64 protein-coding genes and 1 tRNA gene (2 of these 65 cut by a window edge) are annotated in these 52,415 nt (G+C 67.9%); 22 read left to right on the top strand and 43 right to left on the bottom strand.

The genetic code is table 11. The features are described 5' to 3' along the window. The 3 genes in view from JKL49_RS09850 to JKL49_RS09840 are tightly spaced (at most 59 nt apart) and all read right to left on the bottom strand, a layout consistent with a single transcriptional unit that may run on beyond the window. Positions 1-276 carry the beginning of a hypothetical protein gene (locus JKL49_RS09850; RefSeq protein WP_215340032.1) on the bottom strand. Its footprint begins 435 nt before the window's first position, so the window shows 276 of its 711 coding nt (coding positions 1-276); its start codon is at positions 274-276; its stop codon lies beyond the left edge, outside the window. Positions 277-335: 59 nt separating this feature from the next. Continuing rightward, the gene (locus JKL49_RS09845; protein WP_215340031.1) at positions 336-1,700 is read right to left on the bottom strand and encodes a PleD family two-component system response regulator; all 1,365 of its coding nucleotides are present in this window, start codon (positions 1,698-1,700) and stop codon (positions 336-338) included. A gap of 5 nt (positions 1,701-1,705) precedes the next feature. Then, the gene (locus JKL49_RS09840) at positions 1,706-2,071 is read right to left on the bottom strand and encodes a response regulator (RefSeq protein ID WP_215340030.1); all 366 of its coding nucleotides are present in this window, start codon (positions 2,069-2,071) and stop codon (positions 1,706-1,708) included. A 105-nt stretch (positions 2,072-2,176) separates the two neighbouring features. Here JKL49_RS09840 and JKL49_RS09835 point away from each other — a divergent pair, with 105 nt between their 5' ends. The 4 genes from JKL49_RS09835 to clpA all read left to right on the top strand — a co-directional run bounded on the left by JKL49_RS09835 (position 2,177) and on the right by clpA (position 6,992). After that, positions 2,177-2,827, top strand: coding sequence for a hypothetical protein (locus JKL49_RS09835; protein ID WP_347340368.1), 651 nt, complete (start codon positions 2,177-2,179; stop codon positions 2,825-2,827). 49 nt (positions 2,828-2,876) lie between these two features. Continuing rightward, positions 2,877-4,154: a DNA polymerase IV gene (locus tag JKL49_RS09830; protein ID WP_215340029.1), complete on the top strand. Its 1,278-nt coding sequence runs from the start codon at positions 2,877-2,879 to the stop codon at positions 4,152-4,154. A 166-nt stretch (positions 4,155-4,320) separates the two neighbouring features. Continuing rightward, the gene (clpS, locus tag JKL49_RS09825) at positions 4,321-4,650 is read left to right on the top strand and encodes an ATP-dependent Clp protease adapter ClpS (RefSeq protein ID WP_215340028.1); all 330 of its coding nucleotides are present in this window, start codon (positions 4,321-4,323) and stop codon (positions 4,648-4,650) included. An 8-nt stretch (positions 4,651-4,658) separates the two neighbouring features. Continuing rightward, entirely contained in the window at positions 4,659-6,992 is a 2,334-nt protein-coding gene (clpA, locus tag JKL49_RS09820; RefSeq protein WP_215340027.1) for an ATP-dependent Clp protease ATP-binding subunit ClpA, read from the top strand. Positions 6,993-7,050: 58 nt separating this feature from the next. On the opposite strand, the gene JKL49_RS09815 is transcribed toward clpA, so the two are convergent. Continuing rightward, the gene (locus JKL49_RS09815) at positions 7,051-7,488 is read right to left on the bottom strand and encodes an HIT family protein (RefSeq protein ID WP_215340026.1); all 438 of its coding nucleotides are present in this window, start codon (positions 7,486-7,488) and stop codon (positions 7,051-7,053) included. A gap of 53 nt (positions 7,489-7,541) precedes the next feature. Here JKL49_RS09815 and JKL49_RS09810 point away from each other — a divergent pair, with 53 nt between their 5' ends. Then, positions 7,542-8,132: a DUF5655 domain-containing protein gene (locus JKL49_RS09810; RefSeq protein ID WP_215340025.1), complete on the top strand. Its 591-nt coding sequence runs from the start codon at positions 7,542-7,544 to the stop codon at positions 8,130-8,132. On the opposite strand, the gene JKL49_RS09805 is transcribed toward JKL49_RS09810, so the two are convergent. From JKL49_RS09805 to JKL49_RS09790, 4 genes are all read right to left on the bottom strand, one after another. After that, entirely contained in the window at positions 8,129-9,292 is a 1,164-nt protein-coding gene (locus JKL49_RS09805; protein WP_215340024.1) for a GNAT family N-acetyltransferase, read from the bottom strand. The two genes, JKL49_RS09810 and JKL49_RS09805, sit on opposite strands and share 4 nt — an antisense overlap. Beyond that, complete coding sequence (locus tag JKL49_RS09800) at positions 9,289-10,047, bottom strand: glycerophosphodiester phosphodiesterase (protein ID WP_215340023.1); 759 nt, start codon at positions 10,045-10,047, stop codon at positions 9,289-9,291. Before JKL49_RS09800 ends, JKL49_RS09805 begins: the two co-directional genes overlap by 4 nt. Further along, positions 10,044-10,505, bottom strand: coding sequence for a RidA family protein (locus tag JKL49_RS09795; protein WP_215340022.1), 462 nt, complete (start codon positions 10,503-10,505; stop codon positions 10,044-10,046). The genes JKL49_RS09800 and JKL49_RS09795 overlap by 4 nt, the downstream gene beginning before the upstream one ends. A gap of 142 nt (positions 10,506-10,647) precedes the next feature. Further along, on the bottom strand, positions 10,648-11,082 hold the full coding sequence (locus JKL49_RS09790; RefSeq protein ID WP_215340021.1) for a phasin family protein: 435 nt from the start codon (positions 11,080-11,082) through the stop codon (positions 10,648-10,650). Positions 11,083-11,380: 298 nt separating this feature from the next. Between JKL49_RS09790 and JKL49_RS09785 the strand changes: the two genes are divergently transcribed. Continuing rightward, positions 11,381-12,751 (top strand): D-alanyl-D-alanine carboxypeptidase, encoded by a 1,371-nt coding sequence (locus JKL49_RS09785; RefSeq protein ID WP_215340020.1) that lies wholly within the window; start codon positions 11,381-11,383, stop codon positions 12,749-12,751. Positions 12,752-12,813: 62 nt separating this feature from the next. Here the strand turns inward: JKL49_RS09785 and JKL49_RS09780 are convergent, their stop codons facing one another. Both JKL49_RS09780 and JKL49_RS09775 read right to left on the bottom strand, forming a co-directional pair. Continuing rightward, positions 12,814-13,233, bottom strand: a complete 420-nt coding sequence (locus JKL49_RS09780) for a J domain-containing protein (RefSeq protein ID WP_215340019.1) — start codon at positions 13,231-13,233, stop codon at positions 12,814-12,816. Beyond that, complete coding sequence (locus JKL49_RS09775) at positions 13,233-14,048, bottom strand: division plane positioning ATPase MipZ (RefSeq protein WP_215340018.1); 816 nt, start codon at positions 14,046-14,048, stop codon at positions 13,233-13,235. The genes JKL49_RS09780 and JKL49_RS09775 overlap by 1 nt, the downstream gene beginning before the upstream one ends. A 169-nt stretch (positions 14,049-14,217) precedes the next feature. Between JKL49_RS09775 and panC the strand changes: the two genes are divergently transcribed. Then, complete coding sequence (gene panC, locus JKL49_RS09770) at positions 14,218-15,066, top strand: pantoate--beta-alanine ligase (RefSeq protein ID WP_215340017.1); 849 nt, start codon at positions 14,218-14,220, stop codon at positions 15,064-15,066. A gap of 81 nt (positions 15,067-15,147) precedes the next feature. Here panC and JKL49_RS09765 read toward each other — a convergent pair whose 3' ends face one another. The 3 genes from JKL49_RS09765 to JKL49_RS09755 are packed head-to-tail and all read right to left on the bottom strand — an operon-like array spanning position 15,148 to position 18,306. Beyond that, the gene (locus JKL49_RS09765; RefSeq protein WP_215340016.1) at positions 15,148-15,549 is read right to left on the bottom strand and encodes a DUF1489 family protein; all 402 of its coding nucleotides are present in this window, start codon (positions 15,547-15,549) and stop codon (positions 15,148-15,150) included. Next, complete coding sequence (locus JKL49_RS09760) at positions 15,549-17,426, bottom strand: acetyl/propionyl/methylcrotonyl-CoA carboxylase subunit alpha (RefSeq protein ID WP_215340015.1); 1,878 nt, start codon at positions 17,424-17,426, stop codon at positions 15,549-15,551. The genes JKL49_RS09765 and JKL49_RS09760 overlap by 1 nt, the downstream gene beginning before the upstream one ends. 43 nt (positions 17,427-17,469) lie before the next feature. Next, on the bottom strand, positions 17,470-18,306 hold the full coding sequence (locus tag JKL49_RS09755) for an enoyl-CoA hydratase-related protein (RefSeq protein ID WP_215340014.1): 837 nt from the start codon (positions 18,304-18,306) through the stop codon (positions 17,470-17,472). Positions 18,307-18,529: 223 nt separating this feature from the next. Here JKL49_RS09755 and JKL49_RS09750 point away from each other — a divergent pair, with 223 nt between their 5' ends. Then, on the top strand, positions 18,530-18,730 hold the full coding sequence (locus JKL49_RS09750) for a hypothetical protein (protein ID WP_215340013.1): 201 nt from the start codon (positions 18,530-18,532) through the stop codon (positions 18,728-18,730). 109 nt (positions 18,731-18,839) lie between these two features. On the opposite strand, the gene JKL49_RS09745 is transcribed toward JKL49_RS09750, so the two are convergent. Then, a complete protein-coding gene (locus JKL49_RS09745; RefSeq protein WP_215340012.1) occupies positions 18,840-19,547 on the bottom strand; it encodes a hypothetical protein in 708 nt (235 codons plus the stop codon). Positions 19,548-19,570: 23 nt separating this feature from the next. Then, complete coding sequence (locus tag JKL49_RS09740; protein ID WP_215340011.1) at positions 19,571-21,193, bottom strand: carboxyl transferase domain-containing protein; 1,623 nt, start codon at positions 21,191-21,193, stop codon at positions 19,571-19,573. Between the two features lie 45 nt (positions 21,194-21,238). Here JKL49_RS09740 and JKL49_RS09735 point away from each other — a divergent pair, with 45 nt between their 5' ends. The 3 genes from JKL49_RS09735 (at position 21,239) to JKL49_RS09725 (ending at position 23,932) form a co-directional block, all read left to right on the top strand. Further along, on the top strand, positions 21,239-23,008 hold the full coding sequence (locus tag JKL49_RS09735; protein WP_215340010.1) for a patatin-like phospholipase family protein: 1,770 nt from the start codon (positions 21,239-21,241) through the stop codon (positions 23,006-23,008). A 332-nt stretch (positions 23,009-23,340) separates the two neighbouring features. Continuing rightward, the gene (locus JKL49_RS09730) at positions 23,341-23,610 is read left to right on the top strand and encodes a hypothetical protein (RefSeq protein ID WP_215340009.1); all 270 of its coding nucleotides are present in this window, start codon (positions 23,341-23,343) and stop codon (positions 23,608-23,610) included. Positions 23,611-23,686: 76 nt separating this feature from the next. Next, entirely contained in the window at positions 23,687-23,932 is a 246-nt protein-coding gene (locus tag JKL49_RS09725) for a hypothetical protein (RefSeq protein WP_215340008.1), read from the top strand. Here the strand turns inward: JKL49_RS09725 and JKL49_RS09720 are convergent. Both JKL49_RS09720 and JKL49_RS09715 read right to left on the bottom strand, forming a co-directional pair. Continuing rightward, positions 23,929-24,669 carry an anti-sigma factor gene (locus JKL49_RS09720; RefSeq protein WP_215340007.1) on the bottom strand — a complete coding sequence of 247 codons (741 nt, stop codon included), beginning with the start codon at positions 24,667-24,669 and terminating at the stop codon, positions 23,929-23,931. The two genes, JKL49_RS09725 and JKL49_RS09720, sit on opposite strands and share 4 nt — an antisense overlap. Then, a complete protein-coding gene (locus JKL49_RS09715; protein ID WP_215340006.1) occupies positions 24,666-25,157 on the bottom strand; it encodes an RNA polymerase sigma factor in 492 nt (163 codons plus the stop codon). Before JKL49_RS09715 ends, JKL49_RS09720 begins: the two co-directional genes overlap by 4 nt. Positions 25,158-25,270: 113 nt before the next feature. Between JKL49_RS09715 and JKL49_RS21310 the strand changes: the two genes are divergently transcribed. The 4 genes from JKL49_RS21310 to JKL49_RS09695 all read left to right on the top strand — a co-directional run bounded on the left by JKL49_RS21310 (position 25,271) and on the right by JKL49_RS09695 (position 28,205). Beyond that, entirely contained in the window at positions 25,271-26,236 is a 966-nt protein-coding gene (locus JKL49_RS21310; RefSeq protein ID WP_215340005.1) for a S8 family serine peptidase, read from the top strand. A gap of 14 nt (positions 26,237-26,250) precedes the next feature. Next, on the top strand, positions 26,251-26,706 hold the full coding sequence (locus JKL49_RS09705) for a S8 family serine peptidase (RefSeq protein ID WP_215340004.1): 456 nt from the start codon (positions 26,251-26,253) through the stop codon (positions 26,704-26,706). Positions 26,707-26,802: 96 nt separating this feature from the next. Continuing rightward, positions 26,803-27,219, top strand: coding sequence for a hypothetical protein (locus tag JKL49_RS09700; protein WP_215340003.1), 417 nt, complete (start codon positions 26,803-26,805; stop codon positions 27,217-27,219). A 182-nt stretch (positions 27,220-27,401) separates the two neighbouring features. After that, a complete protein-coding gene (locus tag JKL49_RS09695) occupies positions 27,402-28,205 on the top strand; it encodes a helix-turn-helix domain-containing protein (RefSeq protein WP_215340002.1) in 804 nt (267 codons plus the stop codon). Positions 28,206-28,211: 6 nt separating this feature from the next. On the opposite strand, the gene JKL49_RS09690 is transcribed toward JKL49_RS09695, so the two are convergent. From JKL49_RS09690 to JKL49_RS09660, 7 genes are all read right to left on the bottom strand, one after another. After that, on the bottom strand, positions 28,212-28,415 hold the full coding sequence (locus JKL49_RS09690) for a YMGG-like glycine zipper-containing protein (RefSeq protein ID WP_215340001.1): 204 nt from the start codon (positions 28,413-28,415) through the stop codon (positions 28,212-28,214). Positions 28,416-28,495: 80 nt separating this feature from the next. Beyond that, positions 28,496-28,906, bottom strand: coding sequence for a DUF3574 domain-containing protein (locus JKL49_RS09685; RefSeq protein WP_215340000.1), 411 nt, complete (start codon positions 28,904-28,906; stop codon positions 28,496-28,498). Positions 28,907-28,986: 80 nt separating this feature from the next. Then, positions 28,987-30,153, bottom strand: coding sequence for an isovaleryl-CoA dehydrogenase (locus tag JKL49_RS09680; RefSeq protein WP_215339999.1), 1,167 nt, complete (start codon positions 30,151-30,153; stop codon positions 28,987-28,989). Positions 30,154-30,241: 88 nt separating this feature from the next. After that, positions 30,242-31,651 (bottom strand): lysozyme, encoded by a 1,410-nt coding sequence (locus JKL49_RS09675; RefSeq protein ID WP_215339998.1) that lies wholly within the window; start codon positions 31,649-31,651, stop codon positions 30,242-30,244. A 67-nt stretch (positions 31,652-31,718) separates the two neighbouring features. Continuing rightward, entirely contained in the window at positions 31,719-33,173 is a 1,455-nt protein-coding gene (gene mgtE, locus JKL49_RS09670; RefSeq protein ID WP_215339997.1) for a magnesium transporter, read from the bottom strand. Between the two features lie 65 nt (positions 33,174-33,238). Then, positions 33,239-33,323, bottom strand: a tRNA-Leu gene (locus JKL49_RS09665). A gap of 54 nt (positions 33,324-33,377) precedes the next feature. Beyond that, positions 33,378-33,638 (bottom strand): FliM/FliN family flagellar motor switch protein, encoded by a 261-nt coding sequence (locus JKL49_RS09660; RefSeq protein ID WP_215339996.1) that lies wholly within the window; start codon positions 33,636-33,638, stop codon positions 33,378-33,380. A 67-nt stretch (positions 33,639-33,705) separates the two neighbouring features. Between JKL49_RS09660 and lipB the strand changes: the two genes are divergently transcribed. Next, a complete protein-coding gene (gene lipB / locus JKL49_RS09655) occupies positions 33,706-34,431 on the top strand; it encodes a lipoyl(octanoyl) transferase LipB (RefSeq protein ID WP_215339995.1) in 726 nt (241 codons plus the stop codon). Here the strand turns inward: lipB and JKL49_RS09650 are convergent. After that, on the bottom strand, positions 34,428-34,826 hold the full coding sequence (locus JKL49_RS09650; protein ID WP_215339994.1) for a DUF805 domain-containing protein: 399 nt from the start codon (positions 34,824-34,826) through the stop codon (positions 34,428-34,430). The two genes, lipB and JKL49_RS09650, sit on opposite strands and share 4 nt — an antisense overlap. After that, positions 34,826-36,805, bottom strand: a complete 1,980-nt coding sequence (locus tag JKL49_RS09645; protein WP_215339993.1) for an acetyl-CoA carboxylase biotin carboxylase subunit — start codon at positions 36,803-36,805, stop codon at positions 34,826-34,828. The genes JKL49_RS09650 and JKL49_RS09645 overlap by 1 nt, the downstream gene beginning before the upstream one ends. A 113-nt stretch (positions 36,806-36,918) precedes the next feature. On the opposite strand from JKL49_RS09645, the gene msrB reads away from it, so the two are divergent. Both msrB and JKL49_RS09635 read left to right on the top strand, forming a co-directional pair. Further along, a complete protein-coding gene (gene msrB, locus JKL49_RS09640; protein ID WP_215339992.1) occupies positions 36,919-37,419 on the top strand; it encodes a peptide-methionine (R)-S-oxide reductase MsrB in 501 nt (166 codons plus the stop codon). Positions 37,420-37,511: 92 nt separating this feature from the next. Continuing rightward, positions 37,512-38,039, top strand: coding sequence for a hypothetical protein (locus JKL49_RS09635; protein WP_215339991.1), 528 nt, complete (start codon positions 37,512-37,514; stop codon positions 38,037-38,039). Positions 38,040-38,043: 4 nt separating this feature from the next. Here the strand turns inward: JKL49_RS09635 and JKL49_RS09630 are convergent, their stop codons facing one another. The 5 genes from JKL49_RS09630 to JKL49_RS09610 all read right to left on the bottom strand — a co-directional run bounded on the left by JKL49_RS09630 (position 38,044) and on the right by JKL49_RS09610 (position 42,573). Next, positions 38,044-38,853 carry an aminoglycoside phosphotransferase family protein gene (locus tag JKL49_RS09630; RefSeq protein WP_215339990.1) on the bottom strand — a complete coding sequence of 270 codons (810 nt, stop codon included), beginning with the start codon at positions 38,851-38,853 and terminating at the stop codon, positions 38,044-38,046. Positions 38,854-38,894: 41 nt separating this feature from the next. After that, complete coding sequence (locus JKL49_RS09625; protein WP_215339989.1) at positions 38,895-39,569, bottom strand: BON domain-containing protein; 675 nt, start codon at positions 39,567-39,569, stop codon at positions 38,895-38,897. Positions 39,570-39,644: 75 nt separating this feature from the next. Then, a complete protein-coding gene (locus tag JKL49_RS09620) occupies positions 39,645-40,139 on the bottom strand; it encodes an ion channel (protein ID WP_215339988.1) in 495 nt (164 codons plus the stop codon). A 98-nt stretch (positions 40,140-40,237) separates the two neighbouring features. Continuing rightward, on the bottom strand, positions 40,238-41,770 hold the full coding sequence (locus JKL49_RS09615) for an acyl-CoA carboxylase subunit beta (RefSeq protein ID WP_215339987.1): 1,533 nt from the start codon (positions 41,768-41,770) through the stop codon (positions 40,238-40,240). Between the two features lie 80 nt (positions 41,771-41,850). Further along, on the bottom strand, positions 41,851-42,573 hold the full coding sequence (locus JKL49_RS09610; protein WP_215339986.1) for an ATP12 family chaperone protein: 723 nt from the start codon (positions 42,571-42,573) through the stop codon (positions 41,851-41,853). 86 nt (positions 42,574-42,659) lie between these two features. On the opposite strand from JKL49_RS09610, the gene JKL49_RS09605 reads away from it, so the two are divergent. Genes JKL49_RS09605 through JKL49_RS09595 form a run of 3 tightly spaced genes read left to right on the top strand, consistent with a single transcriptional unit; the run spans position 42,660 to position 46,438 of the window. Next, positions 42,660-44,099 carry a DUF1800 domain-containing protein gene (locus JKL49_RS09605; protein ID WP_249778067.1) on the top strand — a complete coding sequence of 480 codons (1,440 nt, stop codon included), beginning with the start codon at positions 42,660-42,662 and terminating at the stop codon, positions 44,097-44,099. After that, on the top strand, positions 44,096-45,328 hold the full coding sequence (locus tag JKL49_RS09600; RefSeq protein WP_215339984.1) for a DUF1501 domain-containing protein: 1,233 nt from the start codon (positions 44,096-44,098) through the stop codon (positions 45,326-45,328). Before JKL49_RS09605 ends, JKL49_RS09600 begins: the two co-directional genes overlap by 4 nt. A gap of 27 nt (positions 45,329-45,355) precedes the next feature. Continuing rightward, a complete protein-coding gene (locus tag JKL49_RS09595) occupies positions 45,356-46,438 on the top strand; it encodes a winged helix DNA-binding domain-containing protein (protein ID WP_215339983.1) in 1,083 nt (360 codons plus the stop codon). Here the strand turns inward: JKL49_RS09595 and panB are convergent. The 12 genes from panB to JKL49_RS09535 all read right to left on the bottom strand — a co-directional run bounded on the left by panB (position 46,435) and on the right by JKL49_RS09535 (position 52,188). After that, complete coding sequence (panB, locus tag JKL49_RS09590; protein ID WP_215339982.1) at positions 46,435-47,268, bottom strand: 3-methyl-2-oxobutanoate hydroxymethyltransferase; 834 nt, start codon at positions 47,266-47,268, stop codon at positions 46,435-46,437. The two genes, JKL49_RS09595 and panB, sit on opposite strands and share 4 nt — an antisense overlap. Before the next feature lie 4 nt (positions 47,269-47,272). Continuing rightward, on the bottom strand, positions 47,273-47,653 hold the full coding sequence (locus JKL49_RS09585; RefSeq protein WP_215339981.1) for a hypothetical protein: 381 nt from the start codon (positions 47,651-47,653) through the stop codon (positions 47,273-47,275). Next, complete coding sequence (locus JKL49_RS09580) at positions 47,646-48,227, bottom strand: RNA polymerase sigma factor (protein ID WP_215339980.1); 582 nt, start codon at positions 48,225-48,227, stop codon at positions 47,646-47,648. Before JKL49_RS09580 ends, JKL49_RS09585 begins: the two co-directional genes overlap by 8 nt. Before the next feature lie 24 nt (positions 48,228-48,251). After that, positions 48,252-48,629, bottom strand: coding sequence for a DUF6249 domain-containing protein (locus JKL49_RS09575; RefSeq protein ID WP_215339979.1), 378 nt, complete (start codon positions 48,627-48,629; stop codon positions 48,252-48,254). 100 nt (positions 48,630-48,729) lie between these two features. Then, a complete protein-coding gene (locus JKL49_RS09570) occupies positions 48,730-49,035 on the bottom strand; it encodes a hypothetical protein (protein ID WP_215339978.1) in 306 nt (101 codons plus the stop codon). Next, the gene (locus tag JKL49_RS09565) at positions 49,022-49,543 is read right to left on the bottom strand and encodes an RNA polymerase sigma factor (protein ID WP_215339977.1); all 522 of its coding nucleotides are present in this window, start codon (positions 49,541-49,543) and stop codon (positions 49,022-49,024) included. The genes JKL49_RS09570 and JKL49_RS09565 overlap by 14 nt, the downstream gene beginning before the upstream one ends. Then, complete coding sequence (locus tag JKL49_RS09560; RefSeq protein WP_215339976.1) at positions 49,540-49,980, bottom strand: hypothetical protein; 441 nt, start codon at positions 49,978-49,980, stop codon at positions 49,540-49,542. Before JKL49_RS09560 ends, JKL49_RS09565 begins: the two co-directional genes overlap by 4 nt. Before the next feature lie 114 nt (positions 49,981-50,094). Continuing rightward, positions 50,095-50,520 carry a DUF1801 domain-containing protein gene (locus tag JKL49_RS09555; protein WP_215339975.1) on the bottom strand — a complete coding sequence of 142 codons (426 nt, stop codon included), beginning with the start codon at positions 50,518-50,520 and terminating at the stop codon, positions 50,095-50,097. 17 nt (positions 50,521-50,537) lie between these two features. Next, a complete protein-coding gene (locus JKL49_RS09550; protein ID WP_215339974.1) occupies positions 50,538-50,675 on the bottom strand; it encodes a hypothetical protein in 138 nt (45 codons plus the stop codon). Between the two features lie 46 nt (positions 50,676-50,721). Then, entirely contained in the window at positions 50,722-51,072 is a 351-nt protein-coding gene (locus tag JKL49_RS09545) for an ArsC family reductase (protein WP_215339973.1), read from the bottom strand. A 76-nt stretch (positions 51,073-51,148) separates the two neighbouring features. Then, positions 51,149-51,652: a GNAT family N-acetyltransferase gene (locus JKL49_RS09540; RefSeq protein WP_215339972.1), complete on the bottom strand. Its 504-nt coding sequence runs from the start codon at positions 51,650-51,652 to the stop codon at positions 51,149-51,151. A gap of 2 nt (positions 51,653-51,654) precedes the next feature. Next, positions 51,655-52,188: a helix-turn-helix domain-containing protein gene (locus tag JKL49_RS09535; protein WP_249778066.1), complete on the bottom strand. Its 534-nt coding sequence runs from the start codon at positions 52,186-52,188 to the stop codon at positions 51,655-51,657. A gap of 179 nt (positions 52,189-52,367) precedes the next feature. On the opposite strand from JKL49_RS09535, the gene ilvD reads away from it, so the two are divergent. Then, positions 52,368-52,415, top strand: partial view of a dihydroxy-acid dehydratase gene (gene ilvD / locus JKL49_RS09530; protein WP_215339970.1) — the beginning only. The gene runs 1,803 nt beyond the window's last position; only the first 48 of its 1,851 coding nucleotides appear in the window; the start codon lies at positions 52,368-52,370; its stop codon lies beyond the right edge, outside the window.

Genomic DNA, 52,415 nt, shown 5'->3' with positions numbered 1-52,415 from the left:
CGACTTGTCCTGGGCCGCCGCGCGGATGAGGTTGCGCAGGGTGGCCTTCAGCTCCGAGCGCCGTTGGCTCTCATCACGGGTGTCGCAGACCACCGTCACCTTGGTGATGAGATTGTCGGCCCTCTTGGCCAGGGTGATGCTGGGGGTCTGGGCGGGATCGTACTCGGTCAGGCGCGAGGCGGTGACGACGATCTCTTCCACGCCCTGCGCGGCGGCGGGGCCGGCCAGAATGGCGGCGGCAAGCCCGGCCGCGGCCAGGACCCTTGCGTATCTCATGAGCGCTCACTCCCTGTTCTTGGGAGACGCTAGGTCAGTTTCGGAAGGGCGTCACGGCCTCAGGCCGCTCTCGCGATGACCTTGTTGCGGCCCGAGGCCTTGGCCTCGTAGACGGCCTCGTCGGCGCGCTTGAGCAGGGGTTCGGGACGGTCCCCTGCCCCGAGCGTCGCGGCCACGCCGATGGAGATGGTGACGGTCAGCAACTCCGAGCCGTTCATCACCCGGAAGGGCGAGCCGGCCACGTGCAGCCGGATGCGTTCGGCGATGCGCTCGGCGTCCTCGATCTTGGTGTCGGGCATGACCACCACGAACTCCTCGCCGCCGTAGCGGCACGGCAGGTCGATGGCGCGCACATTGGAGGCCAGGCGCACCGCGAACTCGCGCAGCACCTCGTCGCCCACATCGTGGCCGTAGCCGTCGTTGATCTTCTTGAAGTGGTCGATGTCGATCAGCAGGCAGGCGACAGGATCACCCCCCAGGCTTGCGCGCTTCACCAGGGCCTCCAGCTGTCCCACCATATAGCGGCGGTTGTGCAGGCCGGTGAGCTGGTCGGTGACCGCCAGTTCCAGGGAGTGGTCGAGATTGTCGCGCAGATAGTCGGTGTAGCGTTTGCGCCGGATCTGGGTCTTGGCGCGGGCCGACAGCTCCTGTGGGTCGATCGGCTTGGTCAGGATGTCGTTGACCCCGATTTCCAGGGCCTTCACCAGGCGCTGGCGCTCGTCGAAGTCGACGATGGCCAGGACCGGCAGGTGGCGGGTCGCCTCATCGGAGCGGAGCTGGGCGGTGAAGCGCAGGCCGTCGAAGGATCTGGCGGCCGCGTTGACGATCACCAGGTCCACCGGACCCTTGGCGGTCATCAGGGCCTTTTCCGGATCGCTCTCGATGATTGGCCGGTGCTCGATAGCCAGTTCGGCGGCGACGCGCTGCGCCTGGCGTTCGTGATCGTCGACGATCAACACCCGTCCGCCCGTGCCGCCCAGGCGCGAGGCTGCGCCGGCGATCACGCCCATGCGGCGGCCAGAGGCCTCGCGGTCGCGCAGTTCGTCGATCACCATCTTCAGGCGGGTCAGACTGCGCACGCGGGCGAACAGCATGACGTCGTCGATGGGCTTGGTGAGGAATTCGTCGGCCCCGGCCTCAAGGCCGGCGATGCGGTCGGCGCGGCCGTCCAAGGCCGTCACCAGCACCACCGGCACATGGCGGGTCTCGGGATCGTCCTTCAGCCGGCGGCAGACCTGGAAGCCGTCCATGCCGGGCATCATGACGTCCAGCAGGACGATGTCGGGCTTTTCCTTGGCGGCGATGGCCAGCGCCGTCGGGCCGTCATAGGCGATGAGCACCTCGTAGTACTCAGCCGAGAGCTTGGCTTCGAGGAGGCGGACGTTGGCCTCGATGTCATCGACAACCAGGATGCGCGCGGTCATGGCGGCTAACCCAACAGGCGGCGAATGGTGTCGAGGAAGTGCGACACCGAAATGGGTTTGGAGATGTAGGCCTCGCAGCCGCCCTCCCGGATACGTTCCTCATCCCCCTTCATGGCGAAGGCGGTGACGGCGACCACGGGTATGTGGGCCAGTTCGTCATCTTCCTTGAGCCACTTGGTGACCTCCAGGCCCGAGATTTCGGGGAGCTGGATGTCCATCAGGATCAGGTCCGGGCGGTGTTCCCGCGCGAGCGCCAGCGCCTGCAATCCCTCGCGGGTCTGCAGCGTTTCGTAGCCTTGGGCATCGAGCAAATCATGAAAGAGCTTCATGTTCAGCTCGTTATCCTCGACGATGAGGACCTTCTTGGCCATTTCGTCCGACGATCCTTGGTCTGGCGAATCGGTAACCGATCTCACCTTGAGCCCCTTGATCTCACGGATATCCTTAAGCCAGCGTTAGTCGCATCCGGAGGCTCCGTGGCCGAACCACCCCGCGCGCCCAGACTGCTTGACCTGGGCGTCGACACCACCCGTCCGCTCCTCATCGTCGACGTCGACGAGGTGCTGGGCCTGTTCATGCAAGGCTTTGGGACCTTTCTGGAGGGCCGAGGCCTGGAGTTCCGGGTCGACAAGTTCGCGCTGTTTCAGAACATCTATCTGCCTGGCGAGAGCGAACACCTGGCGATCGAGGACGGACGTAAGCACTATGAGGACTTCTTTCGATACGGCTGCGGCGACATGACGCCGACGCCGGGCGGCGTCCAGGCCCTTCAATCGCTGTCGGAACAGGCTGGTATCGTCATCCTCACCAATGCGCCGGGCCCCGCCCGCCTGGCGCGGGCCCGCTGGCTGGGGCGCCATGGCATGGACTATCCCCTGATCCTCAACACCGGCCCCAAGGGGCCACTGGCGGCGGGGCTGGCCGAGCAGGCCGCGGGGCCGGCGGTGTTCATCGACGACCTGATCTCCAATCTCGACTCCGTGGCGGAGTCCGCGCCGTTGGTGACCCGTTTCCAACACGTGGCCGACCCCAGGCTGCGCCCACTCGCGCCCGCCAAGCCTGAGTTGCACACCCGCATCGACGACTGGGACGAACTCCGCGCCGCCATCGAACAGGCCATCGGCTAGCGGAACAAATCAGGTATGCTGCGCCCATGATCCGCATGGACATCGGTCTGTGAGCGCGCTTTGCCGCGACTGCTTCCACCGCGGCGACTTCGAGCGCCGCTGCCCGACCTGTGGCTCGCCCCGGATCGTGGCGCATGCCGAGCTCGACAGCCTCTCCATCGCCCACATGGACTGCGACGCCTTCTACGCCTCGGTGGAGAAGCGCGACCGGCCGGAACTGCGCGACCTGCCGGTGATCGTCGGCGGCGGGCGGCGCGGGGTGGTGACCACCTGTTGCTACATCGCCCGCATCAACGGGGTGCGCTCGGCCATGCCGATGTTCAAGGCCATCAAGGCCTGCCCCCAGGCGGTGATCATCAAGCCGGACTTCGCCAAGTACCGCACCGAGAGCCGGCGGATCATGGCCATGATGGCCGACCTGACGCCCCTGGTTCAGCCTCTGTCCCTGGACGAGGCCTGGATGGACCTGTCGGGGACCGAGCGCCTGCATGGCGCCACACCGGCCGAAACCCTGGCCCGCCTGCAGACCCTCATAGAGGAAGAGGTGGGGATCACGGTCTCCATTGGCCTGGCGGCCAACAAGTTTCTGGCCAAGATCGCCTCGGACCTGGACAAGCCGCGCGGATTCTCGGTGATCGGGGCCGAGGCGGCCGACTTCCTGGCCAAGAAGCCGGTGGGCATCCTGCCGGGCGTTGGGCCGGCCATGGTCTCCAGCCTGGAAAGCTCCAACTTCATCACCGTGGGCGACATCGCCCGGGCCGACATCAAGGACCTGGCCGCGCGCTTCGGACCCAACGGCCTGCGCCTGCATGCCCTGGCCCATGGCCGCGACACCCGGGTCGTGAACCCCGACCAGGTCCGCAAGTCCATCAGCGCCGAGACCACCTTCAACGAGGACCTGCGCAAGCAAAGCGACCTGGAGGAGCAATTGCCCTGGCTGGCGGAAAAGGTCGGGCGTCAGGCGCGGGCCGGCAATGTGGCCGGCCGGGTGGTGACGCTGAAACTGCGGGGCGCCGACTTCAAGATCATCACCCGGCGCAAGACCCTGCCCGTCCCCACCCAGACCACGCGGTCCATCCTGGCGATCAGCAAGGAACTTCTCGCCGCCGAACTAAAGTCGGGCGGCGCCAACCGGTCGTGGCGCCTGATCGGCGTCGGCATCACCGACCTGATCGAGCCGCAGGATGTGGAGGATGACTTCTTTGGCGGCGACGAGCGCCGAACCCTGGCCGGCGAGAAGACCGCCGACGCGATCCGGGCGCGATTCGGCGCCTTGGCCCTCACCTCGGCACGCGCCCTACGCGGGAAATCCTCGGCTCAGGATTGAAAACCTGAGGGCCGACGCCCATCTGGCACCCTGTTAGCATGGTAAAAACTGTGGCCTTTCGGACGAACTCGCATCGCGCGACCATTTCGACCCTTCCATACGGCGGTCTTTTCCATATCTAATCCATCTGTAGGGCGGTCCCGTGACCGCCGAGGAGACCTGTTCGATGGCCGAGCGAAAGCAAGGTGATCAAGAGACGGGCGTAAAATCGGCGGTCATCACACAGACCAAGCCGAAGACGCAGAAGCCGTCTCTTTACCGGGTGCTGCTCCTCAACGACGACTACACTCCCATGGAGTTCGTCGTTTATGTGCTTGAGCAGTACTTCCATAAGTCGCGCGAAGAGGCGACGACGATCATGCTGCATGTCCACCAACACGGTGTGGGCGTATGCGGCGTGTTCACATACGAAGTGGCGGAAACAAAGGTGGCCCAGGTCGTTGATACCGCGCGCCGGCATCAGCATCCGTTGCAATGCACCATGGAAAAGGATTGAGGCCCAGATTGCCGTCATTCTCACGCCACTTAGAAGAATCGCTCCACCGCGCGGTGGCTTTCGCCAATCAGCGAAAGCACGAGTACGCGACCCTGGAGCATTTGCTCCTGTCCCTCATCGACGATGAGGACGCCGCCGGCGTGATGAAAGCCTGCGACGTCGAACTTCCGTCGCTGAAGACGACGCTTACCAATTACGTGGACAACGAGCTGCGCTCGCTGGTCGTGGACGATGGCGAAGACGCCAAGCCCACGCCGAGCTTCCAGCGCGTGATCCAGCGCGCGGTCATCCACGTGCAGTCCTCCGGCCGCGAAGAGGTCACCGGCGCCAATGTGCTGGTCGCCATCTTCTCCGAGCGCGAGAGCCACGCCGCCTACTTCCTGCAAGAGCAGGACATGACGCGGTACGACGCGGTGAACTACATCGCCCACGGCATCGCCAAGAAGGCCGGCGTCGAGGGCGCTGCCAAGCCCGTCAAGGGTTCGGAAGACGAGGACAAGCCCGCGGTGAAGACCGGTGGGGAGGCTCTGGAGGCCTACTGCGTCAACCTCAACGAGAAGGCCAAGCAGGGTAAGGTCGACCCGCTCATCGGACGCTCGTCCGAAGTCGAGCGCTGCATCCAGATCCTGTGCCGCCGCACCAAGAACAACCCCCTGCTGGTGGGCGACCCCGGCGTGGGCAAGACCGCCATCGCCGAGGGCCTGGCGCGCAAGATCGTCAACCATCAGGTCCCCGAGGTTCTGGCCAACGCCACCATCTTCTCCCTCGACATGGGCAGCCTGCTGGCGGGCACCCGCTATCGCGGCGACTTCGAAGAGCGCGTGAAGCAGGTGGTCAAGGAACTGGAAAACCACGCCGACGCGATCCTGTTCATCGACGAGATCCACACGGTGATCGGCGCCGGCGCCACCAGCGGCGGGGCCATGGACGCCTCCAACCTGCTGAAGCCGGCTCTGGCCTCGGGCTCCCTGCGCTGCATGGGCTCGACGACCTACAAGGAATTCCGTCAGCACTTCGAGAAGGATCGGGCCCTGGTCCGCCGCTTCCAGAAGATCGACGTGAACGAGCCGACCATCGAGGACACCATCAAGATCCTCAAGGGCCTGAAGACCTACTACGAGGACTTCCACAAGCTCCGCTACACCAACGACGCCATCAAGGCGGCGGTGGAACTGTCGGCCCGCTACATCACCGACCGCAAGCTGCCCGACAAGGCCATCGACATCATCGATGAAGCCGGGGCCAGCCAGATGCTGCTGCCCGAAGGTCGTCGCAAGAAGATCATCGGCCTGAAGGAGGTCGAGGCCGTCGTGGCCAAGATCGCCCGCATCCCGCCGAAATCGGTCTCCAAGACCGACACCGAGGCGCTGAAGCAGCTGCACGAGGACCTGAAGCGCGCTGTCTACGGCCAGGACGACGCCATCGAGCAACTGTCGGCGGCCATGAAGATGGCCCGCGCCGGCCTGCGCGATCCCAACAAGCCGATCGGCTGCTACCTGTTCTCGGGCCCCACCGGCACCGGCAAGACCGAGACCGCGCGGCAACTGGCCGGCACCATGGGCATCGAGCTGCTGCGGTTCGACATGAGCGAATACATGGAGCGCCACACGGTCAGCCGCCTGATCGGCGCCCCTCCCGGCTATGTCGGGTTTGACCAGGGCGGCCTGCTGACCGACGCCGTCGACCAGCACCCGCACTGCGTGGTGCTGCTGGACGAAATCGAAAAGGCCCACCCGGACGTCTTCAACATCCTGCTGCAGGTCATGGACCACGGGGTTCTCACCGACTCCAACGGCAAGAAGGTCGATTTCCGCAACGTGGTCCTGATCATGACCACCAACGCCGGCGCGTCGGACGCCCAGCGCAATTCCATCGGCTTTGGCCGCGGGAAGCAGGACGACGAGGTCGATGAGGCTCTCAAGCGCCTGTTCACCCCGGAATTCCGCAACCGCCTCGACGCCGTGGTGCCGTTCAAGCCGCTGACCCAGGACGTCATCCGCCAGGTCGTCCAGAAGTTCGTCATCCAGCTGGAAGTCCAACTGGCCGACCGTCATGTCACCATCGAAACCTCCGACGAAGCCGCCGACTGGCTGGCCAAGAACGGGTTCGACGAGCTCTACGGCGCCCGGCCTCTGGCCCGGGTCATCCAGGAGCACATCAAGAAGCCGCTCGCCGACGAGATCCTGTTCGGCAAGCTGGTGAAGGGTGGCCACGTCAAGGTGGTGCTGAAGGACTCCAAGCTGGCCTTCGAGATCGAGGGCGAGGGCCACGAGCCCGGCGCGCCGATCATCGAGAACCCTGCCGAGGACGCGGCGGCCGCCGCCCCGGAGCTGGCCGACTAGGCCCTCTCGACAAGCTGAAATGGAAAACCCCGGTCGAAAGGCCGGGGTTTTTCGTTCGCTAGGATATCTCGGCGGCGATCTGGTCGGCCAAGGCCTTCAGCTCGGTGGGATCGGCCATGCCGCCCTCCCCGTGGCGGCCAAGCGCCTGCCCCTCCCAGCGCGGGATGATGTGGACGTGCAGGTGGAAGACGGTCTGGCCGGCCGGAGCGCCGTTGAACTGGCTGACCATGATTCCGTCAGGCTTAAGCGCCGCGCGCACCGCCCGCGTCACCCGCTGCACCCCCAGGAACAGCGGCGCCAGGATCGCCGGATCCTCCTCCAGCAGGTTGCGGGCGGCCGAGTGCTTGGGGATCACCAGGGTGTGGCCGCGCGACTGCGGGAAGACGTCCATGAAGGCATAGACGTGGCTGTCTTCGAACACCCGGGCGCTGGGCATCTCGCCGCGCAGGATCTTGGCGAAGATGTTGCCGTCGTCGTAGGTCCCGTCCAAGCTCATCGCGCGCTCCTCATGAAGTCTTGTGAAGGGTCCTAGCACAGAGGGAGGCCCGCATGGGAACCGCCGACACCCCCAATACGAAGGGTCTCAGTCCCCGGCAGGAAAAGTGGTTCGCCACGGCCCGGGCCAGCCTGGAGCGGGACACCGGCAAGACGATGGACGCGTGGATCGCCATCGCCAAGACCTGCCCCGAGACCAAGACCATGACCCGCATCGCCTGGATGAAGGAACATCACGGCCTGGGGATGAACCGCGCCAACATCGTGATGTCGGCCGCGTTCCCCACCGGCTCGGGCTGGGACGAACCGGTCAAGCTGCGCGAGGCGCTCTGGAAGGATCCGGCTGCTGTCGCGATCTTCGAGGCCGTGGAGCGTGCGGCGACCGCCCTGCCCGACGTCGTCACCGGCCAGCGCAAGGCCTTCACCGGCTTCTCCCGAAACTTCCAGTTCGCCTCGGCCAAGCCGATGAAGGGCGGCCAGGTGGTGCTGGGTCTGGCCGTGCCGCCGGACGCCGATCCGCGCCTGGCCGAACCCAAGGCGGAAGGCTGGTCCGAGCGGTTGAAGTCCAAGCTGACCCTGGCGTCGCCGGCGGATGTCGATGCGAAGCTGGCAGCGCTGATCCGGCAGGCCTGGGAGGCCTCCTAGCTCTCCTGGCGGAAGGGCGAGAACTCTTCCGCCAGCCATTCCATCTCGCCCTCCACCGCCTCGCGCTCGCGGGCGACGAAGTCCTCCACCGGACCGCGCAGCATGGGGTCGGCGATGAAGTGGGCCGAGCGGACGGGGCTGGGCAGATAGCCGCGGGCGATCTTGTGCTGGCCTTGGGCGCCGGCCTCGACGCGGGCCAGGCCGCGGCCGATGGCCCATTCGATGGCCTGATAGTAGCAGAGCTCGAAATGCAGGAAGGGGATGTCCTCGACGCAGCCCCAGTTGCGGCCGTAGAGGCAGTCGCCGCCGATCAGGTTCAGGGCGCCGGCCACCCACTGGCCATTGCGCCGCGCCATCACCAGCAGCACCCGGTCGGCCATCCGCTCGCCAAGCAGCGAGAAGAACAGCCTGTTCAGATAGGGCCGGCCCCACTTGCGCGAACCGGTGTCCATGTAGAAGCCATAGAAGGCGTCCCAGTGTTCCTCTGTGATGTCCGGGCCGGTCAGGGCCAGGATCTCGACGGCGGCCTGGGCGTCGCGGCGTTCACGGCGGATCGTCTTGCGGCGCCCTGAGGACAGCGCCCCCAGGAAGGCGTCGAAATCGGCGTAGCCGGCGTTTTCCCAGTGGTATTGCTGGCCCTCGCGCATGGAGAGCCCCTGCCCGCCCAGCCAGGTCCACTCCTCGTCGGTGGGAAAGTTGATGTGCACGCCCGAGGAGTCGTAGCGCTCGCAGAGGCTGACCGCCCCGCTGAGCAGAGTCTTGCGCGCGGCCTCGACGTCAACGCCGGGCCGCACCAACAGGCGTGGGCCCGTGGCCGGGGTGAAGGGCGCCGCCGAGATCAGCTTGGGATAGTAGCGTCCGCCCGCCCGCTCATAGGCCTCGGCCCAGCTGTGGTCGAAGATGTATTCGCCCTGACTGTGGGACTTCAGATAGAGCGGCATGACGGCCGCCACCTGCCCATCCTCGTCCTCGACGGAGAGGTGCTGCGGGCCCCAGCCCATACGCTCGATGGCGCAGCCGGACTGTTCGACGATGTCCAGGAAGTCAAAGGAGACGAAGGGGTTGGCGGCATAGTCTGGATTGCCGGCGCAGGCGTCCCAGCCCTCGCGGCCGATCTCGGCGATCCGGCGGCTGACCTTGACCGCCGCCTTCAGGCTCACGCGGCCCAGCCCTCGAAGATCAGGTTGTCGCAATGGTCCTTCAGGGCGTCCCACTGCTCGGGCTTGCGCACCGTCCAGGCGACAACGGGCATGCCCTCGGCGCGGTGCTTGACCGCCGCCTCACTGGCCACCATGTCCAGGCTCATGGCCAGGAAGTGCGGCCGGGCGATGGAGACCTGCTCCAGCTTTGCGAAGCCCTTGCGCTGTTCGGCCGAGAGGTGGGGCGTGTCCTCCTCCCAGCTATAGCTGTCGAGCCCGCGCAGCACGCCCGGGAAGCGGTCGGCGAACCAGGCATGGGAATAGGGGTTGAACCCGATCACGCAGGTCGGGCCGGCATGGTCGATGAGAATCTCGTGCACCCGCTGCTCCAGCGGCCCGACCGCCCCGAAGTCGGTCTTCAGCTCGATATGGACCATGGCCCTATGGCCGATCAACGCGAGGGTTTCCATGAGCGTCGGAATGCGTTCGTCGGTGCCCTTGAGCCGCAGTTCGCCAAGCTCGGCCGCCGTGCGGTCCTTCAGCTTGCCTTCGGTCCCGGTCATCCGCTTCAGGCCGTGGTCGTGGAAGACCATGGCCTCACCGTCGGCCGAGAGATGCACATCCAGTTCGATGCCGTAGCCGGCCTGACAGGCGGCCTGGAAGGCGCCCAGCGAGTTCTCCGGCGCGCCGTCCGGCGACCACAGGCCGCGGTGGGCGACGGGCGGGTGGAACAGGAAGTCCCACGCCTCGCCGAACTGGTCCTTGGGGTCCTTCACCGGATTTCCACCACGGCGTCGACCTCGACGGCGAAGTTCATCGGCAGGCGATAGACGCCCACCGCCGACCGTGCGTGCTTTCCGGCGTCGCCGAAGGCCAGAACCATGACGTCGGAGGCTCCGTTCACCACCTGGGGAATCTCGAAGAAACCCGGACCGGCCTGAACAAAGCCGCCCAGCTTGACCACCCGGACGAGCCGGTCGAGGTCGCCGTCGCAGGCCGCCCGCATCTGGGCGATCAGGTTGATTCCGCACAGGCGCGCGGCGCCCTTGGCGGCCTCCATATCGACATCCTCGCCGACGATGCCGCGGATGCCGCCGGAGGCGTCCAGGGACACCTGGCCAGAGATGTGGACAAGGCCGCCGACCCGCACGAACGGGACATAGTTGGCGACCGGGGCGACGGGCTGCGGGAGGGTGATCCCCTGCGCGGCCAAGCGTTCTTCGACCTGTGACATGACCAAAGGTCTAGCGCGGCTCAGAGATTGGGGGAACCGGCCACGGGTTGAAAAGTGAAAAGGCCCGCACCGTTTCCGGTCCGGGCCTTAACAGGGTCCGCGCCAAATACGCCGGCGCGGCTGGAGGGACTTTCAGAAAGGCTTAGCGGACGGCCTGCAGCTTCTCGACGGCGGCGGTGACGCGCTCGTTGAGGGGCTTCATGGAGTCCTTCAACGAGGCGGAGACGATCTCGCCCATCTTGGAGAGCTCGGCCATGTAGGCTTCCATGGAGGACTTGGCGAAGCTGGTTTGCAGCTCGACCACTTCCTGGATCGACTTGGCGCCCGACAGCGACTTGGCGGCGGCGACGTTGGCTTCCACGGCCTTCTTGGAATAGGCGGTGGCCTGGGCGCCGAGGGCTTCAGCGCCCTTGGTGGCCGCGGTCACCGAGGCGATGACGGCTTCCAGGTTCTTCTTGGAATGGGCGTTGGCGTCGGCGAGGCCGGCCAGGGACTTTTCGATGGCGTCCTTAAAGGCGGCGTTACCAGCGGTGGTGAACTGCTCGACGGTGTTCTTGACGGTTTCGGCGGCGGCCATGATGGGAGACTCCGGGGAACGTGGTTGACGGGCTGTGCCGCGTCGCACCAGTCGGGCGTTGCGGCTCTTTGATCTCGCAGCCTATTTCTCATGTTGCAGTGCAGCAGTCAAGCATCTTTGTTGCAGTGCAACATCTCCGTCCGAGCGAATTCCTCCGGGCGCCCGCATAACCCGCAACGCGACAAAAGGGCTCGCTCAAGAGGTGTTTACTCTCGCGCAAGCTCCGAGGTGTCATGATAGGGTTTCAGTACGGCGACCGGGGGGTCGTCCAACCCTTTGATTCGACGGACGAACCGCAATGTTCGAGCGCGCCCGCCGCCTGTTTGTCGCCCTTGGCGCCGCCGCCCTGACCGCGGTTTCCCCTCTGGCGACCTCCGCCCAGGCGCAGATCCCCTACCTCACGATGCCGACGCTGCCGACCACGGCGCCGAAGTACGCGGCCATCGTGGTGGATGCGAGAACCGGCGAGGTGCTCTACGCCAAGCGCGCCGACAGCCCCCGCTATCCGGCCTCCATCACCAAGATCATGACGCTCTACCTCACCTTCGAGGCCCTGAGCTCCGGCCGCCTGCGCCCCGACGAGACCGTGATGATCTCGCCCCGGGCCGCTGCCCAGGCGCCGACCAAGCTGGGTCTGTCGGCCGGCGAATCGCTCACCGTCAACGAGGCGATGCAGGCGCTCGCCATCAAGTCGGCCAACGACATCGCCGTGGCCCTGGCTGAAAAGCTCGGTGGCTCGGAGGCCCGGTTCGCGGCCATGATGACCCTGCGCGCCCAGGAGCTGGGCATGGCCAACACCCGCTTCGTGAACGCTTCGGGCCTGCCCGACAGCCGCCAGGTCTCCACCGCCCGCGACATCGGCATCCTGTCGCGCGCCGTGATGCGCGACTATCCGCAGTACTATCGGCTGTTCAGCCAGCAGTCCTTCACCTTCCGCGGCACGTCGATGAACAACCACAACGGCCTGCTGGGCGCGATGCCAGGCGTGGACGGGTTGAAGACCGGCTACACCAACGCCTCGGGCTACAACATCGCCATCTCGGCCGTGCGCGACAACCGCCGCCTGATCGCCGTGGTGCTGGGCGCGCCGTCGACCGCCAAGCGCAACAACAACGCCGAGGACCTGCTGCTCACCGGCTTCGATGTGATGAACCGCCGCGCCCGCGGCGAGAAGATCACCATCGCCCAGAACCTGTTCGAGCCGGAACCCGTGGGCCCCATCGAGCGGCCCTCGGTTGAACAGGGCGATGGCGAGCAGGACGGGCTGAAGATCGTCCTGGCTTCGGCGCCCCCGCCGCGGGTCTCAAGCTACGATTTCGTCGATCCCACGCGCAACATGCTGCGCGGCTCCCAATCGGCCGACAAGCCCAAGGCCGACGCCAAAACCTCGGACAAGGACAAGAAGAAGGCTGAGAAGGAAGACCGCAAGCCGGCCGGCAAGTGGGTCGTGCAGGTCGGCGCCTTCAAGTCCAAGTCCCTGGCCAAGGAGCAGCTGAGCCTGGTTGAGAAGCGATTCGGCAAGCACTTCGGCAAGGCCGACGGCGACACCGATTCCATCGGCGGCACCTACCGCGCTCGCTTCTCCGGCTTCACCGAGGCCTCGGCCAAGGACGCCTGCGGCGCCCTGAAGGCCAAGAAGATGGCCTGTATGGTCGTCAAGCCGGGTTAGCGCGACAGCCGAAAGTGGATACCGGATTCGGCGTCCGTCGCGCGAGAAACAAACCGCCCCTTCTACTTCTTCGAGAGCTTGTCCCGCGCGGCGTTGAGCTGGGCGGCAAGACCGTCCGTGCCGCCCTTGTCGGGGTGGGCCAGACGCATCAGGCGGTTATAGGCCGCCTGGATCTCTTCAGAAGACGCCGTCGCGCTCACCCCAAGGATTGATCGGGCCTCGACCTCACTCATGGAGCCGCTGGCCCGCGGCGGCAGGACGCCGGTGCGCCGGGTCGAGACCGCGAAGCCCAGGCCCAGCACCACCAGCACGATGGCCGAACCCCAACTGCCCTTGAGGCCCACGAAGGCCGCGCCGGCGAAGGCCGCGACCGCGAAAGCTCCGGAGAGGAAGCGCCACTCCCGGCGCTTGAGGATCGGCTTGCCGCCGTTGGCCCACATCAGCAGCGCCAGGATCACGCAACCCAGCGCGATATAGGACACTACTGGGCGGCCATCAGCTCATCGCCCACGTCCAGGCCCAGCGACCCCACCAGGGCGCGTAGCTCCTGGCGCGCGGCCACGTGCTGCAGGGACATGGCCACGGGACGGATGGTGGGCGACAGGTCGGCGATGGTCAGGCCGAAGGGGAAGAGCTCGCGGTAGATCACCCGGTCGCGCAGGCCCGGGCCGACGCGGAAGCCAACGCGACGCGACAGGGCCTGGACGCGCTCATCCACCCGACGGCGGTTGCGAGCCTCAGTGGGCGCTAGGCGGTTGCGCAGCACCACCCAGTCGATGGACTTGCCCGAGGCGGCCGCGCGGATCTTGCGGCTATTCCAGACGGTCTCAGAATAGAGACTGGGGCGCTTCAGATCGAGGGTGACGGGATCGACGATACCCAGCATGTCGAAGTCGACGAAGCTGTCGTTCATCGGGGTGACGATCAGGTCGGCCATCCCGTGGGCGGCGCGGCTGACGGCGGTGTCGCCGCCGGGGGTGTCGATGAGGATGTAGTCCGAGGCCTCGGCGGCGGCGAAGGCCTCCTCGAAGCGGGTGAGGGCCTCCTCGTCGGTGGCCTTGGCCAGGTCGGCGCTCAGCGGGTGTTCGACCGGCATGGGGGCGCTGACGCCGTTGGCGGCCAGCCAGGCGGCGCGGTTGGCGAAGAAGTGGCCCATGGACTGCTGGCGCAGGTCGAGGTCCAGCACCGAGACCCGGGCGTTGGAATGCAGCAGGGCCGTGGCGATATGGATGGCCAGCGTCGACTTGCCCGCGCCACCCTTTTCGTTACCGACTACAATGACCTTGGGTTGGGACATGGTTCTCTAAAACTCCACACCATCTCAGCCAGCGTCGTCGCGCTGATTCGATTGGTTAACAGGTGAGGCCGCCACCCCTGCCCCGTCAACGCGCCTGACACCGCCGCCTGTGGACGGATGGCCGCATCAAAGTCATAAGCGGCCCGCCTTTCGAGACGGAGCCTGCCCCATGCCGCTGTCCATTGTCCGCACCGTCGCAGACCTCCGCGCCCAGGTGACCGCATGGCGCAAGGCTGGCGAGAGCGTCGGCCTGGTCCCGACCATGGGCGCCCTGCACGCCGGGCACCTGTCGCTGGTGACCCTGGCCAAGACCAAGGCCCAGCGCGTCGTCGCCAGCGTGTTCGTCAACCCCACCCAGTTCGCGCCGCACGAGGACTTCGACGCCTATCCTCGCGACGAGGCCAAGGACGCGGGCCTGCTGGAAAGCGCCGGCTGCGACCTGCTGTTCGCGCCGACGGTGGCCGAGATGTATGCGCCGGGCTTCTCCACAACCGTCACGGTCAGCGGCGTCTCAGAGTCCCTGGATGGCGCGGCGCGGCCGGGCCACTTCGCGGGCGTCGCCACCGTGGTCAGCAAGCTGCTGCTGCAGTGCGGTCCCCACGTCGCGGTGTTCGGCGAGAAGGACTATCAGCAGCTGCAGGTGATCAAGCGGCTGGTGGCCGACCTGGACATCCCCGTGGAGGTGATCGGCGCCCCGACCGCCCGCGCCGACGACGGCCTGGCGCTGTCCTCCCGCAACGCCTACCTGACGCCGGCCGAACGCGAGGCCGCCCCCAGCTTGGCCGCCGCCCTGCGCGACGCCGTCGAACGCCTGCGGGACGGCGTAGCGGTGGACCGCGTGGAGAACACCGGCCGGGCCGCAATGGAGCGGGCCGGCTTTTCCCGCATCGACTATTTCGAGGTGCGCGACGCCTCCAGCCTGACCCACCTGGGTCCCGGCCCCATCACCGGCCCGGCTCGCATCCTGGCCGCCGGCATCCTCGGCAAGACCCGGCTGATCGACAACATGGCGGTCTAGATCACTCGCGTGATCTAGAGTTCTTGCTGGAGCGGGATGCGGGCGGAAAACCGGTTCCCACTTTTCCTCATCCCCCTCTGTTCACCAAGCTCCGGCTTCGCGAAGCTGACGGGCCAGTTCCATCGGGATCTCGCCGTCAGCGCTGGTGTCGAGGTCCGGCGGCACGTCCTTGGGATCGAAGTAGCGCCAGCCCTGGAAGGCGCGGCGCGGGGTGGGCGCGACGCGGATGATCTCCGGGTCGAGGGTGATCTCGCAGCGGGCGTTGGGGTGTTCCCCCACGGTCCGCACGCCCAGGATCTGCTGGCGGCAGAGGATCATGCCCTTGAAGATCCGGTACAGCGATCCGCCGTCCAGAAGTTCGTCGGCGCGCTTGGGGCTCATGCGGGTGTGCAGCAGCCAGGGTTCGCGGGTGTCCTGGTGATAGGCCAGCAGGTCCTCGATGGTGTCGCAGCCGACGCAGAGCCGGAGCATGTGCAGGGCCATCAGGCCGACGCCTTCAGCCGCGCCAGGGTCACGCCCTCGCTGACCTGATCGCCCACCGAGACGTTCAGGGCCTCGACCTCGCCATCGAAGGGGGCGGTGAGCGCGTGCTCCATCTTCATGGCCTCCAGGGTCAGCAGGGGCTGGCCGCGCACCACCGTGTCGCCCACCGCGACCGCGACGGCCACCACCTTGCCCGGCATGGGGGACCGCACCTGGGCGTCGCCGGCCATGTCGTCGAGATCGCGCAGGGGCGGGCGGGTGGCCAGCACATAGGTCTCGCCGCCCTCGAAGACCACAACCTCGGCCTCCTCCGTCATCAGGATGTCGGCCTCGATGTCGCCATCCGGCAGGGGGGCGTCGATCGCCACGCCGTCCAGGTATAGGCGCACGGTGGTCTGCGGCTCGGCGTTCATGCGGAAGCCGGTCAGGCCTTTCCAAGGGCTGACCTGGTCCTCGTCGCCCTCGGCCAGGGCCGCGGCGGCGGCCACGGCCAGCAGGTCGGAGGAAGGCGCCGGGGTCGGGGCGAGCTCCTCCAGGTGGCGCTCAATGAAGCCGGTGTCCACGTCACCGCCGATGAAGTCGGGGTGGTCGAGGCAACGGGCCAGGAAGCCGGCGTTGGTCTTCACCGGCCAAATCTCCACCTCGGCGCAGGCCTGGGCCAGACGGTCGCTGGCGCCCTCGCGGGTGGGGGCGTGGGCGATCAGCTTGGCGATCATTGGGTCGTAGAACGGGCTGACCTCGCCGCCCTCCTCCACGCCCGTATCCACGCGGATGTCTTCGGGCAGGACAAAGTGCTCCAGCACCCCGATCGAGGGCAGGAAGCCGCCAGCGGGGTTCTCCGCGTAGAGCCTGGCCTCCAGCGCGTGGCCGTTCAGCTTGATCTGACCTTGCGTCAGCGGCAGCGGCTCGCCCGAGGCGACGCGGAACTGCCACTCCACCAGGTCGACGCCGGTGACCGCCTCGGTGACCGGATGCTCCACCTGCAGGCGGGTGTTCATCTCCATGAACCAGATGCGGTCGGGCTGCAGGCCCGCGCTGGCGTCGGCGATGAACTCGACCGTGCCGGCGCCCACATAGTTCACGGCCTTGGCGGCCTGGACGGCGGCGGAGGTCACGGCCGCACGCGCGGCCTCGCTCATGCCCGGCGCCGGGGCCTCCTCGATCACCTTCTGGTGACGGCGCTGGAGGGAACAGTCGCGTTCGAACAGGTGGACGACGTTGCCGTGGCTGTCCCCGAAGATCTGCACCTCGATGTGGCGCGGCCGGGTGACATAGGTCTCGATCAGCACCTTGGCGTCGCCGAAGCTGGCGGCGGCCTCCCGCTGGCAGGAGGCGAGCGCCGCGGCGAAGTCCTCGGCGCGATCGACCTTGCGCATGCCCTTGCCGCCGCCGCCGGCTACCGCCTTGATCAGCACGGGGTAGCCAATGTCCTTGGTCACCGCCTGCAGATGTTCCAGCGACTGCTCGTCGCCGAGATAGCCGGGTGTGACGGGGACATTGGCCTTCTGCATCAGGGACTTGGCGGCGTCCTTCAAACCCATGGCGTTGATGGCGGCGGGCGGCGGCCCGATCCAGACCAAGCCCGCGGCCATGACCGCCTCGGCGAAGGCGGCGTTCTCCGACAGAAACCCGTAGCCGGGATGGATCGCCTCGGCGCCGGTTTCGATCGCCGCGGCGATGATCTTCTCCCCCACCAGGTAGCTCTCGCGGGCGGCGGCGGGACCGATAAGCACGGCCTGGTCGGCCTCGCGCACATGCAGCGCGTCGGCGTCGGCCTGCGAATAGACGGCCACCGTGGCGATGCCCATGCGGCGCGCGGTCCTGAAGACCCGGCGGGCGATCTCCCCACGATTGGCGACGAGGACGGATTTGATCATGCCGCGATCCTAGTGGGCCACGCGGAGTCCTGCCAGCGCGGGATCAGACGACCCAGGAGGCTTTACGCTTGTCCAGGAAGGCGCGGACGCCCTCCTGCCCTTCGGGGCTGACCCGGGTGCGGGCGATGCGCTTGGCGGTCTCTTCCATCACGTCCTCGATGGGCTTGTAGGCGACATCCTCGACCAGTTTCTTGGAGTCGGCCACCGCGCCCGGGGCGCAGGCCATCATCTCGGTGGCGATGCGCGCGCGGGCGGCGTCGAGGGCCGCCACATCGGCCACCACCTCGGTGACCAGCCCGACCTTTTCGGCATAGGCCGCGTCGAACACCTGGCCGGTGGCGAACAGGGCCCGCGCCGTGCGGGGCCCCACCGCGCCTACCACATAGGGGCTGATGGTGGCGGCGATCAGGCCCAGGCGGACTTCGGAGAAGCTGAACTTGGCGTCGGCCGTGGCGATGGCCATGTCGCAGGCAGTCGCCAGCCCGGCCCCGCCGCCGAAGGCGCCGCCCTCCACCAGGGCCACGGTCAGGGCCGGGATGTCCCAGAGGCTCTTGAGCATCTTGGCCATGGCGTAGGCGTCGTCGCGATTGTCGCTCTCGGTACGGTCGGCGGCTTCGCGCATCCAGTCGAGGTCGGCGCCGGCGCTGAACATGCCCCCAGCGCCGCGCAGGAAAACGACGCGCACGCCCTCGGCGCCCTGCAGGGTCTCGAAGGCCTCGTACAGGGCCGCGATCAGCCGGGCGTCGAAGGCGTTGCGCCGCTCGGGCCGGTTGATGGTCACAATGGCGACGCCTTCGACCGTGGCTTCGATCCGCACCAGGGTGTTGTCCAGATCAGTGTCAGGAACCTCGACCAGGGGATCGGCGATGGGATTGGTCATGAGAGCCTCATTTGGAACTGCGTGATTGGGACATAGGCCCAACGCGAGCGCTTTGACATAGGTCCTGCGCGCCGCGCCGAGCGCCATGGCGATTCTGTCACCATGCGACGAAAAAGCCCCCAATCCGGGCCGAAAGGCGGTTGATCGCGGCTAAGCTCTGTCCGAAACATCGCGCCAGATAAAAACGCGACGGTTCCCCGCGACGCTCGCGGAAAGGATGATCATGCCCAGGACTGCAGAAGCGCTGTCCCTGACCTCGATGCGCTGCGCGACGGACGGGCCGGACGCCCGGCCACGTCGGTCCCGCGTGGCCGTCGTCCGCCGGACCACCGCCAACCTGGCCCTCGCCATGGGCGTGATGGCCACGGCGGTCAGTCTGGGCATCCTGGTGGGCCAGTTGGGCCGCGCCCTGATCGGCGGCTAGAGCCCCTTCCCTTTAGACGGAATCGTCCAAAGGGATGAAAAGGGCTCTAATTCAAAAAGTTAGAGCATGTTTCGATCCGATAACCGGTTCCCACTTATCTGAACATGCTCTAGTCCCGGCAGACGCTTCGGGACTGCTTCTGGACCGCGGGGCTCGCACAGAGGTCGGGCCCGTCGGCGGCCTTGGCCGTCACCAGCGCGCTCCGCACCTCCGAATACCTCTTGCAGAGATCGGGAATGCACACTCCGGCCCGGGCCATCCGGGCCTTGGCGTCGGTAACACTGTGCTGGTTCAGCAGGTAGAAGGCGAACATCCCCGACGGATCGTCCGAGACGTCGTCGGCCCAGTAGGCGATGTCGTTGGCATATTGCGAACCCCAGTTGGCCCGGTCCTCGTTGGCCTTCTCCAGAGTGAACCAGCTCTCCTCCACATAGAAGATCGCCAAGCTCCATCGGTCGCGGTCGGCGGCCAGGCGCGCGACGCACCCGGCCGGGTCGTCATGGGCGAAGTTGGTGTAGAGGCAGCGGATCTCCGGATGGTCGATCTCGACCGCGAACAGGTTGTCGGCCCCCTCATTCAGCGCGGTCTCCGCCGCCAGTCGGGTCTGGTTGCGGAACGACGCGTAGCCGGCATAGATCCCCACGAACACCAGGACCACGGTCAAGCAGGCGACGATGGGCTCCCAGAACTCGGTGGTCCGGATGCGGCGCTTACGCCCCAGCCGGTAGAGCACGCCCGCCAGGATCACGGCGAAGACCGTCATCGGAAACAGCAGGATGACGTGGTCGAGGGTGCCGACGTTCCAGAGCGCGTTCAAGGCCGTCCTCCCCCCGAAGGCCACTACATGCGGAAGATGCCGAACCTGGTTTCCGGGATCGGCGCGTTGAGCGCCGCGGAGATCGAGAGGCCGAGCACGTCGCGGGTCTGAACCGGATCGATTATCCCGTCGTCCCACAGCCGGGCAGTGGCGAAATATGGGTCGCCCTCGGTCTCGTAGCGGTCGCGGATCGGGGCCTTGAAGGCCTCTTCCTCGACGGCGGGCCAGTCGCCGCCCCGGGCTTCGACCCCGTCGCGGCGGATGGTGGCCAGCACGCTGGCCGCCTGCTCGCCGCCCATGACGCTGATCCGACTGTTGGGCCAGCTCCACATGAAGCGCGGGGAATAGGCCCGGCCGCACATGCCGTAGTTGCCGGCCCCGAAGGAGCCGCCGATCAGGACGGTGAACTTGGGCACCTCGGCCGACGCCACGGCGGTCACCAGCTTGGCGCCGTCCTTGGCGATGCCGCCAGCCTCGTACTTGCCGCCGACCATGAAGCCGGAGATGTTCTGCAGGAAGACCAGGGGGATACCGCGCTTGCAGGCCAGCTCGATGAAGTGGGCGCCCTTCAGCGCGCTCTCCGAGAACAGCACGCCGTTGTTGGCCAGGATGGCGACCGGCTGGCCCCAGATGCGGGCGAAGCCGGTGACCAGGGTCGTGCCGTAAAGCGCCTTGAACTCGTCGAACTCAGAGCCGTCGACGATGCGGGCGATCACCTCGCGCACGTCGTAGGGGGCGCGGACATCGGTCGGGACGATGCCGTACAGCTCCTGCGGATCGAAGAGCGGCTCGCGCGGCTGCGCCAGCACCACCTGATCGGGCTTGCGGGTGTTCAGGTTGGCGACGATCGACCGGACGATCTGCAGGGCGTGCTCGTCGTCCACAGCCACATGGTCCACCACGCCGGAGCGGCGGCCGTGGGTGTCGGCGCCGCCCAGTTCGGTGGCGCTGATCACCTCGCCAGTGGCGGCCTTCACCAGGGGCGGGCCGCCCAGGAAGATGGTGCCCTGGCTCTCCTCCCCCGTGCCGCGCACGATCACGGTCTCGTCGCTCATGGCCGGGACATAGGCCCCGCCGGCGGTGCAGGAACCCATGACGCAGGCGATCTGGGCGATCCCCTCGCCGCTCATCCGCGCCTGGTTGAAGAAGATGCGGCCGAAGTGGTCACGGTCGGGGAAGACCTCGGCCTGGTGCGGCAGGTTCGCGCCGCCGCTATCCACCAGGTAGATGCAGGGCAGCCGGTTCTGCATCGCCACTTCCTGGGCGCGCAGGTGCTTCTTCACGGTCAGGGGGAAATAGGCCCCGCCCTTCACGGTGGCGTCGTTGGCGACGATCATCACCTCGCGGCCCGAGACCCGCCCGATGCCGGTGATGACGCCGGCGCCCGGCGCCTCGCCGTCATAGAGGCCGTGGGCGGTGAGCGCGCCGACCTCCAGGAAGGGCGAACCGGCGTCCAGCAGGCGCATCACCCGCTCCCGTGGCAGTAGCTTGCCGCGTCCAGTATGGCGTTTGCGCGACTCTTCGGGGCCACCGAGGGCGGCGGCGGCCACTCGCTCGCGCAGCTGCGCCGCCAGGGCGCGATTGACCTGTTCGTTGGCCTGGAAGGCCTCGCCGTGAGCGTCGATGGCGGTCTTCAGTGTGGGCATTGAGCAGGCATAGCCGGGGCGAGCGACGCAGGCTAGCTTGGCGGCGTGGCGAACCTACCGGGCATCTCGACTGATTCCGCGCTATCGCGCCTCTTCGAGGACGAGCGCGCCCAGGGCGAAGCCACATGGTTCTCCCTGCCGGGCGGCGTGACCCTGTTCGACGCAGGCGAGCCGGCCGATCATCTCTACTTCGTGCGCGCCGGGCGCCTGGGCGCCTTCCGCCGCGAAGAAGGCCATGAGCCGCAGTTCCTGGGCGTGATCCGCCCCGGCGAGCCGGCCGGCGAGATGTCGATGATCTCCGGCGTGCCGCACTCGGGCCACGTGGTGGCGTTGCGCGATTCGGAAATCTTCGCCCTGCCCCGCGAGGCCTTCTTCGACGCCTGCGACGACGATCCCGAGGTGATGGTCGAGCTGGCCCGCCTGATGATCCTGCGCAGCCGCCAGGCGGCCACCAAATCGTCGGGGGCCGCGCCCTCGGTGTTCGGCTTCGTCACCATCGGCGAGCCCGTCGCCGTCCGCCCGCAGGTCGACCGCGTCGCCCGCGAGATCGGCAAGCTCGGCTATTCCGTCACCGTCGTGGGCGCAGAGGCCCAGCACGCGCCGACCGAGTGGTTTTCCGAGGTCGAGCGCGACTACGACTTCGTCCTCTACTGCGCCGAGGCCACGGATCTCGGCTGGCGCCAGGTGGTGGGCCGCCAGGTGGACCGCCTGTTCCGCATGGGCCGCGGCGACGTAGCCCCGCCGGCCACCCACCCGCACAGCAACGAGCCGCTGCAGACCCAGAACCTGGTGGACCTGATCCTGGTCCAGAAGCGCGGCGCCAAGACCCCGGTGGGCTCCGAAGCCTGGATGGACGCCGCAAAGCCCGCCCGCCTGTTCCACATGCGCCGCGACCATGCCGGCGACGTGCAGCGCATCGCGCGGGTTTTGACCGGCCAGGCCGTGGGCCTGGTGCTGTCAGGGGGCGGGGCGCGGGCCTATGCCCATATCGGCGCGGTGAAGGCCCTGCGTGAGCGCAAGGTGCCCATCGACTTCGTCGGCGGGGTCTCCATGGGGGCGATCATCGCCGCCGGAGTGGCGCTGGGCTGGGACGAGGAGGAGATGGAGTGGCGCATCCGCGCGGCCTTCGTCTCCACCAGCCCGCTGGACGATATCGCCATCCCCCTGCTGGCCATGACCCGGGGCGACAAGGTGCGCGAGCGGCTGGCGGAGCATTTCGGCGAGGTGCAGATCGCCGACATGTGGCTGCCGTTCTTCTGTCTGTCCTCGAACCTGACCACCGGCACCTACCAACTGCACCGGCGCGGCCGGCTGCGCGACGCCCTGCGGGCCACCATCTCCCTGCCCGGCATCCTGCCGCCCGCCACCCACAACAACGACGTGCTGGTGGACGGGGCGGTGATGAAGAACTTCCCCGCCGATGTGATGCGCATCAACGAACTGGGGCCGATCATCGGCATCGACGTCTCGCGGGGCCGCTCGATCACCGCGGCCGACGTGGCGCGGCCGTCCTCGGTCTGGCGGTGGATCCTCTCAGGGCAATGGCGCAAGGGCCCGCCCATCGTCTCCCTGCTCATGCGGGCGGCCACGGTCTCCTCGGGCCGCGACCTGGCCGCGGCCCGCGACGCCACCGATGTCCTGGTGACCCCGGAGGTGGCCGGGGTCGAAATCCGTGACTGGGCGGCCTACGAGCCCGCCGTGGCTGGAGGATATGCGGCGATGATTGTGGCTCTGGACAAGCTGACCGTCCCCGTCACCGACCTGCGACGGCGGCCCAGCCTGCACGAGGCGGCTGCGGCGAGCGGGCGGCGTTAGCCGCGCTGCAATTCCAGGCGCCGGAACACGAAATCGGCATGCGCCAATAGCGCCGTTTGCGGATCCATCAAATCGGTCCCATATTCGAAATCTTGTTCAACAACTGAAAGGAGGTGACCCAGTGTCTCATTGTCTTCATCCGCAGGTGGAAACCGTGCTCTGGGCCTCCGCTTACGAGGCTTGCGCGTAAGCGCTTCAGGTTGCGGGGCCGCTGAGCGGTCCGACAATGGAACGGCCGGCCCCGACAACGGGTCGGCCGTTCGCATGTCTGGCGTAACCTTTCCTCACTCCGGACGAACCTGTCGTTAGGACAGGGCTGCGAGGATGCGGGCATGGAAACGATCAACGGCTTCCAGTGCAAGGACTGCACGGACGCCGCCTACGCCAAGAAGCATATCGACCCCGCCCATCCCAAGGACGGCCCCTTCGGCGTCAACGCGCCCGAGGAACGCAAGCCGCACAAGACCGAGCCTCGTCGCGATCCTGCCGTGGTGTTCGGCGGCGCCCTCAGCAATCTGAACACCAGCGCGAGCTCCCAAAACGAAACGGGCGGCGATCGGTCCCGTCAGACGTCCGGCGCACTGGTGGACTTGAGGGCCTAGCTGAAAGCTTCAGGCTTTCCGTCAATTAACACAAAGTCTGAACGAAACCTTGATGCTGCGGCCTCAGAGTGGCGGCATGGAACCGACAAACGCCTCCCCGGCCGTCGACTATGCGCACAGGCGCCTGATCTTCCCGCCGAAGCCATCCGAGACCGCCGCGCCCTTCACGGCGAACTCAGACGGCCCGCCCGCCGTGACCGCAGCGCGCAAGCCTGAACAGGCCAAGCCCGAACAGGTGAAGAACCGCGAAGCCGACGAACAGGTCACCCGCCAGCGGGTCGAAGACAAGCGCATGGGCACGCTGTTCGATCTGCGGGCCTAGTTCCGCCAGCGCCGCGCCTTGGCGGTGATCTCGCCGGCGCGATCCAGCGGCTCCCCCTCGATCATCCCGTCCACCGCCGCCAGCACCGCCGGCGCCGTGGCGCTGGCCGCCGTGCGGTAGTCGAAGGCCTTGGTGGGCGCCGGCGCCGCTGTCGTCATCCGCGCGATCCAGCGGGGACCTTCGTGGCAGGCGATCCCGGCGATCCGCTGGGCGTCGGCCTGGAAGGTGCGGCAGTAGCGTCCGTCGGCGGTCTTGAAACTGATCCCCAGCCGCGCCGGACCTGAACTGGCCGAGAGATTACTGTCCAGCGCCTTGGCCAGCGCGCCCCTGGCCACCAGGGCCCCGTCCATGCTGGGGGCCAGGACCCCGGCGTTCTGCTGCGAGATCACGTAGCCCGCCACCACGCCCACCATCAGGGTCGCGGCCACCGAGCTCCAGGCCGGCAGGGCGAGCTTGATCTGGGGCTTGGCCACCGGCGGCGGTTTGCGGCGGTCGGCGAGCTTCACGACGTTGCCCGCCTTGGCGCCGGCCTGGGCCGCGGCCATCAGCTGGGCGGGAACACTCTCCTGGGCCACGCCAGCATAGGCTCCGCCGACCTTGGCCCGCAGCAGCCGGTGTTCCTCCAGCCGCACCCCCAGGACGGGATCAGCGGCCACCGCGGCCTCGACCTCGGCGCGGCCGAAGGCGTCGAGTTCGCCGTCGACATAGGCGATCAGTTTCCGGTCGTCGATCTTCATGCCGCACCCCTCAGATCGACCAGCAGGGCGTTGCGGCCCCGGACCAGACGGCGGGTGAGAGTCCCTTCCGGAACCTCCAGCACCGCGGCCGCTTCGCGATAGGATAACCCCTCCACCAGCACCAGCGCCACGGCCAGTCGCTGATCGTCGGGCAATCGGCCCATGGCTTGCTCCACCGAGGCGGCCTCGAGGTGAGCTTCCATGGCGGCGGCCCCATCGGTTCCGACGTTGAGACCCTGTTCCTCGGGCGCGAACACGCGGCCCTGGCGGGTGCGGGCGCGGGCTTCGTCGATCCAGGCGTTCTTCATGATCCGGTACATCCAGCTGTCGAGGCGGGTCCCAGGCGTCCACTGGTCGGCGCGCACCAGGGCGCGCTCCACGGTGAGCTGCGTCAGGTCATCGGCGTCCGCCACGTCCCGGGTGATCGCCCGCGCCAGACGGCGCAGGCGGGGAAGCAGTTCGACGATCTCACGCTGAAAGTCGTCCAAGACCTAGCCTCTGTATGGGGATGAAACGCGCAAGCCCGGTCGTTTCATCCATTGTGACCAGGAACAAAAACTCATTGCGGCGCTTACAGGTCCATCGGGAACGGGAATTCACGATGGGCCCCTGTCATCGCTGGATCGTGCGCTCGCTGAGCATCGTGGCCATGAGCGTCGTGGCCCTGCCCGCCAGCGCACAGCTGGGCGGCCTTGGCCTGACGTCGATGCCAATGGGCGGGCTGCCGGGCGGTGGGATGCCCACTGGCGGCTCCCCCGATCTGCCACGAACACCGCCCTCGCCTCGCGCGCCAAGCGTTCTCGCACCGAGCCTTCCCCTGCCCGCCGCCACCCCGGCCCTGCTGCCCACCGTCGGCGGCCTAGTGCGAGAGACCCAGGCCCTGGCCAGACAGTCCATCGCCGCCCTGCACGGCCAGCAGATCCAGGCCCTGATCCGCGACCATGCTGACGTCATCGACGTGGACGACCACGGCCAGGCGGTGGTGCGCGGCGAGGTGCTGGCGCTCTTACCGTCCCCGCAGTCCCTGGCTATCGCCAGAAAGGCCGGCTTTCGCGTCGGCGAAGAGACCCGGCTCGAGGGGCTTGGCCTCAGCACCGTCACCCTGAGCCCACCCCCAGGGGTCTCGGCGCGGGAGGCCGTGCGGCGGCTGAAGGCGCTCGATCCCCAGGGCCAGTACGACTTCAACCACATCTATCTCGGCGCGGGCGTCGTGAACGCCTCGTCGCGCGGGCCCGTGGCCGGCGGCGGCAAGAAAGGCGCAGGCATCCGCATCGGCCTGGTGGACGGCGGCGTGGCCGCGCACCCCAGCCTGGGCAATGTCGAGCAGCGCAGCTTCGCCCCCGGCGGGCTGAAGGTCAGCGCCCACGGCACGGCGGTGGCCAGCCTGATGGTCGGCCGTGGCGGCGCATTCCGAGGCGCGGCGCCCGGCGCGCGGCTGTTGGTGGCCGACGTCTACGGCAGCTCCCCCACCGGCGGCTCGGCGGCGATCATCGCCCAGGCCCTGGCCTGGATGGCGCAGAACAAGATCCCGGTCATCAATATCAGCCTGGTGGGTCCGCCCACCTGACCCTGCAGGCCGCCGTGAGCGCTCTCGTCGCCCGAGGCCATCTGGTGGTGGCCGCCGTTGGCAATGACGGCCCTGCCGCCCCGCCCCTGTATCCCGCCGCCTATCCCGGCGTGGTGTCGGTCACCGGGGTCGACGGCCGGCGCAAGGTGCTGCCAGAGGCCGGGCGCGGCGGGCACGTAGACTTCGCAGCCCCCGGGTCCGATATGGCCCGCGCCTCCACCCAGGGCGGCTATGTGGCCCTGCGCGGCACCTCCTTCGCTGCGCCCCTGGTGGCTGGACGCCTGGCCCTGGACCTTTCCGGCCCCGACCGGGCCGGCGCCGCGCGGGCCATCACCGACCTGTCGCGCCAGGCGACCGACCTCGGCGCGCGCGGCCCCGATCCCATCTACGGCAACGGCCTGGTGGCCTTCGACCTTCGCACCTCGCCTGTGGCGGTCGGCGCGGGTCACGCCCTGTTCGCGGGCGAGTGAGCGGAAAAAGGTGAAGAACGTTCGGATGGAAACGCCGCCGCCGGACGTTTGACCCCCCAGAGACGCAACAGCGCCTCGCAAAATTGGGAGAACAACATGCGTAGCACCACGATTTTCGCGGCCGCGGCCGCCAGTGCTCTTCTCGCCCTCGGTACGGGCGCTCAAGCTCAACTCGTCGGCGGCGCCTTGGGTGGTGGCGGCGGCGTCGGCGGCATGGTCGGCGGGACCGGCGGCGGCGTGATGGGCTCTGGATCGCTGGACGGTTCGTTGAACACCAGCGGGGTCGGCTCCACCGTTCGCGGCACGACGGGCTTTGCCCGCGACACGGCCAGCAGCACGGCTGACTATGCCCGCGACACCGCGGCCCAGACCGCGCGCCAGGCTCGCGCCGAAGCCCGCTCCACCAACGCCTCGGCGGGTGCTGACACCTCCGTCGGTGCCTCGCAGAGCGGGGCTGACGCCTCGGTCGGCGTCAACGCATCTGCTCAGGGTTCCGTCTCGCGCCCCCGCTGAGGCTTCCCTTTGAGCGGACGCTGCAGACCTAGGCGTGCCTGGAGAGGCTTGCGTGAGCCGCGCCGGGTCTGACAGTGGAAAGGCCGCCGGGCGACCGGCGGCCTTTCGCATGTCTGCACCGAAGCCGTACGATTACCTGTCAGGTCATGGAGCCTGCGCGCGCGCGGAGCTATCGTGGGGTCATGATGGGAACAGCAATCGCGGTGGGCGACCACCTTCGCGACTGGCGCCAGCGCCGCCGGATGAGCCAGCTCGACCTCGCCCTGGAGGCCGAGATCTCCACCCGCCACCTCAGCTTTGTGGAGACCGGCCGGGCCCAGCCCAGCCGTGACATGCTGCTGCGCCTGGCCGATCAGCTGGAGATCCCGCTTCGGGAGCGCAACGTGATCCTGGTGGCGGGGGGCTTCGCGCCGGTCTTCCCGCAGAGATCGCTGGACGATCCGGCCCTGGTCGCCGCGCGGCGCACCGTGGACCTGATCCTGACGGGTCACGAGCCGCACCCCGCCCTGGCCGTGGACCGGCAGTGGAACCTGATCAGCGCCAACCGCATGGTGGCGCCCCTGCTGGCCGGGATCGACGCCGACCTGCTGACGCCGCCGCTGAACGTCATCCGGCTGAGCCTGCATCCGCGCGGCCTGGCGCGGCGGACGGCCAATTTCCACGAATGGCGCGCCCATATCCTGGAGCGTCTGCGCCGTGAGGTTGAGCTGACCGCCGACCAGGGTCTGGCCGACCTGCTGACCGAGGTGCGGGCCTATCCGATCCCGGACGGCCAGCCGCCGCGCAAGCCTTCGGACGAGTTCGCGGGCGTCGCGATCCCGTTCCAGCTGAAGACCGACGATGGTGTGCTGTCGTTCCTGTCGACCATCACGGTGTTTGGCACCCCAGTGGACGTGACCCTGTCGGAACTGACCTTGGAGACCTTTTTCCCGGCCGACGCCGCGACGGCCCAGGCTCTGAGAACCATGGCCGCCGGGCTCGACTAGTCTGGTTTAGTTGCGCGGGGTTGTGGCCGCGCCGGCGACACCGCCGATAGCGGCGCCCGCGAGCGCGCCCTTCGCGTCACCGCTGACCACGGCGCCAACGGCCGCGCCGCCCAGAGCACCGGTGGCGGCCCGCTCCGTGACGGTGGTGCCGCAGGCCGAGAGCGTCATCGCCAGGACGGCGGCGGGGGCGAGCATCAGGATCTTACGCATGGTGTTCTTCTCCTTCATTTCGGGAGATCAAACCCCTGGGCGTCGCGTCGGGTTCCGGACTTAGGGTTGGGCCTGAGGCCTCAGAACGAGACGCAGGCCCGCTGGCTGACCATCATCACGCTGTCCTGGTGGAAGCGTGCGACATAGGCCTGACGCACCTCCCCCAGCTTGCGCTGGGTGTCGCCGCCCTCCTTGGGCAGGACCAGAACGACGATCTTGGCGGCCTCGCGGATCAGCTTGTTCTCCGGCCCCGTCCACTGGCCACCGCCGTCCAGCACGGTGAGGCCCTCGGGAAAGCGTGGGGTCAGGACCTCGTCGGTGAACTTGCGGAAGTCGGCATCCGAGACGCCGGGCTTGTCGCCGATGTTCTGGCCGAAGAACAGCTGGGCGGTGCGCATGGGCTCCTCGCCCGCCGCGCAGCTGAGCGGGGGCTCCAGGCTGGCGCAGCCCGAGAGGGCCAGCAGCGACAGCAGGACAATGGCGTAGCGCATCGTTCTCACCTCCGCCCCCCGGCGTGGTCTGCTCATCTAAGGTGAATCGCAGGTGTAGAAACCGTTGACGCGGTGAAGGTCTAGGCTCCGATCAGTTCGCGGCCGATCAGGTAGCGGCGGATTTCGTTGGTGCCGGCGCCGATGTCGTAGAGCTTGGCGTCCCGCAGCAGGCGCTCGGCCGGGTAGTCCTTGGTGTAGCCTGCCCCGCCCAGGGCCTGGATGGCCTCCAGGCTGACCTTCACGGCGTTCTCCGACGCCATCAGGATCGCGCCGGCGGCGTCGAAGCGGGTCGTCTGGCCGGCGTCGCAGGCCCGGGCCACGGCATAGACATAGGCGCGGGCCGAGTTCAGGGCGACATACATGTCGGCCACCTTGCCCTGCATCAGTTGGAAGGAGCCGATCGGCTTGCCGAACTGCTTGCGCTCGCGGACATAGGGCAGGACCACGTCCAGGCAAGCCTGCATGATCCCCAGCGGCCCGCCCGACAGCACGGCGCGCTCATAGTCCAGGCCGCTCATCAGCACGCCCACGCCGCCGTTCACCGGCCCCATGATGTTCTCTTCCGGGACCTCGCAGTCCTCGAACACCAGCTCCCCGGTGTCGGAGCCGCGCATGCCCATCTTGTCGAGCTTCTGGCCGACCGAGAAACCCTTGAAGTCCTTCTCGATCAGGAAGGCGGTGATGCCCTTGCTGCTCTCGCCGGGCGCGGTCTTGGCATAGACCACCAGCACGTCGGCATGCGGCGCGTTGGTGATCCAAAACTTGGTTCCGTTCAGGACATAGCGGTCGCCGCGACGCTCGGCCTTCAGGCTCATCGAGACCACATCAGAGCCCGAGCCGCTCTCGCTCATGGCCAGAGAGCCCACATGCTCGCCGGAGATCAGGCGCGGCAGGTAGCGGCGCTTCTGGTCCTCCGAGCCCCAGCGGCGAATCTGGTTCACGCAGAGGTTGGAGTGGGCGCCGTAGGACAGGCCCACCGAGGCCGAGGCGCGGCTCACCTCCTCCATGGCCACCACGTGCTCAAGATAGCCGAGGCCCAGCCCCCCGAACTCTTCCTCGACGGTGACGCCGTGCAGGCCAAGCGCCCCCATCTGCGGCCAGAGCTGGCGCGGGAAGGTGTTGGTCGCGTCGATATCGGCGGCCAGCGGGGCGATACGGTCAGCGGCGAAGCGCTGTGTGGTGTCGCGGATGGCCTCGGCGGTCTCGCCAAGTCCGAAGTCCAGCGAAGGTCCATGGTTCGGGATCATGGGCTGGTGTTAGCACGACCAAGCCCAAAATGAGAAAGGGCCCGGCGATACGCGCCAGGCCCTTCCCTACTTATCCCCCCCGGGAAATTCACTCGGCGTCGAGATCGTCCTCTTCGTCGAGGTCGCCCCGACCCAGCCGGTCGAGCATCAGATAGACCGCCACCCCGAAGAAGCCGATGCCGGCCAGAGCCGCCATCCAGCCCACGGTCATCGGGTTGAACAGGCCGCCGTCGCGATCGGGGCTGACGCTGGCCGCCCAGAACAGGCCGCCGGCGAAGAAGGCCAGACCCACCACCGTCAGGCCCACCAGCAGCGGCAGGCTCAGCTTGGGCTGTTCCGGCTCCAGCAGATCGAAGGCGGGATCGTATTCCAGGGTGTCGTCGATATAGATCCGGCGCTCTTCGCGCGGCGGCTCTGGCTGACTCAGCTGGTCGTTGGCCGCCGAGGTCTGGCGGTCGAACAGGGTCGGGTGCGATTCGTTGGCCGCGACGGGCAGCTCCATGCGGGGCCGCTCGAAGGTCTCGGGCTGATAGTTCTCTTCCGGCGGCGTCAGGACGAAGGCGCGGTCACCTCCCGCCATGGCGATCGGCGCGGCGGCCGGCGGCGCGGTCGGCTCGACATAGACCGGCTGCGGAGCGATCGGCTGCGGAGCGGCTTCAACCGGCGCGGCGGCTTTGGTTGGCGGCGCGGACTCGGTCAGCGGCTCGGGCTGTTCGGCGGTGGTGTCGCGGAAGATGGTGGAGAGGCGCGAGGTGACGCTGGCCGCGGCCGCCTGGGTCGGGCTGGGCAGTTCCTCTTCTTCCGGCGCCACCGGCACGATGAGCGGCGCGGGCGGCGGCGTCACCGCGGCCACCGGGGCGACGGCCTCGACCGGCAGCAGCGGAGCAGCGTGCGGGGCGACGATATCGGCTTCGCGCTCGACGATGGCGCGGGGCCCGTCCATCGGCGCTTTCAGCGCCGTGGGGGTTTCACGCGGCACCATGCCGGCGGCGTCCATGTCCACATTGGGACGCAGGATCGGCGACGGCGCGGGCACCCAGCCGTGGGTCGGGGTCAGGAACAGGGTCTTCTCGGCCGACCGGCGACGGACCAGGGCGTCGATGACGATGCGTTCGCCCTCAAAGTCGGCCTTGCGCCACAGTTCCATGGCGCAGGCGGCCTGCAACAGCTGGCCCTCATTGACCCGGCGCAGGACCGAGGAGCGGCGGAAGTTGTCGACGCCGATGTTGAAGGCGAAGGCGCACAGAGAATCGAACTGGTTCTGGGTCAGCGGGGTGTAGGTCCACTCGTTGACCGAATGGGCGACGGCGATCAGGTCGTAGAGCAGGAGCGCTTCGGCGTCCTGTTCCGAGACTTCGGCGCCTTCCCGGGCGGTTAGCGTGTGTCCATAGCCGATCGTCCAGCGGCCATCGGCGAGCTGGGCGGACTTCCGGCGGTAACCTTCGAACCGCTTGATCAGGTCGATCGCAGTTCGGGAAACTTGGTGACGCGGTTTCATGGCCAGTTGACCCACTTTGAGACAGACGCCGGAGCGCTTAGGTCTCAACGGGCAAGATAGAGGCCGGTTACAACAGGATCACAGCGGCCAAGCCCAGGAAGGACAGGAAACCCATCGAATCTGTCGCAAAGGTGACGAAGACCGACGAGGAAACCGCCGGGTCGCGTCCCAGACGATCAAGGGTGAGCGGCACGAGGGTGCCGACCACCGCGGCGATGCTGACATTCACGATCAGGGCCAGACCGACGGTGAGCGACAGCCGCAGGTCGTGGAACCACAGGAAGACCGCCACCGACATCACCGAGCCGAGCACCGCGCCGTCGATCATCCCGACGCAGATCTCCCGCAGGAAGATGCGCGTCGCGTTGGATGCATTCAGCTCGCGGCTGGCCAGGGCGCGAACGGCGACCGCCAGGGTCTGAGTGCCCGCATTGCCGCCGACCCCGGCCACGATAGGCATCAGGATCGCCAGGGTGACGAGCTTGGCGATCTCGTTCTGGAACGCGGCGATGACGCTGACGGCGATGGTGGCGGTCAGCAGGTTGAGGATCAGCCACGGGAGGCGCGAGCGCACGATGCCCAGCACGCCGGCGTCCCGGCCGGCGTCGGAAACCCCGGCGAGCGCCAGGATGTCCTCTTCGCTCTCGTCCTGGATGACGCCGACAATGTCGTCGACGGTGATCTGTCCCACCAGCCGCCCGCCCGGCTCCACCACCGGGGCGGAGATCAGGTGATACTTGTCGAAGATGTAGGCCACCTCCTCCTGGTCCATCTGGACCGGGATCTCGGTGATCGCCTCCATGACCTGGGCCAGGGGCGCGTCGCGACGGGTGCGCAGCAGGTGGCTGACCGGGACCGCGCCCACCGGCTTATGGGACGGGTCGACGACATAGACGTCGAAGAACAGCTCGGGCAGCTCGTCGGCTTCCTTCAGGAAGTGGTCGATGGTCTGGCCGACGGTCCAGAACTGGGGGGCCCAAACCACCTCGCGCTGCATGAGGCGGCCGGCGGTCTCGTCCTCATAGGCCAGGCTGCTCTCGATGGCCGTGCGCTCGATTTCCGGCATGGCCGCCAGCACTTGGGCGCGCTTGTCGTCCTCCAGGTCGTCGACCACGTCCACGGCGTCGTCGGAGTCCATCTCCCCCAGCGCCTTGGCGAGGGTGGCGTAGGGCACGTGCTCAAGCACGTCCTCGCGGATCTCGGTGTCCAGTTCGGAGAGAATCTCGGCCAGGGCCTCGGGGTCGAGGTGGGCCACCACCTCGGAGCGATAGTCCGACGACAGGAAGCCCATCAGGTCGGCCACGTCGGCGGGGTGCAAGGCGGCCAGCAGCTCGCGCAGGCGCTCGGCGTCGCCACGGTCGATGGCGTCGACCACCATGGCCACGAAGTCAGGATTTAGAGCGTAGTCCTCGCCAAGGGCGAGATCCTCGAGGTCCTCGACCTCGGCGGACGTCAGGCTCGTTCGCGAAGCCCGCAGGTCAAGAACATCGTCTTCCTTAGGATGATCGGTGTCGCGGCTCATGCGGACCTCCCCTCCTAATGTATGACGATGCTCTAGCTCTGCAGCTGCGAAAGACCCTGATTCACTGGTGCGGTCGAGAAGACTCGAACTTCCACGGGTTGCCCCACAGCGACCTCAACGCTGCGCGTCTACCAATTCCGCCACGACCGCTCGTGGTGAGGCGCGGCAGGTAGCAAACCCCCGCGCGTTTGTGAAGCGTTGTGGCTAGCCGCCGGCCATATAGTCGTAAACATCGGCGGCGCGGGTGACCGCGATGGAGATACGATCCTCGTTAATCTGGATCTCTCCACGCGCCACTGGGTGGTTATTGGCCAGGATCCACACCTCTTCGTTGACACCGGCGTCCAGCGGGATCACCGCACCCCTGCCCATCCGCAGCAACTGCTGCATGGGCAGGGTGGAGCGACCCAGCACCACCGAAATCTCGACGTTGACGGCGTTAACTTGACCCAAAACCCCACCCATCAAAAAACACTAAGAAATCAAAGGGGGCTTTGCGCCCCCTGTTCCTTGACCCCACATTGGCGCTGACATGCTTGACCGGTCGTTAAATGCTGAAGCCTCAGCGCCCTATTTCGGGAGGGCCGACGGCGCCCCCGTGGGGTGGGCGGTTTCGACCGGATATGTCGGGTACGAGGCCGCTGTCGCCGCCATGGAAGCCCGCGCCGCCGCCATCGCCGAGGGGTCGGCCGGCGAACTGGTCTGGCTTCTGGAGCATCCGCCGCTCTATACGGCCGGAATCTCCGCGAAATCCGCCGATTTGCTGGAGCCGGACCGATTCCCGGTCTTTCCCACGGCGCGCGGCGGGCAGTTCACCTATCACGGCCCCGGCCAGCGGGTGGCCTATGTGATGCTGGATCTGACCGCCCGCCGACGGGACGTGCGCGCATTCATCGCTGGCCTGGAGGCCTGGATCATCGGGGCGCTGGAACAGTTCAACGTCACCGGAGAGATTCGCGACGGGCGAGTCGGTGTGTGGGTGGAACGCAAGGTCTCGGGCGCGCCGACCCGCGAGGACAAGATCGCCGCCATCGGGGTGAAACTGCGCCGCTGGGTGTCCTTCCACGGCGTCTCGCTGAACGTGGAGCCTGACCTTTCCCACTTCTCCGGCATCGTCCCCTGCGGCCAGACCGAGCACGGGGTCACCAGCCTCGTGGACCTGGGCCTGCCCGTCACCCTGGACGAGGCCGACGCGGCCCTGATGGAGAGCTTCGCCGCTGTGTTCGGGCCGGTGGAGCGGGCGCAGGCGCCGATCTAGGCCACGACAGCCCTCAGCGGGTTGGCGCCATAGCGGTTGGTCCCCTGCTCGCCGCCCATGACCCCCAGCTCCACCACCGCCCAGACCAGCAGCAGGGACAGCAGCACATCGGCGGGGTTCATCGGCGGCTGCCAGACGGCCACCAGGGCGAACAGGATCGCCGCCGCCCACCAGCCGGACTTGCCCCGGTCGTGCAGGCGCTTGGACAGCACGCAGGCCCCGCCGTAGATCAGGGCCGGATAGACGAACCAGCCGGTCAGCCAGTGCAGGGTCACCCCGGCGATGGCCTCATAGATGGCCCCGAGCACGATCAGCACCGCCGCCCCGATCAGGAACGGCGTGCGCCCCAGCCGGCCGCCGGCCGTGAAGAACAGCGCCGCCCAGTCGGTCTGCATCAGGCGAACTCCACCAGCACCTCGTCGGCGGCCACCGAGTCGCCGGCCTTGGCGCCGACGGTCTTCACGGTGCCGTCCCGTTCGGCGCGGATGATGTTCTGCATCTTCATGGCCTCGACCACACAGACGGCCTCGCCGGCCCGGACCAGCTGGCCGGGGATCACGTCCAGGGTCACCACGAGGCCCGGCATGGGCGAGAGAATCATCTTGGAGGTATCGGCCGCCTTCTTGGCCGGCAGCTTCTCGTGCAGTTCGGCCGAACGCGGGGTCAGGACCAGGACGTTCAGGGTCGTGGCCCGGTGCCGGATCACAAAGCCCTCGGCGGCGGGCTTGACCGCCACGGTGAAGGCCCGGCCGTCCAGGACGCCCTTGAAGACGTGCTTGCCCGGCCGCCAGTCGATGTCGGTGAGGGTGAGCGACCGGTTCTCGTTCAGATACTCTACCCGATAGGCGGCCCCGCCGTTGGAGAGGCGCACCAGGCGCTTGTCGTGGCCGGCGATGACGATCCACTCGTCGCGCAGCAACTGTGGCGCGGACCGGGCTGTGACGATGCGGTGCATGGCGCAGGCCACGGCAGAGACCAGGTCGCGCTGCCAGTCGGTGGGCGGGGTCCCGAGGAAGCCCTCGGGGAACTCGTCCTTGATGTAGTTGGTCGACAGCTTGCCTGACCGGAACCGTTCCTGGTCCATGACGGCGGCCAGGAACGGAATGTTCTGGCCCAGGCCCTCGATATGGAAGTCCTCCAGCGCCCGGCCCATGGCGTCGATGGCGGCCAGGCGGGTCGGCGCCCAGGTCGACAGCTTGGAGATCATCGGGTCGTAGAACATCGAGATCTCGTCGCCCTCGCGGACGCCGGCGTCGTTGCGCACGATGATCTCGCCGATCTCACCCTCTTGCGGCGGATAGTAGCGCACCAGGCGGCCGATGGAGGGCAGGAAGCCGCGATAGGGGTCCTCGGCATAGATACGGCTCTCGATGGCCCATCCCTTGATCGCCAGGTCCTTCTGCGCGAAGGCCAGCTTCTCGCCATAGGCCGAGCGGATCATCTGCTCCACCAGGTCGACCCCGGTGATCAGCTCGGTGACCGGATGCTCCACCTGCAGGCGGGTGTTCATCTCCAGGAAGAAGAAGCTCTTGTCCTGGCCGGCGACGAACTCGACGGTGCCGGCGCTGTCGTAGTTCACCGCCTTGGCGAGCGCCACGGCCTGGGCGCCCATGGCCGCGCGGGTTTCCTCATCCAGCAGAGGCGACGGGGCCTCCTCGATGACCTTTTGGTTACGGCGCTGGATGGAACATTCGCGCTCGAACAGGTGGACGACGTTGCCATGCTTGTCCCCCATCACCTGGATCTCGATGTGGCGCGGGCTCTCGATGAACTTCTCGATGAAGATGCGGTCGTCGCCGAAGCTGGACTTGGCCTCGGCCTTCACGGCCGGGAAGCCTTCCTCGACGTCCTTCTGGTTCCAGGCGACCCGGATGCCCTTGCCGCCACCGCCGGCTGAGGCTTTGATCATCACCGGATAGCCGATGTCTTCGCTGATCTTGATGGCGTGGGCGGTGTCGTCGATCTCGCCGACGTGGCCGGGGACCACCGAGATATTGGCCTTGGTGGCGAACTTCTTGGATTCGATCTTGTCGCCCATGGCCTCGATGGCGTGGGGGTTGGGACCGATGAAGACGATGCCTTCCTTCTCCAGCCGTCGGGCGAAGCTCGCGTTTTCCGACAGGAAGCCGAAGCCGGGGTGGATGGCCTCGGCACCCGTCTCCCGGGCCGCGGCGACGATCTTGTCGGCGACCAGGTAGCTTTCGGAGGCGGGCGCGCCGCCGATGAACACCGTCTGGTCGGCCATCTCGACGGCCATCGAGTCGGCGTCAGCCTCGGAATAGACCACCACGGTGGCGATCCCCATACGGCGGCAGGTCTTGATGATGCGGACCGCGATTTCGCCGCGGTTGGCGATCAGAATCTTTGAGAACATGCTGATGTCTTAGCGCAAAATCGCGCGGGCGAGACAGACCGTGGTCCTGGGCATGAACGTAACCTCCCCTGAAGCGCTTCCGTACTGCGAGGAGAGACCTTAGATTGGACCCCATGAGCACGCCAGAAGCCACCCTCTCCCCGTCCGGTTTCGACCTGACGCCCCCGGACGCAGCGGAACGCAAGCGTCTCGAAGCCGACCTCACCCGCGACGAGGCCGAGGTGCTGCTGCACCACGGCACCGAAGCGGCGTTCTGCGGCGGCCTGCTGGATAACAAGCAGGACGGCGCCTATTGCTGCCGGCTCTGCGGCCTGCCGCTGTTCCAGGCCAAGACCAAGTTCGAAAGCGGCACCGGCTGGCCCAGCTTCTTCGCCCCCATCGATGAGGCCCACGTCGTGGCGGTGAAGGACAGCAGCTACGGCATGATCCGCATCGAGACCCGCTGCGCCCGCTGCGACAGCCACCAGGGCCACGTCTTCCCCGACGGCCCGGCCCCGACCCGGCTGCGCTATTGCATCAATTCGATCTCGCTGGAGTTCGTGCAGAACGGCCAGCTGCTGCGTGATCCGCTGCAGCGCGGTGACAACCAGCACCTGGCGACCGCGGCGAGCTGAGACAGCCAGACTGTCAATTCTATCGCCGATGTCGAAGCTCCGCTGTAGGATGCCGCGTTGGACGCCCGGCGCCTCAGTATTTGCAGACCCTCATGCCGCTACGCACACTCATCCTGATCGGCTTGCTGGCTGCGGCGAGCCCCGCCGTGGCGGGTGACGCCAAGTGTATCTGGAATCAACTGCCGCTCTCCGATCGCAAAGCCTATCTGGATTCCAGCCTGGACAGCGATGACGCGCCCGATGAGGCGGCCTTCTTCAATTCCGACCATCTGGCCAAGGCTGTGGAGGCCTGCCATGTGAGCGAGGCGGCGATGGGCGCGGCTGGCGGAGCCTTTGGGGGGTATTCACGCCAGCAGGTGGCCGAGCGGCGGCTATCGGTCCAGGCCGGGGTCTCCGCCGAACAGCTGGACGCGGCGTGGGCGACCCTCGATCCGGGGCTGATCGCCCAACTCGGCAAGGCGGTCAAAGCCGGGGCGGACGACGGATCTGGACTCAAGGTCTGGGAATCCCTGGTCGCGCGACTTTCGCCCATCGCCACGGACCAGCACGCGCTCCGGTTAGGCCTGGTGTCCTATATGAGCAGCCGCGCGACCCGGCAGGCCAACGAGAATCTCTACTAGGCGGTCAGAGCCCCAGTTCGGCGGCCGCGATTTCGGCGATCTGCAGAGCGCCGGTCGGGTTGTTTCCGTCCGACAGGGTCCAGGCGGCCGAGAGGCCGGCATAGGCCAGCAGCCACTGCAGCGTTCGCTCAGGCTCCAGATTGGTGGCTTCAGAAACCACCCTGACCTGCCGCGCGATGCGGCCAGGGGCGACGGCGGTGGCGAGGTCGGGATTGCACAGCAGATTGGCGTAGTCGTACCCTCGGTCGCCGATGAGGCCCTTGGGATCGATGGCCAGCCAGCCAAGCTCGCCAAAATCCAGGAAATTGCCGTGGTGGGCGTCGCCGTGCAGGACACAGACCTCGCGCGGGTCGGCCAGCAGGCGTTTCGACATGGCAAGGGACTTGGACAGCACGCCGCCGTGGCGGTTGGCAGCCGGCTCCAGTTGCCCGAACCAGTCCGGCAACGGCCTGAGGCTGGCGGGCAGCCTGCCAGGTCGCGGCGCATGCAACCCGTCCAGCGCCGTGCAGATGATGCGGCTGGCCGTGTCGTCCTGTCCTGATCGGGCCATCTCCGCCAGCGAGCCTGAGCCCGTGGCGCGGAGCATCAACAGCGCCTCGCCCTCGTGGGCCAGGACCGGGGCGGCGCCCTGCCCGTTCCACCAGGACATCAAGATACCGCCGGCGATTTCCTCGGGCGCGTCGCTGATCTTGAGCATGGCCGCGACGTCCGCCTGCCGCACAGGCAGCAGCCGTCCCCCAAGGCTGGTGAACGGCTCCCCGTCGGGCGCGAGCCCCCAACGGTCGATCCAGGTCTTGAACGTCTCCTCCGACACGCCGCCAGCCTAGAACCGGCGGCGCGCGGAGTCAGTAGGCCTCAGCTGTCTTCAGCCTGGTCGCGCAGGACGGTGTTCTCACCCAGCGGGGCCGGACCTCGGTCCTTGGCGTGCGCATCGACGCGCAGGTTGTTCTGCACATGCTTCACACCGCCGATATGCTCGATGATCGCCTCGGCGTGATGTTTGGCGCGACGGTCGCGGATCGTACCCGACAGGGTCACCTCGCCGTCCTGCACGGCCACAGTGATGCGCGAGGCGTCGATGTGATCATCGTCGGTCAGACGATCATGGACGTCCTCTGTGATGCGTTGGTCGCTGCGCGTGTAGCCCTGGGGTCCCAGGCCGCGATGGCCGGGATTGTGATAGGTACGGTACTCGCCTGGGTGATCCTGGCGCGGGACGCTGTCATAGCGTCCATCGCGGCTGTTCTCCTGGGGCGCCCGGACGCCGCCATGATAGACGCGGTCACCGTAGGGCGAGACACGTTCCCCCGGATCGGACCCGTTCTGACCGTAGCCGCCGGTATAGCCGGTATACCCGCCCACCCCGTAGCGCGGGCCGACATAACCCTTTTCGAAGCTTCGGCCCTCGCCCGGGCGGTCATCCTCGCCGGCCTGATAGTCGGCGGCGGCCTCGTCCCAGTCGTGGCGGTGGCGGGGGTCCAGGCGATGCTCACGGGGCCACCCGCCGCGTTCGTTGCTTCTATCGGCCATCTGCCTTCTCCCGTGTTGCGAGGACTTGCTGGTCCAACAACCCGGCACGGGTGGGCTTGTTCCGATTTCAGAGGGTCACTTCTGGCGTGTTCGACGCGGTTTGGACGCCCTGGCGATGGCGCCCTTGGGGAGCGGGTGATTGTCGCTGTCATCCCACATCAGGTGGTGCAGAATTTGGAACAGGAAGGCGGTGGACCAGCCGATCAGCAGCATGCCGTTGATGGCCTCCAGAACCCCAACGATCCGCCAACGGTCGGGCAGGATCGCGCCGGTCTCACCAACCGTCGAATAGGAACTGGTGGAAAAATAGAGGGCCTGCTCCAGCGTCGGGAGCATCTGCATCTTCCAATAGACCAGCGCATAGAGCCAGATCTCGAGCCCGTGCAGCACGAACAGCCCCAGGACGACGCCGAGGGGCACCAGGACGCGGTCGAGGTTTATCCAGCGGGTGAAGCGCTCCAGATGCCACCGCAGCAGCCCCTGCAGGGCGTCGAGGCCCAACAGGTGGATCAGCACGGTCGCCGAGACGACGGCCGTCGAGATCAGGAGCTGGCGGGCGAGGACGTCCATGGGTCACCCTAAACCTGCACCCAGGTCGACCGCCGCGCCTTGATCCAGCGCAACGCCCGCGCGCACCCGATCGCGGCGCGGTCCTGGGGCCGCAGCCCCTACAGCGGGATGTTGTCGTGCTTTTTCCAGGGATTGGTCAGCTGCTTGCCGCGCAGGTTCTTCAGCGAGCGGGCGATGCGCTTGCGGGTGTTGTGGGGCTTGATGACGTCGTCGATGTAACCGCGCGAAGCGGCGATGAAGGGGTTGGCGAAGCGGGACTTGTACTCGGCCTCGCGGGCGGCGATGGCGTCGGGGTCGCCGATCTCGGCCCGGAAGATAATCTCCACGGCGCCCTTCGAGCCCATCACCGCGATCTCGGCGGTGGGCCAGGCGTAGTTCACGTCGCCGCGGATGTGCTTGGAGCTCATCACGTCATAGGCGCCGCCATAGGCCTTGCGGGTGATCAGGGTCACCTTGGGCACGGTGGCCTCGGCATAGGCGAACAGCAGCTTGGCGCCGTGGCGGATCAGGCCGCCCTGCTCCTGCTTGGTGCCCGGCATGAAGCCCGGCACGTCCACCAGGGTCACCAGGGGGATCTCGAAGGCGTCGCAGAAGCGCACGAAGCGGGCGCCCTTTCGGCTGGAGTCGATGTCCAGCACGCCGGCCAGCACCTGGGGCTGGTTGGCGACGATGCCGATGGTTCGGCCGTCCATGCGGGCGAAGCCGCAGATGATGTTCTTGGCGAAGTCGGGGGCGATCTCGAAGAAATCAGCCTCGTCCACGACCTTCAGGATCAGCTCCTTCATGTCGTAGGGCTTGTTGGGATTGGACGGCACCAGGGTGTCGAGGCTCGGCTCGTCGCGCTCGACATTGTCGAAGCTCTCGCGGACCGGCGGCTTCTCGCGATTGGAGAGCGGCAGGAAGTCCACCAGGCGGCGCACCTGGGTCAGGGCCTCCAGGTCGTTTTCAAAGGCGCCGTCGGCGACGCCGGACTTCATGGCGTGCACGCGATAGCCGCCAAGTTCCTCGTGGGTGACCTCCTCGTGGGTCACCGTGCGGACCACGTCGGGACCGGTGACGTACATGTAGGAGGTATCCTTCACCATGAAGATGAAGTCGGTGATGGCCGGCGAATAGACGTCGCCCCCGGCGCAGGGGCCCATGATCACGCTGATCTGCGGGATGACGCCGCTGGCCAGCGTGTTCTGCAGGAAGATGTCGGCATATCCGGCCAGGCCGTCGACGCCCTCCTGGATGCGCGCGCCGCCGGCGTCGAACAGGCCGATGATCGGCGCGCCGACCTTCAGGGCCTGCTGTTGCACCTTGACGATTTTCTGGGCGTGGGCGTTGGAAAGAGAGCCGCCGAAGACCGTGAAATCCTTGGAGAACACGAAGACCAGACGGCCGTTGATATTGCCCCAGCCGGTGACCACGCCGTCGCCAGGCACGCGGTTGTCGGCCATGCCGAAGTCGGTGGCGCGGTGCTCGACGAACATGTCGAACTCCTCGAAGGAGCCCTCGTCCAGCAGCAGGTCGAGGCGCTCGCGCGCGGTCAGCTTGCCCTTGGCGTGCTGGTTCTCGATGCGCCGCTCGCCCCCGCCCAGACGGGCTTCGCTGCGACGCTTCTCAAGCTCCTCGATGATATGCTTCAAGGCCGGCCCCTCTTAACGCTCTGTGCTGGGATCAAGCCCTAGTCGCGCCCGGAAGCCTGCGCAAGTTCACCGCGCGTCAGCTAGAGGGCCTTGAACCAGCGCTCCAGCATCTGGGCTTCCACCACATGGCGGGCGGTGCGTTCGGCGGCCTCGTCATCGATGCCCCACTTCTCCTCCTGGAATATCTCATCGAGGCGCGAGAGCTCCAGGACCTGGACCCCGCTCATCCAGCCCCGCGCCAGGCCGAAGGCCAGGACCGCCGAACCAAACAGGGCGGTGCCGAAGGCCACCCCCGCCAGCCCGAAGTCGTCCAGGTCCAGGGCCATGGCCTTGACCTTGGCCAGGGTCTCGTCGGGCTGGGTGCGGTGGACGATGCCGGCGGCGCGGACGAAGGCCACGTCAAACTCCCGCTCGGCGCGCTCCAGCACCGGAACCCAGTGATGCTGCTGGCGATCCACCAGGCCCGCCGGATCCTGCGCGAAGTAGCAAAGCAGGTCGGAGCCGGCATAGTCGGCGATCTGGCCGGCCGTGCCGTCGCGGGCCTGGGGAATGGCGTCCAGGGCGGTGTTGGCCAGGCGGGTGGCGTGCATCACGGCCATCTCGATGTGCTCGCCCTGCCCGGCCCATTCCTCGGCCACCAGATCAGCGAGCGCCTGGGTCGGCAGAACCATCAAGGCGGCGCGGGGGCTGCGCAGGCTGCGACTGTCCAGCTTCACCGCGAAGCCGCCCGGGGCGGCCTCCACTGAGACGTCCTTGTAGAAGCGGCGGGGCTTCTCGCCGGCTTCCTTGAATCCCTTGGCCACACGTCTCTCCAGATACCCGCGACGGAATCCTGTCGCCGTGCGCGTGCAAATGAGCGTTGGATGAGATTTGCGCAAGGAGGCTCGCCTTGGCCGACCGCGACCTGGACGCCGCTATCGCTGTCACTCGCTTCGGACTGGGGGCGCGGACCGGCGAAATCTCGCAGGCCCGTGGCGACCCGCGGGGCTTCCTGAAGGCCCAGATCCACGCCCAGGGGGCCGAACAGCCGCAGGCCAATCCTGAGACCGCCCAACAGCGCCTGGCCGAGTTCCGTGACTATCAACAGGACCGCAAGGCCATGAAGGCCGCGCAAGGGCCCGACGACCCCAAGCCCGGCCCGCGCGATCCGGTGAAGATGGCCCAGCGGGTGTTGCGCGAGGAGACCGGCGCCGACTTCGCCGCCCGCGCCCGCCTGGGCGCCCAGACGCCGGAGGGCTTCCGCGAACGCTGGGCGCTGTTCTGGGCCAACCACTTCACGGTCTCGGCCAGCAAGCTGATCACCGCCACCGTCGTCGGGCCCTATGAGCAGGAGGCGATCCGGCCCCACGTGTTCGCGACCTTCACCGAACTGCTGGGCGCGGCCGAGACCCATCCAGCCATGTTGCTCTATCTGGACCAGGCGCAGTCGGTGGGGCCGAACAGCATGGCGGCCCAGTACGTCAAGCGCGGCGGACGCGGCGTGGGGAATGGCGTGCCCCTCCCGGCCGCCGGCCGTACCCTGGGTCTGAACGAGAACCTGGCCCGCGAGATCCTGGAACTGCACACGGTCGGGGTGGGCGGCGGCTACAGCCAGGCCGACGTCACCGAATTCGCCCGCGCCCTGACCGGCCTGTCCATCGGCGGCCTGCGGGAGAACCCGAGCCAGGCCGGAGCCCCGGTGTTCCGCGCGATGGCGCACGAGCCCGGCGCGCGCACGGTGATGGGGGTTCGCTATGCGGCCGGCGGCAAGGAACAGGCCGGCGCCATCCTCGCCGATCTGGCGGCCAAGCCCGCCACCGCCCGCTTCATCTGCGGCAAGATCGCTCGGCACTTCGTGGCCGACGATCCGCCGCCCGCCCTCGTCGACCGCCTGGAGCGCCGCTGGCGTGACACCGGTGGCCAGCTCGGCGAGGTGGCCAAGGCCCTGGTGGACGCCCCCGAGGCCTGGGCCCCAACCCAGGCCAAGTTCAAGACACCCTACGAATTCCTGATCTCCAGCTGGCGCGCGGCCGGCGGGGCGCCGCGGGACATCACTGTCCTGGCGCCGACGCTCAACGCCATGGGACAGAGGGCCTTCAGCGCCCCCTCCCCCAAGGGCTGGCCGGAAGACACCGCGTCGTGGGCCGCGCCCGACGCCATTGTCAAACGGATGGCCTGGGCCCAGGCCTTCGCCGCTGCCGCCAGCGCCGACCGCGATCCGAGGGGGTTGGCGACCGAGGCGCTGGGCGCACGGCTGTCGGCCCCCACCGCCACCGCCATCGCCCGATCCGAGACCCGCGCCGAGGGTCTGGCCCTGTTGCTGATGAGCCCGGAGTTCCAACGCCGATGACCTCGCCCCCCACCCGCCGCGCCGCGCTCCTCGCCGCCGCCGGATTCGGCCTCTCCCTGAACTTCGTCGCCCGCCAGGCCTTCGCGGCCTCGGAGGGCGCGGCTGCAAACCGCAAGCTGATCGTGGTGATTTGCCGGGGCGGAATGGATGGTCTGTCCGTCGCGCCTCCAGTGGGCGACCCGGACTATCAGGGCCTGCGCCGCGCCATCGCCCTGGACGACAAGGCTCTGAAGCTGGACGGGACCTTCGCCCTGCATCCGTCCCTCACCTCAGTCCATGCCTTGGCGCAGGCCGGCGAGGCGCGGATCGTGCCCGCCGTGGCCACGCCGGACCGAGCCCGCTCCCACTTCGAGGCCCAGGACGTGCTGGAGAGCGGCGCGGCCGTCGTCTACGGGACCAGCAGCGGCTGGCTGAACCGGGCCGTCACCGGCTTGTCCGCCCAGCGCAAGGTCGAGGCACTGTCGGTGGGGCCCACCGCGCCGCTGATCCTGCGCGGGCCGGCGGCGGTGTCCTCCTGGTCGCCGGGCAAAGGGGTCGACGCCTCGGCCCGTCTGCCGACCCTGCTGCAGGACCTCTACAAGGACGATCCGGTGCTGGGCCCGGCCCTGGCCCGCGGCCTGGCCACCGAGACCATGGCCCAGGCGGCCATGACCAACCTGCCGCAGGACACGTCCATGACGACCATGACCCCCGCCGCCAATGCGCCCGGTCTGGTGCGCCAGGGGGCGGAGGCGGCGCGCAAGCTGGGGACGACGGTGGCCGGCTTCATGCGCGAGCCCGGCGGACCGCAGATCGCGGTGGTCAGCCTCGACGGCTTCGACACCCACGCCAACCAGCTGGGTCAGCTGGCGCCGCGCCTGACCTATCTGGACGCCGTGCTGGACGGCCTGCACACCGGCCTCGGTGCGGATTGGAAGAACAGCGTGGTGCTGGTGGCCACCGAGTTCGGGCGCACGGCGCGGGTCAACGGCACCGGCGGCACCGATCACGGCACGGCCTCCACCGCCCTGCTGCTTGGCGGAGCGCTCAAGCCCGGCGGCATCGTCGGCGACTGGCCGACCTTGAAGAGCTCAGCCCTGTTCGAGGCCCGTGACCTGGCGCCGACCGTGGACATGCGCGGCCTGTTCAAGGGGGTGCTAGCCGATCACATGGGCCTGGACCGCCGGGTGCTGGACACCACCGTCTTCCCCGACAGCGCCACCGTCCGGCCGGTGACGGGGCTGGTCTAGCCGCCCGCTCTCGGCGATCCTGCGCCGATGCCCGACGCGACCCTGACCGACCGCGATTTGAACCGCGCCCTGCTGGCCCGGCAGATGCTGCTGGAGCGTCAGCCGCTGACGCCCATGGAGGCGTTGCGCCGGCTGGTGGGTGTCCAGGCGCAGCTGCCGCGCACGCCCTTCCTCGGCCTGTGGTCGCGACTGGCGGGGTTCAAGCCGGAGGACCTGCGCGCGGCCATCGAGGCCCACGACGTGGTGCGCGCCACCGCCATGCGGGGAACCCTCTACCTGATGACCACCTCCGACTTCCTGGCCTTCCGCGCCAGTCTGCGCAGCGGCGAGACCATGGCCCTGCCGGGCGGGACGAAGACCACAGTAGGCGAACTGGAGCCGGTTCTAGCCCTGGCCCGTGCGCACTTCGCCGAACCAAAAGAGTTTGAGACCTTCCGAAAGTCCCTTGAAAGAGCAGGATTTTCCGACATCCGCATCATGGCCTACGCCGCACGCCAACTCTTGCCTCTGGTGCAGGCCGCCTCGGACACGCCCTACGGCTTTTCGCCGGGCGGCGAGTTCGTCCTGGCCAAGGCCTATCTCGGCCAGGATGTCGCGGCAGCCCCGGCGCCCGCCGAACTCCTGCGCCGCTACCTGGCCGCCTGGGGTCCGGCGACGCCCGCCGACTTCAGCGGCTGGTCGGGGCTGAAAGGCGTCGCGCCGCTGTTCGACGAAATCGCCGGCGACATCGTGACCTTCCGCGATGCGCGCGGGAAACTGCTCTACGACCTGAAGGATGCGCCTCGGCCCGGCGGCGACATCCCGGCCCCGCCCCGTTTCGTTCCCGACTTCGACGCCGTGACCCAGGGCCACCAGGATCGGGCCCGCATCGTGCCGGCGCAGCACGCCCCCAGGATCGCCAGCAAGAACCTGCAGGTGCCGCCGATGCTGCTGGTGGACGGCTTTGTCGCCGGGACCTGGAGGCTGGAGACCAAGAGCAAGACCCCGACTGTCATGGTCACGGCCTTCGAAAAATTCAGCCCCAAAGACCGCCAGGCCATCGAGGCAGAGGCCATCGCCCTGGCGAAAGCCTTTGAACCGGCGGCGGAACCCGCCGTTGTCTTCGCTTAAGTGTTGGCCGCCTTGGCGAAATAGATTTCGGCCGGGCCCGGGAAGTTCCGCTGGCGCACGTCGTCGGCATAGCCCGCGACAGCCTTGGAGATCTCCCCGCGCAGATCGGCATAGCGGCGCACGAACTTGGGCGTCCAGTCGAACAGTCCCAGCATGTCGTCGGTCACCAGGATCTGGCCGTCGCAGCCGGCCGAGGCGCCGATGCCGATGGTGGGTACGGCAATGGTCTCGGTGATCTCGCGGGCCAGGCCCTCGGCCACGCCCTCGACCACGACGGCGAAGGCGCCGGCCGCGGCGGTGGCCTTGGCCTCCTCAAGGATCCGCGCGCGCTCCTCGCCGGCCCGGCCCTTGGCCTTGAAGCCGCCGTCCACCAGCACCGCCTGCGGCCGCAGGCCCACATGCCCCATGACCGGCACGCCGCGCTTCACCAGATAGGCGATGGTCTCCACCACCGTGGAGCCGCTCTCGACCTTAACCGCCGAGGCGCCCGTCTCCTTCATGATCCGCACGGCGTTCTGATAGGCGACCTCGGGCGCGCCCTCGTAGGAGCCGAAGGGCATGTCGACCACCACCATGGCCTTCTTGGAGGTCCGCATCACCGCTTGGCCGTGCAGGATCATCATCTCCATCGTCACGCCCACGGTGTTGGGCAGGCCGTGGACCACCATGCCGACGCTGTCGCCCACCAGCAGCAGGTCGCAGTGGTCGTCCAGCAGCTCGGCCATCGGCGCGGTGTAGGCCGTGAGGCAGACGATGGGCACGCCGCCCTTGCGCGCGGTGATGTCCGGCGCGGCGAGGCGCCGAACCGTGTCCTGACGTTGAGCCGACATGGGGTCAGATCTCCTCGATCACGCGGGTGAGCACGAAGCCCATGGCCAGGACGGCCAGGCCGCTGGCGATCCATACGACGGTCCAGTCCGACTGCACCATGGCGAACAGGTCCATGCCCGGGCGCGCCTGGGCGATTCCGGCCTGCAGGATGCGCGAGGAGCCCTCGGAGGCGTCCTCCACCCGCTGGACGAAGTTGGACATGATCAACTGGCTGGCGCCGATCACCCCGCCGGCCAAGCCGGCCGCGCCGATGAACCAGCGGCGCATGTTCCAGCCGCGGTCGAGGCGCTGCTCCACACGCGCGGCGAAGGCGCTCTCGTCGGAGAACGCCGGCGCATCGGAGAAGAGCCGCTCAAGGCGGCGTTCGAAATCGATCTCAGCCATTGCCACGCCTCCCCTCCAGCTCCGCACCCTCAGGCGCCAGTCGCGTTCTGAGCTTCTCCAGACCACGTTTGACATGGGATTTGACCGTTCCAAGCGGCAGATTCAAGGCATCCGCGGCCTCGACGTGGGACAGGCCCGCGCCGTAGCACATGGTCACGCAAAGCCGTTCGGCCGCGCCTAAACACTTCATGGCTTCATCCAGGTCGATGCGGCCGGCGGCGTCAGGGCTGTGGGCCCCTTCGGCCAGCTCCTCAGCCTCGACCGCCAGGTTCGCCAGACGCCGTTCACGCTGCAGGCGCTTCAGGTACTGGCGGGCGGCGATACGCTTGACCCAGCCGGCGAAGGTCCCCTCGCCGCGAAACTCGGTGATGCTCTCGAACGCGGCCAGGAAGGCGTCCTGGGCCGTGTCGTCGGCCTCGGCGTGGGCCGCACCCATCCGGCGCAGCAGACCTCGCACCGCCGAGCCATGCCGCCGGACCAGCTCGCCGAAGGCGCGCCGTTCTCCCGTGGCCGACAGGGTCGCGAGTTCCACATCGTGGAGGCTGGCGTACCGGAGTTGTGTCGCGCCCGACATTGGGCTTGCTCCCCCTGGATCCGCTTACTTGCCGCGGCCGAAGAACGAGATGGCGATGAAGGCCAGGCCGATGAAGCCCGGGAATGCGGCCATGCCCAGCAGCGGATAGAGGCCGTCCGGCTCCTCGAAGCTGATGGCGAAGCCGAAGGCGGCGAGGCCGACGGCCACACCGAGCCAGATGATGCCGGTGCGCAGGTCCCGCACCGGTGAAGCCGGCGGCTTGACCTTCACGTCGCTGGTGATGGCCGCGATCACCTCCGGCGGGATGGGCTGACCATGCTCGATGGAAGCCTTGAGGGTGTCGTGCAGGCGCGAGCGTTCGCGGCTCTTCAGATAGCTCGGCACCAGGAACAGCGAGGCGATCGAACCGAAAACGATGAAGACGATGAGGACGGATTCCATGACGAGGTCTCTCCTTTTGGGGCGTATCAGCCCGCTTCTGTGAGGAAAGAGGCCCGCGCCGCCCCGTACAGATGCAAGCGCAGCCATGAAATCTTTGTCATCATCTCAAACTCAAGTCAGCCCCGACCCGTCCGGTGACCACCGCCACGATGGTCACCGCGGCGGCCAAGGCCAGGGCGGTAGGGCCCAGGTCCCGCGCCAGCAGGTGCAGCGCCGGCTGCAGAACCGGCCAGAGCACGGCCAGGGCCGCCGCGCCTGTAAGGCTGACCGCCGCCACGAAGGCTAGTTCCCGCTGGAACCGGCGGCGCGCCACCGCCTCCAGGACCGCCGCCGAAAAGGCCGGGTCGCGGGCCGGCGGCAGGTCCCGGGCGAAGAGGGCGGCGAGGTGATCGTCAGGCCGGGTCATCGGCTAATCCCAAAGCTTGCAACAGACGCGCGCGACCGCGTGTCACGTGCGATTTCACTGTGCCCAGCGGCAGGGCCAGCACCTCGGCGGCCTCCGCGTGGCTGAAGTCCCCGGCGAGGCAGAGGGCGACCGCGGCCCTCTGTTCCACCGGCAGATCGGCCATGGCCCGGTCCAGGGCCAGCTTGTCGGCCGGATGCGGCGCGCCCGCCACGGGCGCCGTATCCTGATAGTCCGCCTCCCGTCGCCGGACCCGACGGGCCGAGCGCAGGGCGGTGAGCGTCTTGTTGTACCCGATCCCGCAGAGCCAGGCCCGCACATTGGCGTCCGCAGGCAGGTCCCCGATCTTGTCCCAGGCGGTGAGAAAGGTCTCCTGGGCCAGGTCCTCGGCCAGGGCCCAGTCGCCGCAGGCGCGACGCAGAAAGGCCCGAAGCGCCTGTTGGTGGCGCTCGACCAGCCGGGCGATGTCCTGCATCGGAGCATGGCCGCCATCGAACGCCACCGGCGTCATTTGCCTCGGAAGGCGGACGACAGAATCGCCAGGGCCAGGTTGGCGACGGCGATGCAGGTCAGGATCACCGCCACCACGCGGAAGGGTCCGACGGTGCCTGGTACGAAGGCGTATTGCGAGGCTACCCAGAACGCCCCGGCGATGGCGCCGGTGTAGATCGCCGAGCGGAACTGCCAGTAGGGTCCATGCCGATAGTAGCGGCGATAGGCCCGCCGGCCGCGACGGCCCCGATAGTCGTCCCGATCATCATCGTCGGCGTCGTCCTGCACCTGGCGCAGCAGTTCGGGGGGCACGTCCTTGCCCTGGGCGGAGTAGGTCTTGATGAGGTCCAGGGTGTCGCGGCTGCGCTGATAGTTCAGCCAACGCTCCCAGGCGGCGAAGATGAAGCCGCCGATGGGAAAGATCAGCCACCAGTAGCCGTGCCAAAAGTCTTCCATGCTTGAGACGTCCATGAGCTTGAGCCCCCGAGTGATGGGCGTCTGTCCGCCCGTTTTCATCCCCTAGTCGCCGCCGCTCGGGTGATCGGATGCAGGATCTGAAGGAAAATTCTCTCAAGGCTGCGGATGGGCCGCCTTCGTGTGGGCCACGCAGCCGGCGATCACCTCCCCCAGCACACCCTGGTCCACGTCGGAGAGCTTGTTGAGGTAGAGGCAGCCCTTGCCGGTCTTGTGCCTGCCCAGGCGCGCCATGAGCGCCGGGTCCTGGTGACTGGCCCCGACATAGAGGGTGAGCGCGGCCTTGCGCGGCGAGAAGCCCACCAGCGGAGCATCACCCTCCCGGCCGCTGTCGTAGCGGTAGTGGTAGCTGCCGAAGCCGATGATGGCAGGTCCCCACATCCTGGCCGGCAGACCGGTGATCTTGGTCATCAGATCGCAGGTGGCTCGCGCGTCGGCCTGTCGGGCCTGCGGCTCCACAGCCGCGAGGAAGGCCTCGACGCTGGCCTCGGTCTCCTGGGTCTTGTTCGGTTTCGACGCCAACGGCCCCTCCGCGACGGCTAGATCCTCACCGGGGTCATCCTCGGCGACAGCAAGTGTATCACCAGCAGCGCCAGGAGGTAGGCTGACCCCGCCACCACGAAGATCGGCGAGTAGCCCTCTCCGCGGTCCAGCACCCAACCGGTGTACTTGGCCATGGCCATGGGTGTCATTGTCGAAGGCAAAGCGTTTCCGCCTGAAACCTCAGCCAAGTTTCGCCGCGTAGGCCTCCGGCTTGAACCCCACCAGCAGGTCGCCGCCGAGGCCCAGCACCGGGCGCTTGATCATCGAGGGCTGGGCCAGCATCAGATCGATGGCCTTGGCCTGGTCGAGCTCGGCCTTGTCGGCTTCGGGCAGCTTGCGGAAGGTGGTTCCGGCCCGATTGAGCAGCACCTCCCAGCCCACCTTGCCTGCCCAGGCCTCCAGGGTGGCGCGGTCGATCCCAGTGGTCTTGTAGTCGTGGAAGCCGTAGGCGACCCCGTGGCCGTCCAGCCAGTCACGGGCCTTCTTCATCGTGTCGCAGGCCTTGATGCCGTAGATCGTCGTGTGGGCCATCGCGGCGCTCCATTGCAGAATCACGCCGTCAACCTAGCCGCCTCGCCCTCGCTTGGGGATGCCCACGACGTCTTGATCAGAGGCCGAGCGATTTCCAGTAGATCGCCGTCCCACTCAGTCCGCCATGGGGCTTGTAGGCGTAGTCAGGGATGACGCCGGCGAGGGTGTAGCCGACCCGTTCGTAGAGCGGCGCCGCGCCGCCGTCGGTGGCGGTATCGAGGACCAGCAGGGTGCGCGACCGTTCGACGGCCAGGCGCTCGGCCTCGCGCAGGAGGGCCGTGGCGATCCCCCTGCCCCGATGGCTGAGGCGGGTGATCATCTTGGCGATTTCGGCGCGGTGGGGCTGGTTGTCGGGGCAGTCCAGCAGCAGGGTCACCGTGCCCACCAGGGCTTCGCCGTCGAAGGCGCCCAGGATGACGCGCTCGTCCCGCGCCGCGGCGGCCAGGGCGCGGTCCCAGAAGCCGTCGGCCGTCTCGCGGCTGATGGGGTGCATGAAGCTCACCGAGGCGCCGCTGGTGACCGCCTCGATCAGCAGGTCGCTCAGCGCGTCGCGGTGCGAGGTGTCGAGGATGGCGATCATGGTCAGCTCCGCGCCAGGACGACGACATAGGTGCAGGGGTGCGCGGTCTCGTTGGCGATGGTGACCTCGCCGGGCGGGCCGAAGCCCACGCAGTCGCCAGGGGCCAGCTCGTGGCGGTCGCCGCCCTCCTGGATCACGAGATCGCCCGAGCGCACCCAGACCACCTGGCGGATGTGGGCGTAGGACGAGGCCGGCAGGGTCACCCGCTGGCCGGCCGGAAGTTCCACTTCCACAGCCTCAACAGGGTGATCGGGGCGGCTGAACAGCTGGCGGCGGCGGTAGCCGGTCTCGGGATCGCGCCAGACGGGCTGGTCGGCGGCGCGGGTCAGGCGCTCGCCGCCGCCTTCAGCCCTCAGCAGCAGCCCGGCGAGGGTGAGGTCGAAGGCCCCGGCCAAGCGGACCAGGATCACGGCGGTGGGGCTTACCTCCCCGCGCTCGATCTTGCTGATGGTGGCCTTGGAGACGCCGGCCCGCTCGGCGAGCTCGGCCAGGGACCAGCCGCGCCTGTCGCGCTCCAGCCTGAGGCGGTTGGCCAACAGCGTTCCGGATTCGTCTACTATAGTATCCATTCGTCTTGAATATGAGACGGCTGAGGTGAGATCAACCCGCAGCCGCGGCGCCAGGCCCACATCCTGGCAAAAACTCACCCCGAAGCATGGACACAGCAGGGTGATCGCGCCATGTGCACGTCTCCGCCCAGAGCCCCGAGACTGTCATGCCTGCTTACCGCTCCCGCACCTCCACCCATGGCCGCAACATGGCC

Source organism: Phenylobacterium glaciei (assembly GCF_016772415.1).
In the GTDB taxonomy this organism is placed as follows: Bacteria; Pseudomonadota; Alphaproteobacteria; order Caulobacterales; family Caulobacteraceae; genus Phenylobacterium; species Phenylobacterium glaciei.
The sequence above is the reverse complement of the archived record's forward strand: the minus strand, read 5'-3'. Positions and strand labels throughout refer to the sequence as shown.

What these genes read in the sequence shown, in the direction of transcription:
- JKL49_RS09620 (WP_215339988.1), bottom strand. Translation starts at nt 40,139, where the DNA reads ATGGACGTCCTCGCCCGCCAGCTCCTGATCTCGACGGCCGTCGTCTCG.
- JKL49_RS09730 (WP_215340009.1), top strand. Translation starts at nt 23,341, where the DNA reads ATGGAAACGATCAACGGCTTCCAGTGCAAGGACTGCACGGACGCCGCC.
- JKL49_RS09840 (WP_215340030.1), bottom strand. Translation starts at nt 2,071, where the DNA reads ATGGCCAAGAAGGTCCTCATCGTCGAGGATAACGAGCTGAACATGAAG.
- JKL49_RS09750 (WP_215340013.1), top strand. Translation starts at nt 18,530, where the DNA reads ATGCCCAGGACTGCAGAAGCGCTGTCCCTGACCTCGATGCGCTGCGCG.
- JKL49_RS09720 (WP_215340007.1), bottom strand. Translation starts at nt 24,669, where the DNA reads ATGAAGATCGACGACCGGAAACTGATCGCCTATGTCGACGGCGAACTC.
- JKL49_RS09545 (WP_215339973.1), bottom strand. Translation starts at nt 51,072, where the DNA reads ATGGCCCACACGACGATCTACGGCATCAAGGCCTGCGACACGATGAAG.
- JKL49_RS09740 (WP_215340011.1), bottom strand. Translation starts at nt 21,193, where the DNA reads ATGCCCACACTGAAGACCGCCATCGACGCTCACGGCGAGGCCTTCCAG.
- mgtE (WP_215339997.1), bottom strand. Translation starts at nt 33,173, where the DNA reads ATGAGCCGCGACACCGATCATCCTAAGGAAGACGATGTTCTTGACCTG.
- JKL49_RS09550 (WP_215339974.1), bottom strand. Translation starts at nt 50,675, where the DNA reads ATGGCCAAGTACACCGGTTGGGTGCTGGACCGCGGAGAGGGCTACTCG.
- JKL49_RS09565 (WP_215339977.1), bottom strand. Translation starts at nt 49,543, where the DNA reads ATGACGCCGGTGGCGTTCGATGGCGGCCATGCTCCGATGCAGGACATC.
- JKL49_RS09690 (WP_215340001.1), bottom strand. Translation starts at nt 28,415, where the DNA reads ATGCGTAAGATCCTGATGCTCGCCCCCGCCGCCGTCCTGGCGATGACG.
- clpS (WP_215340028.1), top strand. Translation starts at nt 4,321, where the DNA reads ATGGCCGAGCGAAAGCAAGGTGATCAAGAGACGGGCGTAAAATCGGCG.
- JKL49_RS09570 (WP_215339978.1), bottom strand. Translation starts at nt 49,035, where the DNA reads ATGACCCGGCCTGACGATCACCTCGCCGCCCTCTTCGCCCGGGACCTG.
- JKL49_RS09790 (WP_215340021.1), bottom strand. Translation starts at nt 11,082, where the DNA reads ATGGCCGCCGCCGAAACCGTCAAGAACACCGTCGAGCAGTTCACCACC.
- JKL49_RS09775 (WP_215340018.1), bottom strand. Translation starts at nt 14,048, where the DNA reads ATGTCCCAACCCAAGGTCATTGTAGTCGGTAACGAAAAGGGTGGCGCG.
- JKL49_RS09675 (WP_215339998.1), bottom strand. Translation starts at nt 31,651, where the DNA reads ATGAAACCGCGTCACCAAGTTTCCCGAACTGCGATCGACCTGATCAAG.
- JKL49_RS09635 (WP_215339991.1), top strand. Translation starts at nt 37,512, where the DNA reads ATGCCGCTACGCACACTCATCCTGATCGGCTTGCTGGCTGCGGCGAGC.
- JKL49_RS09560 (WP_215339976.1), bottom strand. Translation starts at nt 49,980, where the DNA reads ATGGAAGACTTTTGGCACGGCTACTGGTGGCTGATCTTTCCCATCGGC.
- panB (WP_215339982.1), bottom strand. Translation starts at nt 47,268, where the DNA reads ATGTCGGCTCAACGTCAGGACACGGTTCGGCGCCTCGCCGCGCCGGAC.
- JKL49_RS09680 (WP_215339999.1), bottom strand. Translation starts at nt 30,153, where the DNA reads ATGATCCCGAACCATGGACCTTCGCTGGACTTCGGACTTGGCGAGACC.
- JKL49_RS09765 (WP_215340016.1), bottom strand. Translation starts at nt 15,549, where the DNA reads ATGGCCCTGCACATGCTCCGGCTCTGCGTCGGCTGCGACACCATCGAG.
- JKL49_RS09725 (WP_215340008.1), top strand. Translation starts at nt 23,687, where the DNA reads ATGGAACCGACAAACGCCTCCCCGGCCGTCGACTATGCGCACAGGCGC.
- JKL49_RS09700 (WP_215340003.1), top strand. Translation starts at nt 26,803, where the DNA reads ATGCGTAGCACCACGATTTTCGCGGCCGCGGCCGCCAGTGCTCTTCTC.
- JKL49_RS09585 (WP_215339981.1), bottom strand. Translation starts at nt 47,653, where the DNA reads ATGGCTGAGATCGATTTCGAACGCCGCCTTGAGCGGCTCTTCTCCGAT.
- JKL49_RS09540 (WP_215339972.1), bottom strand. Translation starts at nt 51,652, where the DNA reads ATGATCGCCATCCTCGACACCTCGCACCGCGACGCGCTGAGCGACCTG.
- lipB (WP_215339995.1), top strand. Translation starts at nt 33,706, where the DNA reads ATGCTTGACCGGTCGTTAAATGCTGAAGCCTCAGCGCCCTATTTCGGG.
- JKL49_RS09650 (WP_215339994.1), bottom strand. Translation starts at nt 34,826, where the DNA reads ATGCAGACCGACTGGGCGGCGCTGTTCTTCACGGCCGGCGGCCGGCTG.
- JKL49_RS09785 (WP_215340020.1), top strand. Translation starts at nt 11,381, where the DNA reads ATGTTCGAGCGCGCCCGCCGCCTGTTTGTCGCCCTTGGCGCCGCCGCC.
- msrB (WP_215339992.1), top strand. Translation starts at nt 36,919, where the DNA reads ATGAGCACGCCAGAAGCCACCCTCTCCCCGTCCGGTTTCGACCTGACG.
- panC (WP_215340017.1), top strand. Translation starts at nt 14,218, where the DNA reads ATGCCGCTGTCCATTGTCCGCACCGTCGCAGACCTCCGCGCCCAGGTG.
- JKL49_RS09645 (WP_215339993.1), bottom strand. Translation starts at nt 36,805, where the DNA reads ATGTTCTCAAAGATTCTGATCGCCAACCGCGGCGAAATCGCGGTCCGC.
- JKL49_RS21310 (WP_215340005.1), top strand. Translation starts at nt 25,271, where the DNA reads ATGGGCCCCTGTCATCGCTGGATCGTGCGCTCGCTGAGCATCGTGGCC.
- JKL49_RS09760 (WP_215340015.1), bottom strand. Translation starts at nt 17,426, where the DNA reads ATGATCAAATCCGTCCTCGTCGCCAATCGTGGGGAGATCGCCCGCCGG.
- JKL49_RS09575 (WP_215339979.1), bottom strand. Translation starts at nt 48,629, where the DNA reads ATGGAATCCGTCCTCATCGTCTTCATCGTTTTCGGTTCGATCGCCTCG.
- JKL49_RS09580 (WP_215339980.1), bottom strand. Translation starts at nt 48,227, where the DNA reads ATGTCGGGCGCGACACAACTCCGGTACGCCAGCCTCCACGATGTGGAA.
- JKL49_RS09625 (WP_215339989.1), bottom strand. Translation starts at nt 39,569, where the DNA reads ATGGCCGATAGAAGCAACGAACGCGGCGGGTGGCCCCGTGAGCATCGC.
- JKL49_RS09595 (WP_215339983.1), top strand. Translation starts at nt 45,356, where the DNA reads ATGCCCGACGCGACCCTGACCGACCGCGATTTGAACCGCGCCCTGCTG.
- JKL49_RS09795 (WP_215340022.1), bottom strand. Translation starts at nt 10,505, where the DNA reads ATGTCACAGGTCGAAGAACGCTTGGCCGCGCAGGGGATCACCCTCCCG.
- JKL49_RS09845 (WP_215340031.1), bottom strand. Translation starts at nt 1,700, where the DNA reads ATGACCGCGCGCATCCTGGTTGTCGATGACATCGAGGCCAACGTCCGC.
- JKL49_RS09660 (WP_215339996.1), bottom strand. Translation starts at nt 33,638, where the DNA reads ATGGGTGGGGTTTTGGGTCAAGTTAACGCCGTCAACGTCGAGATTTCG.
- JKL49_RS09815 (WP_215340026.1), bottom strand. Translation starts at nt 7,488, where the DNA reads ATGAGCTTGGACGGGACCTACGACGACGGCAACATCTTCGCCAAGATC.
- JKL49_RS09695 (WP_215340002.1), top strand. Translation starts at nt 27,402, where the DNA reads ATGATGGGAACAGCAATCGCGGTGGGCGACCACCTTCGCGACTGGCGC.
- JKL49_RS09600 (WP_215339984.1), top strand. Translation starts at nt 44,096, where the DNA reads ATGACCTCGCCCCCCACCCGCCGCGCCGCGCTCCTCGCCGCCGCCGGA.
- JKL49_RS09685 (WP_215340000.1), bottom strand. Translation starts at nt 28,906, where the DNA reads ATGCGCTACGCCATTGTCCTGCTGTCGCTGCTGGCCCTCTCGGGCTGC.
- JKL49_RS09755 (WP_215340014.1), bottom strand. Translation starts at nt 18,306, where the DNA reads ATGACCAATCCCATCGCCGATCCCCTGGTCGAGGTTCCTGACACTGAT.
- JKL49_RS09810 (WP_215340025.1), top strand. Translation starts at nt 7,542, where the DNA reads ATGGGAACCGCCGACACCCCCAATACGAAGGGTCTCAGTCCCCGGCAG.